Origin of the sequence: Calothrix sp. UHCC 0171 (assembly GCF_034931845.1) — a bacterium.
Taxonomy (GTDB): Bacteria; Cyanobacteriota; Cyanobacteriia; order Cyanobacteriales; family Nostocaceae; genus Brunnivagina.
Genome location: NZ_JAYGHN010000011.1, coordinates 1 through 42,394, shown reverse-complemented (window position 1 = coordinate 42,394; position 42,394 = coordinate 1). Strand labels below are relative to the sequence as shown.

The following is a 42,394-nucleotide window of genomic DNA, read 5'->3' as shown; positions in this document are numbered from 1 at the left end:
TTGAACCACAGATAAGTAAGTAGGCGTGAATATTTATCATTGGGATTAGGCAGGAGGCAGAGGGTAGGAGGGAAGAGGGTTTTAGCCTTGTTTATCTTTCTTAACATAGTTGTGTTTGTTCCCACCGACCTACTTAAACACAAAATAAATCAAGATCATCTCAAGATAATCATAATTAATCCATCTTTTGTAATTGTGCAACTCTGGGATCAATAATTTTTGTACTTCCCAAGTTAAGAAATTTAATCGCTACAGAGGTTTTGCTGGCGGCATCAAAGACATGAGTAATTTCACCTTCTCCAAATGTTTTATGTAGCACGTGATCGCCTACTTGCCAATTTTGATTAGTATCGCCAAAACCGTTCTCAAAACTAGTTTTACGACTTGTACGCGCTGAAATACCACCAGCAGCACTTTTGACATAGCCTTTGCGGCTGGGGTGATAATTAGCAACTAGCTCTGTAGGCAACTCATCCAAGAATTGCGATCGCAAGGCGGGTTCTCTGCTACCATAAAGTCTTCGCTCTCTGGCATGGCTGATAAATAATCGTTCCTGGGCGCGTGTTATGCCCACGTAACATAATCTCCGTTCCTCCTCCAATGATGCGGGGTCTTGCATTGAGCGATAATTGGGAAATAATCCTTGTTCTAAGCCCACCAAAAAGACAACGGGAAATTCTAAACCTTTCGATGCGTGTAATGTCATTAAGGAAACTGCTGCATCTCCTTCCTTCAAATTATCTAAGTCGGAACTGAGGGAAGTTTTTTCGAGGAATTTTTGTAGGGTAACGCTTTCTTCGTTTTCTTCGTTCTCCTCTTGAAATTCGGAAACAGCATTATACAGTGCTTGGATGTTTTGGATTCTGTCTTCAGCTTCGTCGGTTCCCTGATTGTGTAAGTCTTGGACATAACCCGAATCTTCAATGATTCCAGCCACGAGTTCGGTTACGGGCATTGTTTCGATTTCTGCTTGCCACTTTTTAATAATGCTGGCAAAGTGATTTACTGACTTGGCAGCACGCCCAGCTAAGGTATTAACTGATGTCTCATCACTCAGTATTTCCCACAGGTTGGTGCCGAGTTCTTGAGCGGCACGAACTAAGGTGTCAATTGTTGATTTGCCAATCCCACGCCGGGGAGTATTAATAATTCTTTGGATATTAACGGCATCGGCTGGGTTTTGTACGGCTTTTAAGTAAGCTAAAATATCCTTGATTTCTTTGCGATCGTAAAATCTAAATCCGCCGACAACAGTGTAAGGAATTTGATATTTAACTAGTAAATCTTCAAATGGTCGAGATTGGGCGTTAGTACGGTAAAGAATTGCAAAGCAACCCCAATTTAAATCAGGATTTTCTGCTTCTAATTGGCGAATTTGATTAATGACAAAGTCGGCTTCTACAACCTCATCGTCTGCCTTGAATAAACAAATGTCTTCGCCAGCAGAACGGGTTGGCTTGAGGATTTTGTCGATACGTTGTGTATTATTTTCAATTAGTTGATTGGCGGCTTCGAGGATATTTTCACAAGAACGATAATTCTCTTCCAATTTCACCATTGTTTGGGTATTATCGTCCTCTCTCCCATCACCAAAGTCATCTTGAAATCCCAGGAGAATTGTGAAATCTGCCTGCCTAAAGGAATAAATTGATTGGTCTGCATCCCCGACTACAAAAGTCGAACGATTATCCCAACTCCATTTATTTTTCTTAGTTTCACCATTGGTAGATAGTAAGCGAATTAATTCGTATTGGGTGCGATTAGTATCTTGATACTCATCAACTAAAATATGCTGAAATTTGCGATGCCAATAATCTAATACTGGCTCATTTTGCTGGAATAATCTTGTGGGAATTAAAATTAAATCATCAAAATCTAGGGCATTATTTTCTGCTAATTTATCTTGATAAATACTATAGACTTGAGCAATTATCTTACCTCGGTAATTCGGCTGTTCGCTCGCAAACTCTTTCGGAGTAAAACCTTGGTTTTTGGCATTACCGATCGCATAACGGACAGACTTCGGCTCAAACTTTTTATCATCAAGATTCAATTGTTTTGTCACAATCTCTTTGACTAAAGAATGTGCATCCGAATCATCGAAAATCGAAAAATTCTTATCCCACTTTCGCCCATTTTCATCCTGATACTTGTCAATATCAAGTCTGAGAATCCGGGAAAACAAACTGTGGAAAGTACCACACCACATGTCCTTGATGACCATTCTATAGACACGCGATCGCAATTTTACTTGGTCATATTCGGGTAATAAATCATACTTTTCTCCATATTCCTGTATTGCCATCTGTTCAGCAAAAAGTTTCTGGATGCGTTCCTTCATTTCCCGTGCAGCTTTATTTGTGAAAGTAACTGCTAAAATATTTTCGGGATCAACCCGATGTTCGAGAATTAAATTCGCAATCCGAAAAGTCAGCGCTCTTGTTTTACCGGAACCAGCACCCGCAACAACGAGCAAGGGACCACAAAAATGCTCGACAGCACGGCGTTGACTGGGGTTGAGATGGCTGAGAAAATTAGAAGTAGGTGTCATGAACTCAAACTATATGTGTGGAGCAGATTAGCTGCACATGAAAATAACTGTAACTATAAATATTTGATCGGCTACCTTATCCTACCGAATTTGCAGCATTCAGTTTAAATTAATTAATTAACTTTTCTTTCCGTCACCAAAGTTAAACTCACCCATTCACCCTTATCGTTATAACTGCGAATCATTCTTTGTCGTAAATCGGGTTCCAATAACCAACCAATTTCTAAAAATAACGGCTGATTTAATTGTGCTTTGATGGGAAATGTTGCAGAGGCAGCATCGGGCAACATTAAGACTTGAATTGGATTTTGAGGATTCTGATCAAAATTGAGAATGGAACCGTTAATAGTTGCACTCGATGTTAATGTTGGATTGTCGCCAAAGCTAGTATTTTGCACTAATCTACCGCCAGAATCCATTGCTAGCTGCATTTTTGTGGGGAAATTACTGGGTTCTCGCCAGTCTGGATAGATTGTGATGGCTTCACCTTCCCATTCTCCCAGTAATGCATCAATTGTTAATCTTGGACGTTCGTTTAATTGAGTTCCTTCGCGGTATTCCCGAATTAAAGTTAACTTTCGGAGGTTGTTATTAGTATCAAATAACTGAACCAGACGTAAACGTCGATTGTGATAAATCAAACCAAATTCGGCACCAAATTCTGAAAATGGCGAAAACTGAATTGTACCTTGGCTAAATGCCCCATTTTCAAAAAAAAGCAAACTTCGCGATAATGTACTCAATTCTAAAACTAAATCTTGTCCACCTTGACGCTGAAGTGTCAGCCTTGCCGATTGATTATTGTTCAAGCCTTCAAGATGTAGACGACTGGGGATATTTTCCAGTTCTTCACCTGTGGGAGAGAATTGAGTAAATGAGCCTACCCAGATACCGAGATTTTGCAGAAAAGATTCCCATTGAGAAAGCATGACTGAATTTGGAGAATTGTCACTAGATCAATTAAATCTTAATTCTTTGTGGGTATCAGAAACCTCATTTCCCTATTTTTTCGTAGCTAATTAAAATTTTCCCTCCCCGTCTCCCCATCTCCGCGTCAGTTTTATCTTTAATCATAAATTATGCAAGCGAACCCGATATTATCCCTTGGCAAATCGTCTCACTGCAAATAAACTGCCCATTAATCCTACCGTGGCACCAAACCCTAAGAGAATTATAGGTAAGATTAATGTTTGTGTGGTGGTTAATTTTAAACCAGTAGCCAGGAATTGAATAAAATCAGCCTGCTTTAACAAGAGTTGGTTGATAAATTGCTGAGTCAGGCTAATCAAACTCCAAGCAATGCCACCACCCAACACACCAAAAGCAATACCTTGAAAAATAAATGGCAAATATATCCATGCAGAAGTTGCACCCACAAGTTGCATAACTTCGATTTCGCGACGACGTGCCAAAACAATTAGGCGAATCGTGATATTAGTGACAGCAACAGCAGTTAGAGTTAAAGTAATTGCGATCGCTAAACTCATCCAATTTAAGCCGCGATGTAATTGGGTAATACGTACCACTGCTTCATCAACATATTGGACTGTCTCTACACCTTTTATTTTTGCCAGTTGTGTGGCTAAATTTGGTACTGCTTCCGAACTACGGGCTTTAACTTTCAACTCATCCACCAAAGGATTGCTACCAAGTTGTTGAGTTGCACCTTCAATATCCGATATCCCTAACTCTTTAACTAATTTTTTCCATGCTTCGTCTTTGGTAATTTTTTCAACGTTGACGACTTCGGGCATTTTCGATACTAATGGGGCAACAGTATCTACACCTGCTTGTGCATCTAAATATACTGATACTTCTAATTGACTACCAAATTGGTTAAGCAGTTTTTCTAATTGCCAAGATGTTTGTAAACTCATCCCAAACAAAAATAGCAATACGGTGACAGTGCTAATTGCTGCCCAGTTCATCCAACCACCGCGTTTTAATCCCAGAAATGTCTCTTTCAGTAAATAATCTAGTTTGGTAAATATTTTCATAGAAATCTCCACACCACTACTGACTCGAACCCAATATTCACGCAATCACATCAAGTTACCGTTATAGCCTTGGCAAGTGGGGAAAGGGAAGAGAGGAGTGATTTTGATATCGGGTGTGCTGAAATTAATGATGATACAACTGACGCGGAGATGAAGAGACGCGGAGAAGAATGAATCATAACGATTAGCTAGGCTTGATATGACTATCTGTGCGTTGATTCCCCACGTACTATTTGTTATTCAGTTCCTACCTATCATGTTCGGCTAATCACTGACAATTAAAATTTCTCCGCGTTCCCGCGTCTCCAAGTCTCCGTGTCAGTCTTAATAATCAGTATTCAACCGGACATCATATTACTGTGCGATCGCACCAGATATACCTTAAATATGTTGCATCTGGCAATGAAGAACTCTAGATAAGCCCTTCTTATTACACGTATCCAACTTTGCTTGTCAAGTTGTGTTGACAGTTTGTAACAATATTGTTATATTTATTTACATAAGGAAACAAACCACCGAAAAACAAAAGTTGAGGAAAAGCTATGTATACCACCATTAATGAAGAAGGTATTTTGAATAATTACGCTACCGAACCCCAGATGTATCAATCTCAATACCCAAGTCAATATGAGCAGCGTCAATATGCGTTACAGGGCGCGTTTGCAACTTTACTAGTCACCACATTAGTCTTAGTTGCGTTTGCGGTTAGTTAATATGATGGATTTTCAATAAATTTTAAATGGATTTTTAAATAGATTTTAAATTAACTGTATCAACACTCATCGTCAAAGTTTTATCAACCTCGGCTGGTTTCTCCGAGGTTTTTTTCTTGTAATTTCACCAATATATATTCATTATGTATTTATCAAAAATTAAAAATCAAAAACCCAACTGTTTATAGCTGGGTTGACAAAATTATGAATTATTGATTATGAATTATAAGTTTTTAGATGTTGAGTGAATGAGTGAATATTTTGTATTTGGATAAACATAATTGTTAATAATTCCACATTCTGAACTCATAATTCTTTGAGTATTTAAAGTTCTCTTAATTACCCTAATAACTGCCAGACTTTCTAATTTATCAAAACGCCTTGTTCTTGAAGTATCAACTTTTTACCATTATAAACAAGTAATCTATTATCTGCCGTCACCTGATAAATATATTCTCGATTACGGAATTGATAGCCGAGAAAACGACTTGGGGTGACACCATCTGCACCAACTGTATGTATTGTTCTTCCTCTCAAACGAATCGATTGACCTGTTTTTAAATTTCTGCCTACATAAGTGACATTATTACAAACGACATATCCCTCAGGGCAATTTCTTGTAATAGTGACTTTAAAATTTTTGGTTTTTAATGTTTCAGCATTCGCCGCACCAGCCAAGAGAGTAATACTAGCAACAGGTAATAAAACAAGGCTGAGAAATCTTTTTTTGATATCCAACATAGTGTATGTCACCTATTTATTAGAGTTGATTTTTAGTTGATTGTGAGTTGATATTGATGGATACACATTGACTAATTGAATTCCCGAAAAATTGTCAAAAAAATGAGAACAGAGCCAGCAATAGCTCCGAAAAAAGGAAAAAAGATATCATTCTGGAAAGAAATCACCTGATCTGCCATGCCAATACCCAATATCTATTACCCCTTTTGTTAAGATAAAAAAACTAGCACTGTGTAAAACCTAGCCGAAAAGAGCGAGTAAGATTTCCCATGCTGTCTGAAATTGCTGTTGAGAAAAAAAAGTTAAAAAATCCACCTTTGCAGTTGCATTATTTAGGCGATCGCGTTTTGCGCCAACCAGCCAAGCGCGTTAGTAAAATCGATGATGAAATCCGCGATTTAGCGCGAAAAATGCTGCAAACAATGTACAGCAGTGATGGGATTGGTTTAGCTGCACCCCAAGTTGGCATTCATAAGCAGTTGATTGTCATCGATTTGGAACCCGATAACCCCGAAAATCCACCGCTAGTTCTGATTAATCCCATCATCAAACAAACTAGTCAGCAAACCAGCGTTGCTCAAGAAGGTTGTTTGAGTATTCCTGGTGTGTGCCTGGATGTGAAGCGTCCGGAGGCTGTAGAAGTTGCCTACAGAGATGAACATGGTCGTCCGCAAACCCTCAAAGCGAATGATTTACTCGCCCGTTGTATTCTCCACGAAATGGATCACCTCAATGGTGTGGTATTTGTAGACCGTGTAGAAAATTCCCTGGCTCTGGGGCAAGAACTATCTAAACATGGTTTCTCCCAGAAAGCTGTTAAACCAATTGTATAAGGTGGATTAGTCAAAGTGTATTTAACTCCAAAAAGTGGTTTGTTTCTGGCTATCTCCTGCATTACCGCGATCGCAGGTGTTGGTTCTGTTTTTGAAATTACGTCTGGCGAACCCGATTTGGGGATGCAAACTACTTCAATCATCCTGGGTTTGAGTATTCCTCTAACTCTATTATCTTTTTTTGCAGCTGTGCGAGATGCAAAGGCTAATATTAAATAAGCATCAGGTGCGATCGGGGAAGCCAATGTAAGCAAATTGCTTTCTCCGCTTCGCCAAAGTGGTCTGAAAGGCAAAAGATTAGCGTTTACTTTTTTGCCTTTCACCTTTTATTTAAACCGCCTCACTCTTCAAAGATTAAGACGAACTGATACGGTATCAAGTCTTGCTAGTCAATTATCATTAATTTTTCTTCCCCATCTCCCCATCCCTCATCAGTTTTATCATTGGTATTTAGATAGAACGAGGATTCATCTCCAATGAAGCGTATTCTGATTCTTGGTGGTACGGGTGATGCATCGGCATTAACTGCACGAGTATCGGGTCTTTCTGGTATAGAAGTTATCACATCACTTGCTGGTCGGACGAAAAATCCCCTATCTCCAGATGGAATAGTCCGAATTGGTGGCTTTGGCGGTGTCGAAGGTTTAGTGCAATACTTACGTGATGAAAAAATACATGTACTTATTGATGCGACTCATCCCTATGCTGCACAAATATCTGGGAATGCGGCGGCGGCGGCACAAATTTGTCATATTCCCCATTTAATGTTTGTGCGTCCGGAATGGGAACAGTTACCTGGAGATGATTGGATTGGGGTCGATCGCGTGGAAACAGCAGCAATGATATTATCTAAGTTTGCCAAGCGGGTATTCCTCACAGTTGGGAGACAGCAACTTGCAGTTTTTGCAGATTTAGATCATATTTGGTTTTTGATGCGGTTAATAGACCCACCTGCACCTGATGCTTTGCTTCCACAAGGAGAAATATTATCTGCCAGAGGTCCTTTTAATTTGGCTGATGAGCGCAAAATCCTGCGGGAATACGGAATAGATACGCTGGTTAGTAAAAATAGTGGCGGGAATGCTACATACGGCAAAATAATTGCTGCGCGAGAATTGGGGATTAAAGTTGTCATGGTACAACGTCCCCCAACTCCGGATGTGGAAAAGGTGAGTGATATTGAGGGTGCATTGGAGTGGTTGCGGAAAAATTGCAGTTAGAGGCTATATACCAAGTCAACTTTAATTTTTGTTCTTCTTCCCTACTGCTTCCCTACTGCTGAATGAATGTCAGAAATTAATGCAGTATTGCGAATGTCAACTTGTTGATTGAATACCTTAGGATTGAGCGATCGCTTTAAGGTAAATTCACCATTTTTTGCTTCTATCGGCTTGTTGAGTATCTGATTTTTTTCAGGTTCCCATAATTTACCATACTGAGTATCCATGGGAAACCAAGGTGTATATCCTAAATATTCAACCCGATCTACTCGACCATCAAAATTATCATCATAAACCCAAGCAGTTACACCTTTATCTGGATTACCATCTCCATCTATATCGATATCATTAAATACCGCAATGTCAATCTTGTCATCGTAATTAGAATCTATCCAATGGTAATTCATCCAAAATAAACTAGAAAAAACTTCCCTAGCATTTTGAAATTCTTTTTTAAGATATAAAGGACCTCCGTTAAAAACAAAATAATCCATTTTGCCGTCTCGATTGAGATCAAACATGAAACCAAAATCCTGGGAATGTTGATCTCCCGGTAGGTGGTATACAAATTCATCCGGTTTCCCATCATTATTCTTATCAATCAAATTCAAAATAATTTCTCGTGTTCCTAACTTACTTTTTACCTCTGTCAAAACCTTGCTATCACGAGATGCCCACAAAGCATAGGCACGGTATTGAATCGTCTCATAGATATAAAGTTGATTTTGCGGAATAAAACCACCAAGCTGCTCAATTGAGCGTTCTGCATACTTTTTCATCCAATTTTGAGATGATATGGCATAATCTATGCTGGGAGTTAGTGAAATACTTGGTAGGTTTTGAGCTGATAGAATTAATGGATTTAATAGAGTAGCTGTAAACGCTATTATCGCCCAAAGAAATGGATGAGCTTTCATTACAAATCACCTCCTATGTTGCATGGCTAATTCAGCTTTTCTCAGCTTGATTGTTTCGCCACACATCCCCATTCACCCCCTTTGACTATTTGAGTCGTTTTAGGGTATTTAACAAACTAATAGCTTTGTGACTGAAAAGAATTAGAACCAGATTTTACGAGATTGATATTGCGTTGGCTATTATCTACAAACTGATGCAGTTGAATTCTGGAATATCTCCTAATGTATGCCTCATATAGGAATCCTACTTGAACCTTATTAAGTATACTGAGAAAGAAACCTTTGTATAGCAAGCTTCTAGCCAAATTATTTTTTCAAAAATCAAATAGGAGTCCTATATCCTCAATTTAGGGTGAACTTGTGAGGAATTTGTGAGTATATACGTAAATTCACGTAAATTTACAAAGGAACTTGATAAATGGTCTCTTAGATTAATGTGATTCCTTCACTGCAACTAACTGCGTCACCTGCGCCATTGCTTTCCAACCCAAAAAGCCACCAATTGGTTCTGTTCGCTGTACTGCGATGCGAATTAATTCTCCACCGACTTGTTGATGGAATTGCAATAATTTATACTCACTTTCAATGGTGACGGTATTCGCAACCAAACGTCCTCCTAGGGGTAATGCTTGCCAACACATCTCTAATATTCCTGGCGCTGTCACACCTCCACCGATAAAAATTGCCTGGGGTTGAGGTAAATCTTGGAGTGCATCTGGTGCTTTGCCAGCAACAATTTGTAATCCTGGTGTGCCCAAAGCAGTGGCATTATCAGCTATATATTGTAGGCGATGCGGATTTTGCTCGATCGCGATCGCTCGACATTGGCGATGGCTTCGCATCCATTCGATACCAATGGAACCACAGCCTGCCCCCACATCCCATAATAGTTGTCCGGGAATTGGTGCTAAATTAGCAAGGGTGATGGCTCGGACTTCGCGTTTTGTCAGTTGTCCATCGTGGTGATAGGCGTTATCTGGTAATCCTGCCAACCGAGATAAGGGAACTACCTCAGTATCCGCAATACATTCAATCGCGATCGCATTTAAGTCGGCAATTTCTCCATGCATCCATGAGCCTGCTGTTCCCTCGACTATCCTTTCCTGGGAACCACCCATCCGTTCTAAAATAATAATTCTGCTACCACTATATCCTCTTTTTGTCAAGATGTCGGCGACAATTTCTGGGGTATGCCGATTCTCACTCAAGACTAAAATTCGCGCACCGGGATAAATTACCGTTTGTATGAGTGCGGGGGGACGACTACATAAACTGACTGTCTCAACGTCAGTTAGCGACCATCCTAGTCTGGCACAAGCGAGGCTAAAAGCTGATGGTGCGGGTATAATTGTCATCTCATCAATGGGTATTTTGCGAGTGAGGGTGACACCAATACCAAAACACATGGGGTCTCCACTGGCTAAGACACAGACAGATTCACCGCGATGATGGACAATTTCTTCTAGAGATGTAGATATGGGTGAAGACCAGATAATTTTTGGACGGGGATCATCTGCTGGTAGCATAGCGCAATGACGTTTACCACCAACGATAATTTTGGCATTTTTGACCAAAGAAAGTGCGATCGCACTTAATCCTGATAATCCATCTTCACCAATACCTACCACCGCTAACCATTTTTTACTGTTTGTCATTAGTGTGGAGAGGCAAAGTCCTTGAGAAAGCCTAGCAAAGCTTCATTCACTGCTTGGGGATACTCAACGCTAACCCAATGACCAGCGCCTTCGATCATAACTTGTCCTTTCAAGTTAGGAACTAACTGAGTCATTGTCTCCAGATTTATCCCCGGAAACTGAAGGACAATATCTTTGTCGCCAGCAATGAAAAAAGCAGGTGGCAATATCTTTTTATCTTGCAGTTGCGGAGTAATTTCCATATTTCGGTCAAAATTTCGATACCAGTTTAATCCACCACGAAAGCCACTACGTTGGTACTGTTCGACATAATAATCTAGGTCTGCTTCTGTTAATCCTAATACCTGCTGTTCGGAATCGATTAATCCATCCAGAAAACCGGAGGTTGATGACTTGGGTTGGAAGAAAATTCCTTCAGGAGCAGAGCCACTAACACTAGCATAAATTGTCCGTAGCGATCGCCGAATATCTGTTTCAAATTCAGCTTCAGCCACTCCAGGTTGCTGGAAATAAACCGTATACCAAAAGTTATCCCCATAATTCTCTTGCTTTGTTAATGCTCCCACCGGATAACGTATGTAGGGGATACTCATACCGACAACAGCATTGACTCGTTCTTCATGTAGCAAAGCTGTATTCCAAGCGACAAGAGAACCCCAGTCATGTCCAACAACAGTGAAAGTTGCATGTCCAAGGGCATCAGCAATGCCAACAACATCTCCAGTTAAATGGATAATGTCATAGGCTTCGATTTCCTCTGGAGCATCGCTACCACCATAACCTCGTTGATCGGGAACAGCCACCTGAAAACCGGCTTCCACAAGTGGGTCTATTTGATGTCGCCATAGATACCAGCATTGAGGCCAGCCGTGGAGTAAAATTACCAGAGGTCCTTCACCTTCAACAACTGTCCTCAGTGTCACCCCGTTTGTGTTGATATTACGAAAGTTGCGTTCTTTCATTTTGGATTATTTTTTCGAGATCCAATTACATACAGTAGCATCGCTAGCGCGATCGCACATTCTTCAGCCTACTTCTTACTTATGTTCGTTTAATCACTTACAATCACGATTTCTCCGCGTCTTTGCGTCTCTAAGTCTCCGTGTCAGTTTTCATAACAAGTATTCAAGCGGACATGATATTACTACTTCTTACTAATTCTCCGGCATTTCCGTTTCTCAACAAAAGAAAACATTAGATTTGCAGACTGGTAATTCAGGTCGTGATAAAATACCCAAGCTTGGGGTCGGGAAAGTTTGGCGAAATTCCAACACTGTGCCGCAACTGTAATGTAATCATCAGATTTGAGATTGAGATCATCCTTAATCCCCAATCCCTGGTTACTTAAAGTCAGAATGCCAACTCCAGGAGTGTCAAACAGACACAATCATTATCTGCTCCCTGCGTCGCACAGGGAAGGGGTTGCATCAATGTCATTGCCACTACCATCTAATTTTGTCAGTTGTCCAGGTCTTTTTTATCCCACTTCGGCGCGAGATGGTATATTGTCGCGGATTCGTATACCTGGGGGGATAATTACTAGTCAGCAGTTGCGAGCGATCGCTAATTTAGCTGATAAATTTGGTAATGGTAGTATCAATATTACTAATCGAGCGAATATTCAATTACGGGAAATAACTAGGGATATTCCGGCTGATGTTTTGGCTTTATTGCAGGAGATTGGTCTTGCTGCCAGGCTTCCAGAACTCGATCACCTCCGTAATATTATGGGGAGTCCGACTGCGGGAATTGACCATAGTGAACTAATTGATACTCGTCCTTTGATGCGCGAGTTAGAATATCAGATGATGGCTCATGCAGATTTAGTCGAACTTTCCCCAAAATTTAGCGTTTGCTTTGATGGTGGTGGCTCTGTGTCTGTTGCTACCCAAGCTAATGATATTGCGTTAATTGCTGTCTTCATTGCTGGAGAAGTCTATTTTCGGTTGAAGTTACGTGTGAATGCAGATATGGATGCTTCGTATCCGTTTTTGGATACAGGAGTGATATTAAAGCCGGAGGAATCAGTTTCTGTAGTAGTCGGATTGGCAAAGGTTTATTTACAGAATTTGCTCAAAAATAAATCTCAAAATCAATCATCAATTTCATTAAATCTATATCGAAAATCCCATCAACCCCGTTTGCGGGATATTTTAGATGAATTGGGAGTGGCACAATTTATCCAAGAAGTTGAATTCTATTTAAATAGAAGATTGAGACGTATTTCTTTGGAAAATAATCAAGATTTTCAAAATCACCAAACTCACCAAAATCACTACTTACATCTTGATATTCATCACCAAAAACAAAAAGGCTTTGCTTACATTGGGATTGTGACACCGTTGGGTAAATTAGAAACAAAACAAATTTATGAATTAGCGAATATTGCCCAAACACATGGTGATGGAACCCTAAGATTAACACCTTGGCAAAACTTAATAATTTCCGATATTCCCATACAGTATATTCAGGAAGTTAGCAGCAAAATTCGACATCTAAAATTAGATTATTCGGTAAATAATATTTATAGTGCTTTAGTCGCCTGTACAGGGAATGCGGGATGTGCATCTTCGGCAACTGACACCAAAAGTCACGCTGTCTTGTTAGCTGAATATCTCAATAGGAGAATTACTTTACCTACTCCTGTTAATATCCATTTTACAGGTTGTCCCAAGTCTTGTGCCCAGGCAGCAAAAGGCGATATTACTCTCCTGGGGATGATTCGGGAACAAGAAGGAGGATATCAAGTTTATTTAGGAAAAGGAGATAACAGATTTGGAAGGATGATTTATGATTTTTTGCCCTTTGTGGAAATTCCTGCCTTATTAGAAAAAATCTTACTAGTATACATGGCAAAATCTACATACCTGAATGAATCTTTTGCAGATTTTGTGAATAGATATAGTCTGAAACAATTACAAAGCATGTTTGAATAACTGATAAATAACAAAATAACTGTTAACTATTTTAGAGGAATATATAGTCAGGGTAATCTACTATCAAAAATCTCAAATACAAAATCAATAAATAATCACTAATAATTACTCACGAATAAATAATATCTAAATAAATATCTCCATAAAAATGACACTTGACTATATTCGCGACGGTAATCAAATATATGAAAAGTCTTTTGCTACGATTCGCTCAGAGGCAAACCTCTCCCAACTTCCAGATGATGTGGCAAAGGTTGCAGTTCGTCTGATCCATGCTTGTGGCATGATTGATATTGTCGATAGTATCGGATTTTCACCAACAGCAGTTACATCTGGACGTACGGCATTAGCAAACGGAGCAAATATTTTGTGTGATTGTCAGATGGTAGCAAATGGAGTGACTCGCAAGCGACTACCAGCCAACAATCAAGTAATCTGTACCCTCAACCATCCAGATGTACCCAACCTTGCCGCAAAAATCGGTAATACTCGCTCGGCTGCGGCTTTAGAATTATGGCAACCCTATTTAGAAGGGGCTGTAGTCGCAATTGGAAATGCGCCCACTGCCCTATTTAGGTTATTAGAAATGTTAGATGCAGGCGCTGCAAAACCCGCCCTAATTCTTGGCTTTCCCGTTGGCTTCGTCGGCGCAGCAGAGTCAAAAGCCGCCTTAGCCGCAGACAGTCGGGAAATACCCTTTATCACATTATACGGACGCAGAGGAGGAAGCGCGATCGCATCTGCCGCAGTTAACGCTTTAGCCATGGAGTCTGAAATATGAATCAAAATATGAGTCAAAATATAAATCACAATATGAATCACAATATCAACACAAATCTAAACATAAACAAACATAAAGGTCGCCTTTACGGTGTCGGTGTTGGTCCAGGTGATCCAGAATTATTAACATTAAAGGCTTTTCGCTTGTTACAAAGCTGTCCTGTAGTCGCTTATCAATCGGCTGAAGGCAAGGAAAGTGTGGCTAGAAGTATTGTTGCCGAATATATTCCCAGCGATCGCATTGAGCTATTGTATCATTTGCCACGCGCCCTTGATGCGGAAGCGGCACAACCAATATATGACCAAGTTGTGATACCGATTGCTGAACATCTGGCTGAGGGACGAGACGTTGTCGTTTTGTGTGAAGGAGACCCGTTATTTTACGGTTCATTTATGTATGTTTTTACACGACTATCTGAACAGTATGAAACTGAGGTAGTGCCGGGAATTTCCTGTCCAATGGGTTGCGCCTCGGCTTTAGGAGTACCTCTAACTTACCGTAATGATGTTTTTAGTGTCCTCCCGGCAACATTACCCGCAGATACCTTGGAAGCACAATTAAAAAATGCTGATGCGGTGGCAATTATCAAACTCCGGCGACATTTTGCCAAAGTTCGGGATGTGTTGCATAAAGTCGGATTAGCATCGCGGGCAAATTACATTGAGCGAGGCACAATGGCAAGTCAAAAAGTAGTTTCTTTAGATGAAGTGGAACCTGATGATGTGCCTTATTTCTCAATGATTTTAGTCCCTTCTCAAAGTCAACTATGAAAAAGAATGCACTATCATCAATTCGCTTATTTCCTCTTCTTCATCTATGGCAAAACTATCTCCTGTTGTCGTTGTTCTCGGTAATAACAGCATTTCCGTCGCTAAAAAGATTATTAGTGTTATCCCCGGAGCAAAATTATATGGTTTGGCAGGACGCACTTATGATACAGATGTAGATGTCAATTTTACTGATTTTGGCACGACATTACGGGAGTTATTTGCCGATGGCACACCGATTATTGGGATTTGTGCTACAGGTATTTTAATTCGTACTCTCGCACCTTTGCTGACGAATAAACGACAGGAACCTCCAGTTTTGGCGGTGGCAGAAGATGGTAGCGCCATAGTACCGCTATTAGGTGGACTAAATGGAGTGAACAATTTAGCGCGTCAAATTGCTAGTGTCTTCAATATCCAACCAGCAATTACAACAACGGGTGAAATTCGGTTTGGCATTGCTCTAGAAGACCCACCCCCAGGCTATCATTTGTCTAACCCCTCAAATGCCAAAGTCTTTATGTCAGACTTGCTGGCGGGAAATTCGGTGAGATTAGAAGGAAATCCCCTATGGTTAAATTGGTTAAAAAGTAGTTCATTACCAATTAACTCAAATGCGGAAAGAGTCATTCAAGTTACCGAAAAAAATGTATTTTCCACTCCTACTCACCTAATTTATCACCCACAGGCGATCGCAATCGGTATTAGCATACATCAGCAAAGAGATTTTTCGGAATCCCCCATTCCCCTAATTCCACAAATACTCGCCGATGCCGAATTATCGCCAGCATCGATTGCTGGAGTTTTTGCGAGTCAACTCGATGCTGCACAGCCAGAAATACAAGGGATTGCTGATGCACTCAATGTTCCAGTGCGTTTTTTGGCTCCAGATGAACTGAGCAAAGCCATGTCACGACACCACACATCTGATGTCGCCGTTGCGGCAGCTTTGGCTGCATCCCAAGGAAAATTAATCAGCCAGCGAAAAGTGTTAAATATTACTTGTGCTATCGCGATCGCTGATTTACCTATTGACACCAATACCACAGGCAGACCACGTGGACGCTTGGCAATCATTGGTACTGGACCAGGGAGAAGCGATTGGATGTCGCCGGAAGTGAAAAATATATTAAGTAATGCCACTGATTTTGTGGGTTATTCTACATACCTGAAGCTGATTGCTGCTTCTACCCCAGGTAAACACCTGCACGAGTCTGATAACCGCGAAGAAATCGTACGGGCTTCTCTAGCGTTAGATTTAGCTGCGGAGGGGCGGTTTGTGGCTGTTGTATCCTCCGGCGACCCCGGTATCTATGCAATGGCAGCAGCAGTCTTTGAAGCTTGGGAAAAGGAACAAAAACCCGCATGGCAAGGAATTGATATTCACGTCGCCCCAGGGATTTCGGCAATGCAAGCCGCAGCCGCCCAAATAGGTGCGCCACTCGGTCATGATTTTTGTGCTGTTTCCCTCTCGGATATTTTGAAACCTTGGTCAATTATCGAACATAGAATTCTTGCTGCCGCCCAAGGTGATTTTGTCATCGCCCTATATAATCCCATCTCTAAGCAACGGACTTGGCAACTTACCGAGACAAAAAAGATACTACTAAATTATCGTTCTCCAAATACAACTGTAGTGCTTGCCCGTAATATTGGTAGAGATGGAGAATCAATCAAAGTATGTACATTAGCAGAACTATCACCAGAATGTGCAGATATGCGAACGGTTATTATTATTGGCTCCAGCAAAACGCGAGTAATTGCCAAACCAGATGGGGGAATTTGGGTTTATACTCCCCGTAGGTATGAGTGATATCATTTCCGGCTGAATACTTGTTATTAAGACTGACACGGAGACACGGAGACGCGGAGACGCGGAGAAATTTTAATTGTCAGTGATTAGCCGAACATGATATGAATCTGTGGGAAAATCTAAAATCTCAGATACTTTCATCTATTATTGTATTAATTGTATGAATTGTATGAACTTCCAAACACCTTGGATTATATGCGATCGCATCATCTTGCGAATGGCAAATAATGAAGATATACCCCAAATCCTCAATTATTTTATTCAAAACAAAACCTACCTCACACCCTATTACCCAGCTTGGTACGATGAGTTCTTTACAGAAGAATACTGGCAGTTACAAATAGATGTGAACTATCAAGAGTTTAACAGCGATCGCTCCTTAAGATTATTTATTTTTCTCCAAAATAACCCTAATCAAATCATTGGGACTCTCAACTTTAATAATTTTGTTCGCGGAGTCGCCCAATACTGTAACGTTGGCTATAGCTTGGCAGAAAATGAACAAGGAAAAGGGTACATGACAGTAGCCCTGCAAGGGGCAATACAATACATGTTTCAAGAAGTGAAAATGCACCGGATTTCTGCAAATTATATGCCTCATAACCGGCGTAGTGGCAACTTACTCAAACGCTTAGGATTTGTAGTCGAAGGATATGCCAGAGATTATTTAATGATTAATGGTAAATGGGAAGACCATGTTTTGACAAGTTTAGTTAATTCACAGTGGTTATTTAAAGGTTAATTCCCACGTTTCTCATTACCCAAACTCCAGCACCTGATTAATTGCCAAATTTAACCAATTTTCATACCATTCATAAAAAGTCAAAGCTTCCTTACTTTCCTCAACAGACTCATACATATATGTATCCATATCTGGATCATCATGAAAAAATGCCGCACAATGACTTGTCAAAGGATATATTCCCGCTTCATTCGTGCGATCGTCAATCCAAATATTACCCCGTTCTTCACCTGTGACTACTAATCTAGCTTGGATTCCACAGCCATATTCGGCAACAGCAATTGAGCCTTGAATAAACTTTTGGTCAAAGTAAACACTGACTTTACTACCATTCATTTCCTGGAGTAAATCTAAATCATTCCACTCATGTTTTAAAGAAAAATCTTGAGCTAAAAAATCAGGTTGAAATAGTTGCCCATTCTGAAAATTGTCAATATTTAAACCCAAAAAACCATAACCAGGTCCAGCACCACCATTGCCAATCTTCAACAAAAAATTCCGAAAATCTTCCGGTAAATTCACTTGAAAATTTAATTCAAAGTCTTGTAATTCCTTCTCGCTTAAACAAGGATTCAGAATATATTGATGTGATTCTGAGCCAAAAACCTCAAAATTTGTATCTAAATGTACTAGCTGAGATAATTTATTTTTTAATTTCTCGAAATTAATATTCATGTCTATTCCATAGCCTACTTGAGATTATCAACAAAAGTTAAAACAATTACAACTAAATCTCAGACTCAAAAAAATGCTATCCTTCAACCTAATTCCAGATGTAGGATGAAAACAGAACTCAATTAAGCTGTACTGGTAATGATCCTGCCTGAAACTTCCAATAACGCATCATCTCACAATCCGCTCCTTTCCCTAAACTACGAACCAGTTTTAGAATCACTCGGCGATGATTACTATGACGAAGTCAGCGCCGCAGAATATCCCCAACACATTTTAAGATGGCGTAACAATGCACTATTACCCCGTTTAGGATTAAATCCTGCTCACGTGACTGATGAACATTTTTGTCAAGCATTTGGCAAGTTTGAGGGCAGGAAACCATTGTTAGCATTACGTTATCATGGCTATCAATTTGGTGAGTATAACCCTCATTTGGGTGATGGTAGAGGTTTTCTATACGGACAAGTTCGTGGTACTGATGGCGAACTATACGATTTTGGCACGAAAGGTTCGGGACGCACACCCTATTCGCGGGGCGGTGATGGAATGCTGACTCTCAAAGGTGGTATACGCGAGGTATTAGCGGCAGAAATGCTGCATAGAATGGGTGTACGCACTTCGCGCTGTCTGAGTGTGGTGGAAACGGGTTTAGGTTTGTGGAGAGGAGACGAACCTTCTCCTACTCGTTCTTCGGTGATGATTAGGATGAGTAAATCCCATATCCGTTTCGGTACATTTGAGAGGTTAAATTATTTTCAACGTCCAGATTTAATCAAGCAACTATTAAATCATGTTATTGATACCTACTATTCACATCTGAATCGGGAATCAGAAAAATATGCGTTATTTTATGCTGAATTAGTACAAAGAATTGCAGAACTTGTCGCCCAGTGGATGGCATCTGGCTTTTGTCATGCGGTCTTAAATACTGATAATATGTCGATTACGGGTGAAAGTTTTGATTATGGACCTTATGCTTTTATTCCCAACTTTGATCCACAATTTACTGCGGCTTACTTTGACCATTCTGGGCGCTACAGTTACGGCAATCAAGCGGGTATTTGCAAGTTAAACCTAGAGTTATTACAACGTCCATTGGCGGCTACAATTCGGACTAATGATATGGAAACTGGTTTATCTAGTTTTGAAGAGTATTATGATGCTGAATATCGTCGTTTTATGTTGAGAAAATTAGGTTTTGAACAGTTAGATAATCAAGAAGCTGAAGAACTATTACGAGCTACATTACGGTTTTTAAATAATTATCCCGTAAGTTACCATCATTTCTTTGCTGACCTAGCAATTACTTTTTCTAGTAAATGGCGGGATGATGCTAGTTGTATTTTAAATGATTCCGAAATTGGGCGATCGCTCGGCGCATCGGAATTATTTTTAAATTGGGCAGGGATATATCATCGGATTTTAACTAATTTAACACTTGCCGAAATCGAAAAAGTCGGTCAAACTCTGAATCAATATAACCCCAAAACAGTTGTGATTAGACCAGTAATTGAATCAGTTTGGGAACCAATTGCTCAAGCTGATGATTGGACAGCTTTTAATGATTTGATCCAGGAAATCCAATTAATTTAGGCACAATAATATCCCTGGTTTTGAGTAAAATTCAGGGATATAATTGAAGATTAACGAAAATTAAATTTTATTAAAAGTAGTTACATTCGCTGGTTGTAAATGGTAGATATGCATTCGCCACAATGTGTTTTTGACCGCTAAATTCTCTGCCGTAATAACCATCATCAAAACCACGTCCAAATTCCCCGCCCGCAGTCCGGGGCTTGTAGGCATTCCCCTTTTTAGCACTTTCGCTGCCCTGACGATAACCGTCGGAGTAAGCCCGTGGATGATATCCGGGGTCTTGGTCTAACAACCATTGTGTGACAGGATAACAGTATCTTCTCGGATAGACTCGATAACGACGGTTGTTATAGTAACCGCGATAGTAACCATTCCCGCCATAGCCTTCGTAATAGCGATTAAACAAACTATGATTATGTCTGCGATTGTAGACACGATCGCGTTCTTTGCCACTAGCTGGTTGATGGTTGAGCAAAAATGCGATGACTGTAATGATGATAAATAAAGTGACTGGGATAATTTTTTTCATTTTCATCAACCCCCAGACTTTTCTGAAATGATGATAGTTGGAGTATTACCTTAAATATATAATTTTTAGCAGTGAGAAAACATCATGCGATCGCATGATTTTGGGATTATTAATCTGTAATATTTGGGCAAACTGATGATGATTTTCCTGGTTGGTAAATTTTACCAAAGGAATGGTCAGCACGAATTTCTATGACTAAGTTGACATATGTTGACGAATTTGCTAGCGGTTTAATGAATAATTCCGGATGTAAAGCCCGCCAAAAGTAATTGACAAACTCTTCAATTTGCATATCTGTCATTCCCCGTTTCCCGCTAGCCTTCATGTCGTGTTCGGCTTGTTTGCGCCATTGGACTGAGTAACGGTAATCTTGGGGGTACAACAAAATTAAATGATCGAGACGCTCCCATAGTGGTAGATATTGCTTTAGTTGCTGGTTCATATCACGGGCGAAAGCTTTGTCTAGGGCTGTGATAATCGGGGGAGGTAGGTGATTAAATGCTGCATCCTCAATCGGACGAACACCAACAAACCAGCCTTCAAATAAGAGAATATCGACGTGGGGAATAATTTCCGGCTGAGTTCTATCTCCGGCTCCATTGTGAAGGGATTTATCGAAGCGAGGAATGCTGACAGGAGTTGGAGAATTTGCCTGAGAATTACGAATTTGCTCGAGGACATTTAAACCTAAGTTGATATCATGGGTTCCTGGAGGACCACGCCAAATTAAACGCGGGTCTTGTTGTTGCAGGAACATGCGATCGCGATAAGTTTTGTATAGGTCATCCAGTGATAAACAAGCCGCATGATATCCCATTTCCCCCAAAATCGAGGAAACACCTCTGGCTAATGTAGTTTTACCTGTTCCTTGCCCTCCTAATATTCCCTGAATCAAAGGACGACCGATATTTTGATGCTGTTCAGCCATTTGCAAGGCTAATTGTTGGTAGATTGTCATTTTTATGAGTGCTAAGGGCTGATACTAATGCTTGCTGAGTTTTCTTTGCCTGTAGCTAAGAACCCAACTTGAATGCTTCGATAAATAAACTGTAAACAAAACCTATTTTGAGGATATTCAGGGATTCTAGCCAAAGTGAACCAACGGCAAAACGACGACGGTAATATATTTGACTGGTGAATTCCGTTATCAAAACCAAAATTGCGGCGATAACGATATCGAGTCTAGCCTGTTGTCCTGCGGTTGTGGAAATTGCCGTCCCTAGGAAAATTCCCAGCAAAAAGCTTATAATCAGCACAGACCAACGTCGCCAAGGGTTACTCAGCCATTGTCCTAACCTTTGTGCGATCGCGTCAAACAAATCATTCAAACGAGTATTTTGCATTCTCTGGTGATTTGGGAGAAAATCAGATTATTATTTATGAGGAAATATCCCTATTTGAGGATATCGTCTCTAGGTTAACTAGCTATAAATAGTATTGTGGGGGTCTTGTAGTTATGCTGCAAGTTTTTCGTCTCCAGCTTGATCACAAAAAATGAGCGAGAGTAAAATTTTTACCTAATCTGTAAATTTTAATACATTTACCCTCAATTAATACCTAGTCTAAGGGGTGAATCCCCCCAGCCCTTTTATTTGCGAGTAAGATATAACCCTTGCTCGAATCTAAAAAAGATTACACCTACAAAGAAGTCACAAAGAAGTTTTGAGCTTTTTCCAGGTGAAATATTCGCTGCGGCTAGACTAAAGTTGTCAATCAAAATTTAGGATTCATAATTATAATTACTGACTCCTTGATTAATTAGAAATCGGCTAGAATTTAGGCAAGACCTTTGCTTCAAAAGTTAGACTGAGCTTTCCCAAGTTGATATTGGGGATACAGTAAATCCAGATTTCCTATTATTTTTCGATTACCAAACTAAATACTTATACCAATTCATCATCCGTAATTAAGAAAGTCAGGTAAGAATCTGAGTTTCCGATTTCAAATATGCTACTGAATTTTGAATAATTGGTATTGTTTCTCTCTAAATTTATTTCTTTCTCAATATTGACATCGATATGAAATTACCAAAGTATCGTCATGCGATTATCGCGATTGGTTGTTTGGGTGTACTCGGAATATTTGCTGGATGCTACCAAGTTAGCGTCTCTTTTGAACCAGCAGGAACAGAAGTCGCTTCCACATCATCAGTGCCAATTAACCAGTTAGCCAGCGAACAAACCAACGAATCATCTGGGCAAATTTCACCAATTACTTCAGAAAATACTGATGTGAAATTGCTTGCCTACCACCCCAGCACGGAAAAAAAAGGTACGGGAATCGGTAGTTTGCGGATGAGTAATCAAACCACTCAACCAGTACGTCTTGCCTTATTAGCACGGCGTGGTGAAGTCAAAGGTGGCGGCGGAAATGCGGCAGATGTCCCCGCACATTGGGATTTTGCACCCCAAGAAGGGAATGACAAGGGGTTGGTCTTATCGCTGCCTAATGGTAATTTGAAGTTGGCAAAGGGAGATGTATTGGTTGCATTCGCTCAAGATGGTTCCCGTAAATATTGGGGTCCATATGTAGTGGGCGAAACTCCTTTACCTGCTTGGAATTCAGAGGGGAAGGAGTGGCAATTGATTTTAAATAATTAAGGGATGGAGTATGGAAAGTAATTCTTAACTCCTTCTAACTCAGGGCTTCTTTGCAGAATTCAGAAGAACAAAAGCTGCTTAAATGTAGTCAAAACTATTGACTTATGATTTTTGTGTGTAAACCATTGATTATTGACTACCGACTTTTGATTCAATGATTAATCATGCTTTTGATAGATGGTGTAAGGATATTGAGAAGCGTCCAGTTCTGGCGATGATATCCTCTGTGCTGGTGGTTACTTTAGTTTCTGGGATTGGTTTTTTTTGGCATTTGGGGAGTATTGGTTTAATTGATGAAACCGAGCCTCTTTTTGCTGAAGCTTCTCGGCAAATGTTGGTGCGTGGAGACTGGATTACACCATTTTTTAATAATGAAACGCGATTTGATAAACCGGCTCTGATATATTGGTGTCAGGCGATCGCTTATCAAGTTTTTGGTGTCAATGAATGGGCTGTGCGGCTTCCGAGTGCTTTAGCTGCAACTGCTGTCGTCGGTTTTTGTTTTTATGTTTTGCAATGGTATGTCGCCAAGCAAAATATTTATCAAGATGGCAATCACAATCAAACAGGGGCATTTTCACATGCGAGTCGGCGCTGGATGGTGGCTAGTTTGGGTGCTGCATTAATTGCTCTCAGCCCGGAAATGATTGTTTGGGCACGTGCTGGTGTGTCCGATATGCTGTTAAGTTTTTGCATGGTTTCGGCTCTGTTGTGTTTCTTCCTCGGATATGTAAATGAGGAAGAGAGCTGTCGAAGTCGGGAAATATCTAATGATATTTCTAATGTGCTTTCCCCCTTATCTCCGGGCATTTTCCCTTCAAAATGGTACACGGCATTTTATATATTAATTGGTGGGGCAATTTTAACAAAAGGTCCTGTGGGGATTGTACTTCCTGGTTTAATTATTGGTATTTTTTTGCTCTATGTGGGCAAATTTAAGCAGGTATTGCAGGAAATACGATTATTTATTGGTTTATTAATTATTGCCCTTGTCTCGCTACCTTGGTATGTGTTGGTGACTTGGCGTAATGGTTGGAATTTTATTAATGATTTTTTTGGTTATCATAATGTCGAGCGTTTTACTGCTGTAGTTAATCGTCATTCGGCACCTTGGTATTTTTATTTTTTAGTTGTCTTACTAGGTTTTGCTCCCTATGCAGTGTATTTACCCAGTGCCATCCTCCGTAAAAATCGCGATCGCAAAACAAACCTAAACATCAATTTTTGGCAACGAAAATATTGGCTATCTCAACCTCGGATTCAGCAATTTAGCTTATTTATTCTCGCTTGGTTTTTTGGTGTTTTTGGCTTTTTTACTATTGCGGTGACAAAATTACCCAGCTATGTTTTGCCCTTAATGCCTGCTGTGGGGATTTTGATTGCATTGTTATTTAATGATTTAATTGCTCAAGACAAAAGCGATCGCATCTCCACTGTGCCTGGTTTTCGCCTTAGTGCTTGGGCAAATGTAATTTTTGTTGCAGCTATTGGTTTTACGTCTTTTTACGTTCCTCGGCTTTTTGGTGAGGATTCTGCGGCACCAAATTTCAAACAACTTTTACAGCAATCAAATTTAACTGAAATAGGCGGTATAATTTGGCTCGCTGCCGCCGTCATCTTAGCAATTTTACTGAAGAAGAAGATGTGGTTATCGCTATTTGGCGTTAATCTTGTGGCTTTTTGTCTATTTTTATTTTTCGTGCTGACTCCTGCCCAGTATCTTATGGACAGTGAACGACAAATGCCATTGCGACAATTATCAGCGATCGCAGTCCAAAATCAAAGACCCAACGAAGAATTAATGATGGTTGGTTTCAAAAAGCCATCAATTGCTTTTTACACTCAGCGCCCAATTAACTACATCAGAAGCAGCGAAGTTGCTGGTGAATATATTCAAAATCAAGCAGCCAAGACAACTCAACAATCTGTAATTGTGTTCGCACAGCCGAAAAAATTCGCCGAAATGGGTTTACAAGTCACTGATTACAAAATTTTAGGCGATCGCGGCGCATATCAAGTAATTCGAGTCCCTTTAAAATAATTTCTGAGTGGGGAGTTTGATGGATTTTTTGCCTGTTCACAGGGTAGGGACTATTAACAATATTTACAACCTCTTTAAAGCTAAATGAATTTCACCCAATAAGTCTTCCATTGAGATTGAACGTGGTAAGATTTTCGCGCCGACAATTGGCGAAACTAATGTTTTTTCACTAGTTTTTTCACCTGTTTCATTTTTATTTAATCTCTGGTCGATGATTAATACTGGAGGTAAATGAAATGGTAATTTTTCCAATGCTTTTAATGCTAGCATCACTTCTTTTTTAGGTGCTGATTTATACAGGCAAATTAGCAATAAGTCAACGCTATGGTGACGAATTTGTTGTAACATTTCTGCCCAAGAACGAGCCGTTGCAGCTTTTAATCCTCCCGTTTGTAAATACTGGATTAAGGCTTGAAACCATTCAGAAGGGCGATAAACATTGGTGCTTTCTAAGCTAGGCGAGGATGTATTTTCTGTTTGTTTTGTACTGTTTTTCTCATACCCATTTTCCCCTGCCCTAATTTGTTCATTATTACTAACTTGACTAACTCTAGAATTACGTAAATGATTATTTTTTGCCTCTGGTAAATCAGGCAACATCATTAAATCAACAATCAAGGTACTAGGGGGGCAACATATTCCCGCAGCAATTTGTAATACTGAAAGTAATGCTTCTGCTTTACCTTTTTGTCCCTGGGCTGTCAAGCAGGGAAAAACTGATAAACCTGGAACTTGAGAGGCTGCTTGCGAGACTTCCACGTCGCATGTGACAAGTGGCAAAACTGAGAGGCGGGGGTGCTTGCTCAGTCTTTCGAGATAGGATTGCGCCATTTGCATTTTGGTATCCAACAGGACAACATCAAATTGCCAAACTCGCGATAGTAATTCTGCTTGTTCGAGATCGTCAACTTCAATGACTCGATGGTCAAGGAGTGATGGCTGAATGTTATTTTCGATATCGGGATTAACTAAGCGTAAAATCCGAAGTGGAGTATTGACGATCGCTTCTTCATGACCTTTTTCGTGCTTTTTTTCTTTGGGTTTAATGCACAAGCTATCGAGTAATGGTGCCAGCATTTGGTGCTGGATGGGTAAACGCAAAAATCCCTCCGCACGGTTGGTAAAGGCTTGTTCTTTTTCCGCACCCGTGGCTGTGACAATTGCGGGAATGCGACGGGTTGCTTCTTCTGATTTCAACAGGGTAAGGACATCCCATCCCGATAGTAGGGGTAATACAGGATTAAGGAATATGGCTTTTGGCTGCAATCTCCGGGCTTTTTCAATCGCTTCACACCCCGAACGAGCGATCGCTACTCGATAACCTAAGCCAGTTAACTGTTCTGTGAGTTCTTCAATATATCTTCCCACAGCTTCCACGACTAAGATTAATCTTTGTGAGGGATTCGCGTGTAATCCTGTCAAAGGTGTTGATAGCACATCGTCGTTGACTGTAGCTTCCTCGTCTAACCGCCCTGCTTGGCTACCTGGAGAAATCCCATATTTGGCTTGGGGAAACATTCCCGAACCGAGTTCCCGACGACTAGTGTGAGGATGACTTAAGGTTTCGCTAAATGCACTTTTGGGTGGGCTAGGAGGTAAAAGTAAGGTAAACTGACTCCCCTTACCTTCTCGTGATAAAAAGCTCACATCTCCCCCATGCAGTCGTGCTAAGGCACGAGTTAGCACCAGCCCCAATCCAGTGCCCTCAAATTGACGGGTGAGGGGATTTTCAAGTTGTTGAAATTTCTGGAAAATTAAATGCTGTTGATGTTCAGGTATACCAATGCCTGTATCCCAAACAGTAAATGCAATCCAACCTTCCCAATGGTTAACGCGCAAACCAATTTTGCCACCACCTTCAGTAAATTTGAAGGCATTAGAAAGCAAATGTACCAGCATTTGTCGTAGTCTTAGTTCGTCAGCAATAATCTCGTTGAGTCCAGGTTCAATTACTAAGCTAAACTGATGATTTTCCTCTGTAGTGGCAACTTTGTTATTTTGAATATAAACAGCTTTCGCATCAAAAATGGCGCGATCGCAAACTGCTTGAATCTTGACTGGACTTACCGACAGTTCCATCTGCCCGGTTTCCATCCGCGTCAAGTCCAAAATATCGTTGACGACGCTCATTAAATGTCTGCCACTTTGATGGATAAGCCCGGCATATCGCGCTTGACGTTCGTTTAATTCTCCTAGTTGCTGATCAACTAGTAAGCGTGATAATCCCAATACTGCTGTGAGCGGTGTTTTTAATTCGTGGCTAATACAAGCTAAAAATTCGTCTTTTAAGCGATTTAATTGAATCAGGTCGGCATTTTTGGCGGCTAATTCTTTACTAAGTTGCTGCTGTTCGGTGACATCAGTTGCCAACATTAACCACATGTCATTAATGACTTTCCACTCCGGACTATCCAAGGGAATTTTCGCAAACTGCCAAACTCGCTCCTGACCACTTTGAACTTCAACCACACAGGTACAAGTACCTAATTGGCTATTCAAAAAACAGCGCCCTCCCATATTTGCCGTGCTTGTTTCTTCTGGTAGTTCGGAGCCAAAATTACCGGCAGCAAAGTTGTGAGTTGAGCTAGAACCGGAAATTAGGGGGGAAATATCGTCGATTTCGCCACTAATTGGACTAACTTTAACGCTGGCTTCGTAGGATTCATCCATTCCTGCGGAGATACTACGCCCAGATGAACGCTCTTCCCCAAAGGCTTTTGGGGACAAAATTGCCTCCACCTGTTGGCGAATTCCTTCGGGATTTTTTAACATACCCAATTGTTGCCACCAAGCTGGGTTTTGGGTGACAACTTCGCCACCACCTGTTTGTAGCATCAGGGGCCAAGGCAAACGTTCGAGTAATTGTACTAATGATTGATATTGAGATTGAGATTGAGATTGGGGAGACTTTTGTTCGGGTTGCGTTTTGGGAATAGATGTTTGGGGAATAGAAGCTTGAGAAATTGCTTTAGTTGGTACTGTTGTGACTCGATTAGTTTTCCGACGCTGTCTAGTTTCGCTTGTTTTTGATGCCTGTTTACTATTACCGATGGCGTTTTGATTCATGTTTTGAGGTTCCATATCTGTATTTAAACCATCGTTGGATCGTGGTTTTGTACTACTGGCGCTGTTACTAATTTCCGTTGACTTCGTTAAATGCTTTAATAAACGAGCATTATTAAGCAAACCCAAATATTTTTGATGACTATCAATCACCACCCAATCAGCAACAGGAGTCTGTTTATTTATCTTCACGGAAGATTGCCGAGGGTTTAATAATTTTTTAAATTTCTCTATACTTTCCGTTGCCAACACAGTCTTTATCGGTTGAAGAAGACTATTATCCAAACTCAAATTCCAACTGAAAAATTGCTGTTGCAAATAGTTTGTTAATTCCGAACCTTGGTTTTTTGTTACCAAAATCAGTAATTGGCTGATTAAACCTGCGGAGTACAGCAATCCCAGGGGATATTTTTGTTCATTCAATACTACTAAGCGATCGCAATTCTCAACCTCAAACATATCTAACAAAGCCGCCAAAGTAGTAGTTTGCGAGCAGCTTGGTACCGTTGAAATAAAATCATCAACCCGATAATGTAGCATTGACATCTCTAGTAATCTTGTCGCTCTTCTTGAGGTTGAAATCAAATCAAACCGCTACTTCTAAAGCTCATAGCGTTTTCCGACAGCAATACCCCCAGTGAAGATTGAAATTTAATTTTGATTTAATCACCGCCACTTCAATGCTTGAGAATTGGTTAGGCGTAAACGAACAAGTTTTTTTTTGCTAGCGACAAAATTGTCCGAACTACGATTATTCCCTGGCTATCCCAAAATCACAAACATAATTTACATCAATTTGACCGCGCTCAGGGACATTACCAAGGTTTCCTACACCATAATCGCTTGAGAGCTTTACCAAATAGCGATCGCAATACAAGTTTCTCAAACCGATCAAATTACTTGAGAGGTGTATGAGAGCTTGTTGAAGCTTATACCAGCATTATGTTGGTATCGAAACACTTTATAGAAAACGATAGCTATCACAATTATGGCTCCAAAGTATAGCTATTGAACCTTTAGGAATTATAATGATTTGGAATGATATGCTTCGTTATTCTTGTTTAAGTATCTTAATCAAATAACACAATTAGAAAATATACATTTGAATAGATACACAAATTTTAATCCTCTCCACGACTGAAACAAATTAGCCACAGCAAGATTAAAATAAGTGATTCTCACTATAATTATTTTGCCAAGCTAAAATCACAGCTAACGGCAAAAAATAATTATTGGTTTTCAAAATCTTTATGACTTCTTTAGTTTTATAAACTATATCTAAAGGTAGTTGCTACAACAATATCAAGAAACTGGATTAATAATTATAAACAATAAAAATTCCGCAGAGAGAATAAATAATAAATCAGCGCGTGGGTTTACCGACTCTTGATTGAAAACATCTGTTGCCTGTGAATTGTGAAACCCTGTACACAAAACAAACAAATACAAAATTACTCTTTGGCTCCTGTTTCAGCCTAATCTCCACAAAAAAACTGATAAAGCATGTATAAAATTTAAAATTAATCTTTGCTAAACACTTACTTATAATCAAAACCAAGTAAAAGGAATTGAGTGCTGAATCTCATACTTCTTCGCGTTCTATCAGATTTAACTACGCTTCCATCGTATCCCCTTTCTTTAGTCCTTGCCTTGATTTACAATTAGCTGTTGGCAAGTAGCTGACTACTGTGGAAGAGAATATGCAATGCCATTACATAATTTCTAAACAGATAGGGTTCAAGCCTAACTAAAGCCTTGAGCAGGCTTAATTATTGTCGTTCGTGTCGATCGCAAAAGAAGCGAGTAGCCGAAAATAGGAGACAGTGCATCTATTGCTAAAAAACAGACGACAAAAAGCTAACATGTACACTTAAATGTTACAAGCAAAAATACAAATTGTTTTTTTCCCAAATGACGACAGCCGACCAACGGGCATTGTTGCAGAAACTCAAATCGGACTACCGCCAGATTCTCATTAGCTACTTTATCCCAGACACCGCATCATCAGAAAAAATCGATAAATTTATCAATGCGCTATTTTGTGCTAGTATTCCTGTGCCCCAAATAATTGAAATGCACATGGAACTTATTGATGAGTTTTCCACACAGCTCAAATTGGAAGGGCGAAGTGATGAAACATTGCTTGATTACCGCTTGACACTAATTGATATTTTGGCTCACCTTTGCGAACTGTATCGGCGATCGCTACCAAGGTAAAGTCAAAGCTATGAGGTTTCCTCCAGATTGTCAAGTAGCAATATGGCAAAATGTGCAAGGAAAATCAGCTGATTTTTAAGAAAGTTCCAAAATTCGCTTCACGCTTTTCTATAAACAATTAACCTTCTATTAACCTTCACAGACAGCCCGTACTTTGTATATGAATCCAGTAAGAAAAACTTATGTCCTGAAGTTGTATGTAGCAGGGAATACACCTAATTCCGTCAGGGCATTAAAAACACTTAAAAACATCCTAGAGCAGGAATTTCAAGGTGTATACGCCCTCAAAGTCATAGATGTATTGAAAAATCCCCAATTGGCAGAAGAGGATAAAATATTAGCAACACCAACATTATCTAAAATTTTGCCCCCACCAGTTCGGAAAATTATTGGTGATTTGTCAGATAGAGAAAGGGTATTAATTGGACTAGATTTGCTTTATGAAGAGTTGACGGAAGAAGACTTTTTCTCAGAATAGTTAATAGGTAATAGGTGACAGCGAATCATTAAATGCATCAGAAATAATCAATTATAAATAAAGTATTGGAAATCATGAATACTTGAGACAAAAGATTAAAGTATGAGATGATGGTTAGTTGTAAATAAAATAAAAATTAAAAACGAATGGCTAACAACTAATATATAGATTACCAAATAACTAATAAGAATAGATACATAGCATTAACAAAAAAATTTAAGTAACTGGGTAAAACCCTTTTTTAAGTAGTAAACAATGAGTGAAAACGACCTACAAGGGCAAAATAGCACACCGATAATTGGGGGTGTTGAAAAAATTCGTACAATGATAGAGGGGTTTGATGACATTAGTCATGGTGGATTACCGAGCGGTAGAACCACCCTCGTTAGCGGCACCTCTGGAACAGGCAAAACATTATTATCACTACAGTTTCTCTATAACGGGATTAATTTCTTCGGTGAATCGGGAGTATTTGTCACCTTTGAAGAATCCCCTAGTGATATTATTAAAAATGCCCATATATTTGGGTGGAATTTACAGCGTCTCATAGAAGAAGGCAAATTATTTATCCTTGACGCTTCTCCCGATCCGGAAGGTCAAGATATTGTTGGTAATTTTGATTTATCAGCACTAATTGAGCGTTTACAATATGCTATTCGCAAGTACAAGGCGAAGCGTGTCTCCATTGACTCAATTACAGCAGTCTTTCAACAGTACGAAGCCGTTGGAGTTGTCCGTCGCGAAATTTTCCGCCTCGTAGCCAGGCTCAAACAACTCGATGTGACAACGATTATTACCACCGAACGTAGTCAAGAATATGGGCCAGTTGCCTCCTTTGGGGTAGAAGAATTTGTCTCAGATAATGTGGTTATTGTTCGCAACGTTTTGGAAGGAGAACGACGGCGACGCACAATCGAAATTCTCAAACTGCGCGGTACAACCCATATGAAAGGGGAGTACCCTTTTACCATCACTAACGATGGCGTAAATATCTTCCCGTTAGGAGCAATGCGTTTAACGCAGCGTTCTTCCAATATTCGTGTTTCTTCAGGAGTTGAAACCCTAGACACAATGTGCGGCGGTGGATTTTTCAAAGACTCAATCATTTTAGCAACTGGTGCTACTGGTACAGGTAAGACTCTGTTGGTGAGTAAATTTTTACAAGAAGGCTGTGCCAGAGGAGAGCGAGCAATATTATTTGCTTACGAAGAATCGCGAGCGCAATTATCACGAAATGCTTTCTCCTGGGGGATAAATTTCGAGGACTTAGAACGTCAAGGTTTATTAAAAATCATTTGTACCTATCCCGAATCAACAGGTTTAGAAGACCATTTGCAAATCATTAAATCAGAAATTTCGGAATTTAAACCTGGGAGAATTGCGATCGATTCCTTATCAGCCCTGGCGCGGGGAATTAGTAATAATGCTTTTCGTCAGTTTGTGATTGGTGTCACCGGTTATGCAAAACAAGAGGAAATTACTGGCTTTTTTACGAATACAACTGACCAATTTATGGGATCACATTCGATTACTGACTCTCATATTTCTACCATCACTGATACAATTTTGATGTTGCAATATGTGGAGATTCGTGGTGAAATGGCAAGAGCCATCAACGTATTTAAAATGCGTGGTTCTTGGCATGACAAAGGTATTAGGGAATACGATATCACAGCAGATGGTCCACAAATTAAAGATTCCTTCCGAAATTACGAGCGAATCGTTAGTGGTGGTCCAACTCGCGTTAGCATTGACGAAAAGACGGAGCTATCCCGTATAGTCAGGAGTTTCCAAGATAAAGAAAATCCCGACGCTTAAAGATAGCATCGTGTTATATTTCTATGGGTGGGATAACGGTTTTAAGCCGCTTATTTTTTGTGTGAGGAACGCGGTGAAAGCACAGCATTTATTTTATGGTTTCTTGCCCGGAGTCACTGTAGCAGTTCTAACGGTGCAGCCAAGTTGGGCTAACAATTTAGAATTAAGTCAACCTAATTGGGTTGATTTCAGTTTGGATATTTCTCCTAATCATGTTTCCCCTAATCATGTATTGACTAATGTTTTAAATCCGATTTATGTTGCTCAAACGACCAATTTGCCCCAGCAAATCGTCTATAAAAGTAGATATATTCCCGAATTAATAAATCAGCAAATAGGGATTGGATACTCGAACCAGGTTCGTGCTGTAGTTAATCCTATCACCCAAACATCATCCATTAACTTTGTGCCTTTCAGTCGCGATCGCCTATTATTTGATAGGAGTAATACTTCATTTAGGCAATACGCTGATGTGGACGCAAAATATAGCTTGGCGGAGATGAAGCTATATAATCCCGAAGCAATGACTAACAACACTTCAGTTGTAAAGTCCAGTGTAGTCGCTCCTGTTGACAGTTCCCCAGAAATTTTATCTGCCTCTTTGCAGCAGCAAATCAAACAACCTCAACTAAACCCTCGGACTCAATTAACGATAGTATCGCCGGTTCCGACTAGAGAGAAAAAGGGGGAAGACAGTGCCGCAGTTCTCACCAGGGTATTGCCAAAAACGTCCCCAGTGGCACAAAACCAAAAACCACTAGCCCAGTCACCAACTACCAATCCAGCCACTACCCCAGGGCAACTTCCGAGCTATCTGAATTCCAATCCCAATCCGCTACAATTTCCCACCAAAGCCGAAGAAGTAAGACTTCAAGGGACACAACCAATTACATTAAATCAGGCATTAGAAGCCGCACGACGCAACAATAAACAGCTACAGGTGGCATTATTGCAACTGGAACGTAGTCAAGCTGTATTGCGGGAAGCACAAGCCTCATTATTGCCGAATTTGAGCGTCAATGCCACAATTAATCGCGGACAATCAGCCCAAGGGCAACTCCAAGTCGAACGAGAAATCCAGAATACACCACCAGCATTTCGAGATCAAATTCAGGGAGATAGCCCCAGCACTGCATTTAATAGTACCGCACAGTTGAGTTACAGTCTGTATACATCCGGACAACGACAAGCGACAATTCGTCAAGCCGAAGAACAGTTACGGGCAAGCGAATTCACTGTTGAGCAGCAATCGGAAGATATTCGCCAGACTGTGACAAAGCAATATTACAATTTGCAACAAGCTGACGAACAAGTGCGGATTAGTCAGTCAGCAGTAACTAATGCCGAAGCCAGTTTACGTGATGCACTCGCACTCGAAAGGGCTGGTGTCGGAACTAGATTTGATGTGTTGCGATTCCAAGTTAACTTGGCAAACTCCCAACAAAACCTAACGAATTCGCGATCGCAGCAACAAATTGAACGGCGACGGTTAGCGTCAATTTTAAGCGTACCGCAAACAGTTAACTTGAGTGCTGCCGACCCTGTAAAACTTGCAGGTTTGTGGAATCAAAGCCTGGAAGAAAGCATTATCCAAGCCCTCAAAAATCGACCAGAACTACAACAACAACTGGCTCAACGCAATATTAGTGAACAACAACGGCGACAAGCATTATCACAACTAGGACCACAAATCAACCTCATTGCTAGTTATAATTTGCTCGATCAGTTTAACGATCAAATTCCGATTACAGATGGTTATTCAGTCGGGGTGCAGGCAAGTTTAAACTTGTATGATGGCGGTGCTTCCAGGGCAAGGGCAGCACAAGCAAGTAAAAATGTGCAGATTGCCGAAACTAATTTTGCCAACCAGCGCAACACAATTCGTTTTGAAGTGGAGCAAGCATATTCGGAGTTACGTTCTAATTTGGAGAATGTGCAAACAGCGACTACGGCACTCGAACAAGCAAAAGAGGCACTACGGTTAGCACGTTTGCGCTTCCAAGCCGGTGTTGGTACCCAAACCGATGTGATTGCCGCAGAAAATGACTTAACACAATCTGAAGGTAATCGAATTCGGGCTATTTTGGATTACAATCGCGCTTTGGCTGATATCCAACGGGCGGTGACAATCAGAGGTACGCAGTAATTTTGCAAATACGGTGCTGCTCCGCAGTAGACGCGCTAGCATCTTCTAGTAAAGTAGCAAGACAGTTAAGGTTGTCAGTCAATCGATTTGCTGAAAACCAAGACTTGGGAGAAGTTGGGGTGGAGATTTTCTTCCCCCAAACCCCTCCAAAAAAGTTGATCTGTTTTGTTTGTGGTAATTGATTTATATTCTTAACTAAACTGTATTGAAGCGTATTTGTGGGAAAATATTACTCTTTTGTTGAGGATAGCTACGACTAATGCTACCTTCAATTGTGTTGTGTGAGAAGCGACTGTAAGAGTATATATGAATCATAGACGTAGATATATGGATAATTGGGTGCTGAATGGTACTGGGAAAACAGCAACCCATTTATCAATTGCCGTTGTGACATTGATATCTAATTTATTTGCCCCATTCGCCAGTATTGCTACACCCCCCCGCAATCCTGATAAGACTGTGAATTGCGATATTTTAGTGGCTGGGGGAGGACTTTCCGGGGCTGCGACAGCTTATGAAGGCTTACTTGCAGGCAAAACCATTTGTCTGACGGAAATCACCGATTGGTTGGGAGGACAAATTTCTGCCCAGGGAACATCCGCCTTAGATGAACGCCCCACCCAACGAGTAAAACAATTTTACTCCCGTGGTTATCTCCAATTACGCGATCGCATTGAAAAACGTTACAAAGGGAATTTAAATCCTGGTGATTGTTGGGTTAGCGATTCGTGCTTTTTACCTAAAGACGGACATGAAATTCTGCGGGACATTCTTAAAGACGCAGAAAAGCGTGGTAAAGGCAAATTAGAATGGTTTCCGAATACAGTAATTAAAGACTTACAAAAAAGTGCTGATGGTAAAATTATTGAAAGTGCTGTCGCCATACAACATCAGCCAGCTAAAGGTGCTGCACCCATCAACAGCTTTCCCCTATCGCAAACCATTGAAGACGCATTTAGCTACGAAAATTCCCAGCGCTTCAACAAAACCATTATTCGCTTTCTTCCCAAAGCAACTCCAAAAAATACAACTTCACCCAGATGGTATGTTGTTGATGCCAGTGAAACAGGAGAAATAGTTGCCCTTGCAGATGTACCCTACCGCTTGGGAATCGATCCACTTTCCCATCTAGAACCCTCATCATCTAGCAAAACTAACGATCAATACTGCACCCAAGGTTTTACATATACCTTGGCAATGGAGGCAACCAAAGACGCGCAACCGCAGACAATGCCTCCATATTACATGCAATATTCCCCCTACTTTAGTTACGAATTGAAGCGACTGGCAGATTTTGACTTAGTTTTTACATACCGTCGTATCTGGAGTCCCCAAAAAGGAGAACCGAAAACCTTTGGTGGTGTCAAATTTACTACTCCTACCCCCGGCGATATCTCCATGCAAAACTGGACTTGGGGGAATGATTATCGACCTGGCACTGCCCAAGATAACTTAGTTTATACCCAGCAGCAATTGCGATCGCTGGGACAACTCAACCCCGGTGGCTGGAAAGGCGGATTGCGAACCGAGTCCTTACGCAAAGCTGAAGAAAAAGCCTTTTCCTATTATTACTGGTTAGTTGCGGGAACTACTGACTCGCAGCTCGGTAATGGCGTGAAAACACCACGCACAAATAACCGCTTTTTGAGTGGATTTAACGCACCAATGGGAACCGCCCATGGGTTATCAAAATATCCCTATATGCGTGAAGGCAGAAGAATTATCGGTCGTCCAAGTTGGGGACAACCGGAAGGATTCACTATTTGGGAAGTAGATATTTCCCGACGCGATTACAACGATGAATATTACCGTAATAACTTGCCTGCTGATATGTATCGTCGGTTACGAGCGACACTTGCAGGCTTGGAAGCCGCATCCGTAATTTCCGGCAAAATTGACCCCAATAAAGCTCTCCGTCGCACACGCTCAACTATTTTCCCCGACGCAATCGGTATCGGACATTACGCAATTGATTTTCACCCCTGCATGGAAAAAAGCCCCCCCGAAGCACCAGGAAATCGGGAACGTCCTGGAGAAAGAAGAGGTGCTGGACAAGCTTATCCCTTCCAAATTGCCCTGCGGGCAATGATTCCCCAAAAAATCGATAATTTAATCGTTGGTGGTAAAAGTATTGCCACAAGTCACATCGCCGCCGCCGCCTATCGAGTACACTCATTTGAATGGTCAGCAGGTGCAGCAGCCGGAACAGTTGCCGCATTTAGCTTGAAAAATGCGATCGCACCTTATCAACTAGTCGATGAGTTACCCAAAATCGAACCCCAATTAATCGCTTTGAAGCAACTTTTGGAAAAAAACGGCAATCCCACCGCTTTCCCAGATACATCAATATTTAACCAAAATTGGGAAGATTGGAAGTAACTTGGTGAGTGGTTGGTAGTTAGTAGTTAGCGATTGTCGGGAATAAACTCCAGTTTTATCCCAACTAGCAATTACCATTAACCATTAACTACTAACCATGAACTAAACTAGTAACTTGTAGTGTAGTTCTGTAAATGCCAATTGGTTTAAATAGTATTATGATTACAAGACTTTCAGCAGCAGTTTACGGAATGGGTGCAGCACCGACTGTAACTCCTGAACGGTCTAGTCAAACGACCCGCAAGACTTATCCCAACTATAAGGTTATCGTTCTCAATGATGACTTTAATACATTTCAACATGTAGCCGAATCTCTGATAACATATATACCGAATATGACACCCGATCGCGCTTGGGAACTCACCAATCAAGTACATTTTGATGGGCAAGCGATCGTTTGGGTTGGTCCGCAGGAAATGGCTGAACTTTATCATCAGCAGTTGCGTCGTGCTGGTTTAACAATGGCACCACTCGAAGCTGCGTAATCCCACAGTGTAATCTCACAATGGAAAAACCCTCCCCCGGCAGACTCGTTTGGAATCATTCTACCCACATTGCTGGACTTATCCCGATTTTAGAACGCCTGTGCAAACAAGATGGCATCCAAACAGTGACTCCAGGTGTCATTGGACGCGCCAAGGGACATAGTCCGAGTCTGCAACTTCGTGTCTCGGTGCCAATCCGGGGAGGTTTCAAAATCATTGCTCGTCATGGCAAGACTGTACAAGAAGTATTTATTATTACACCACTAGACCAAGCAACATTGGAAACTGCAATTGCGATCGCTGTGAAAAAGTAGTTGTTATTAGTAACTAGTACGTGAAGGCAGAAGGCAGAAGGCAGAAGGAATAAAGCTTATTTTAGAAGCTTTTTGTCATTTTAGAATGGTTGGTTCATTTCCGCCGCACTGTACTAGTTATTTGGTTAACTAGTTATTGATGATGATTAAATTGAAAAATGTATGTGCAAATTGTCTAACTTCCACTTGAATTTAAACAATATGCTGATACCCAAAAGGAGAAATTTATCAGCATATTTACAAGGGGTAAGTATTAGAAATTAAAAATGCAAATTAAAACTTACTCTTCAATTTCATGCACGGCAAACTTGTGTAGAGGCAAACAAACAATACAAGAAAATGTGAGTAAATATGACAAAGTTGTAGTCAATCTCAATGTTCCCGTGACATTTTCCCAATCAGGAACAATCAGCTTTTGAACCCCAAAGGCGACGCAATAAACTAACCAGTAAGAAAAACTCATTTTCAGCAAGATAGACTCGGTTGCTTCTGTCTCATCGTCACTTGGTTTCCGACTCCATAACAATGCTAACCCAGCCATACAAGCGATCGCAGATATTGCCACAAAAATTTCATGACAAAATACGTTTGTCAAACACATTTTTATTTACCCCAGCAATTTCTCATTGCATATCAGTCTATAGGAATAGACTTTCAGATTCCAAAATATAGTTACAAACTGAAATGGAATGCTGGGAAATATATGAACAAATACAAAGAAAGCTAAATTAATATATAGTTGACATCTAAGAAGCAGTTTTTAGCTTGATAAAAATCATCAGATAATTCCCTATCACCGGAACATTACATCATGACAACACCACAACCAGGACAAAACGCACCAGCATTTTCCGCCTCTAACCAGAATGGTGAAACTATTAATCTGGAAGACTTTCAAGGTAAGTGGCTAATATTGTATTTTTATCCGAAAGATGATACTCCAGGTTGTACAACTGAAGCCAAAGACTTTAGCGCTTTTGTTGAAGATTTTATGGAATTAGGAGCGGAAATATTAGGTGTGAGTACGGATTCAACAACAAAACACTGTAAATTTATTGATAAACACAATTTAAAAATTACATTATTGAGTGATCCTGAACATCAGGTAGCCGACGCTTATGGAGTATGGAAGCTGAAAAAATTTATGGGCAAAGAATACATGGGAATCGAGCGCTCTACATTTTTAATTTCACCCGATCGCAAAATAGCTTATACCTGGTCAAAAGTCAAAGTCAAAGAACATGTTGCTGATGTTCTCAAGCAATTACAATTATTGATTAAGAATTAAAATTAATAATTCAAACAAAGCAATAATCACAAAAATAATTAAGTTAAGTATTCGTACTGAAATAGACGCAGAGATTCTAGGATAAATTGATAATTAGGTATAGGCGTAAAAATTATCTGGAGACGTAGTATGACTACGCCTCAACAGTAATTTTTGTGAACGCATAATTAATTGATTGATTAACTAATTTCTACTCCTGTGTAGATTCGATACTGGCTAACTGCCACTATTAAAAATATGGATACGATCGCACTACCAAAAATCTACTTTCAACCAAAAACATCCCGTTATCAACCAAATTCAAATAATCCCAATCAAATCAGTTCAAAAATAAAAATTCTTACCGTCAAAGAATGCAAATTAGCGAACTTTGGTCATATAGCCCTCGATGAGTCACAAACTGCAATCTTAGCATCAATGAACCGTCAAATAATTCTCCTTTGTCGTTCATTACCTGCTTCATTGCAAGATGCCGCAGTTGCCGCAATTCAGCGCTACTATACGGGGTTTGAAGTTGCCAATTTACTCACCTTTTTTACAAAATTTTATGTCCCTAGTTGGTCATTAATTTATTGGATGCAGCAAGCCAACCCTATCTTGCAAACATTAGAACTAGAAAATGCTTTTTCTGGTCAAGCGATGGCGTACTTTTTACATATGCTTGATGACCATCTTGCTAATGGTAAAATACCCACCAATCATTTATTTTTGCATTTACACACATCTGCTTGGACAAAATTTCATCACGCAGCCAAAGCCTTATCAAAGAATATTCATAATGGCGCAGAATTAGTTACAGAACTAATTGATAACTATTTTAGTAGCATCCAAGAAACTACAGAAATTGACAGCATCAATTCCTATTGCAATGTCTTCCGCAAACAACTTAGTACAACCTTAGTGATTCCTCTCCTCGTCGCTAAACATACTGGGTTTGAAACTACACTAATTCGTCAAATATACGAATCCTTTGGTGTTGCTTGGCGACTTTTAGATGATTTGCGGGACTGTAGTCATGATGCTTTTGCTGGCGAATTATCAGCGATTTATTATCTTCTCCCTTTAGAAGAGCGCCAATTGTGGTTAAATTGTCAAGGTAAAGACGAACAATCAAATGATTGGCAAAAACTTCAATCATACTTAGAACAACAAGGTATTTTGCGAAAATTAATTTCTCACATTTGTACCGCTCTCAAAAAAGCTCAAAAAAATGCAGATTTAGCTAAATTACCAGCTTATGCAACACAATTACGACAACTTGCCGCTCCATTGTGGGAAATGTAATTTTGTTGAGGATTTTGATGAGGCAATGAAAATAATTTGTGATTGAGGTTGAATCAGAATAAATCCCACATAACACAAAATAGTGAAAAGAGCAACTTGTGAGAGGAGATTTACGCTGCCGATTTAATCCCATTTAAACTAATATCCAGGCTTTATGGGAGAAAATTAAAATTGAAAATGACATAGCTCAGGCGAGAAATTTTGTGGAGCGATCGCCTCTATAATCAAAGTTCTTATATAAATAAGCTAGATTGCGAGTAATTGGCACATTCTTAATTACAATATTAGCTGTCTCGGCTTTTTTTCCCACTTGCTATGAAAAACTCGATTGCTGTTCTACCTCCATTCATTGTTTTGGATCGATTACTCCAAGATTGGTTATTAGAAGATATTGGCAGAGGCGATCGCACAACTCAAAGTTTGTTTACAATGGATTCGACGGAAGGACAGGCAGAATGGATTGTCAAAGCATCTGGGGTTATAGTTGGTTTACCGATTGCTGCCAGAGTATTCCATCTTTTAAATGAGAAAATCAGTTTTGTGCCCTTTGCAATTGAAGGACAATATTGCGATCGCGGTTTGGTTGTAGCGAGAATGCATGGTTCCATGGATGCGTTGTTAATGGGGGAAAGAGTCGCTCTCAATTTGGTGATGCGTTTAAGTGGAATTGCGACTTTAACTCGACAGTATGTAGAAAGGATTGCAGATTTACCCGTAAAATTAGTCGATACCCGCAAAACAACGCCAGGACTAAGGATTCTGGAGAAATATGCAACTTTGTTAGGTGGTGCGGTTAATCACCGCATGGGTTTAGATGATGCAGTGATGCTCAAGGATAATCATATCGCGGCGGCGGGCGGAATTGGAGCTGCGATCGCGGCAGTAAGAAAACAAATTCCCTATCCTCTCAACATTGAGATTGAAACAGAATCTTTAGACCAAGTCAAAGAAGCATTATTACATAAAGCCGATATTATTATGTTGGATAATATGCCGTTGGAAATGATGCGAAAAGCGGTGCAAATGATACGACAACAAGATAGTCGTGTCAAAATCGAAGCTTCAGGAAATATTACTTTAGACACTATTCGCACGGTTGCAGAAACAGGTGTTGATTATATTTCGAGCAGCGCTCCCATTACACAATCAAAGTGGTTAGATTTAAGTATGAAAATGAAATAATTTCCGCAGTGTTGAGAACCAAGACTTGGGAGAAATTGGGGAGGAGATTTTCTTCCCCCAAGCCCCCTCCAAAAAAGTTGATCTGTTTCGTTTGCGGTAATTGATTTATATTCTTAACTGAACTGTATTGTCTTAATATTTCCTATATATTTCGAGTGAGGATTAGCCAATGTCACAGGAAGAAATTCAAGCCATTATCAATTCCTATTACACAAATATTGCTGCCATGAATGCTGAAGGGGTGTTAGCAAATTTTGCCGAGGATGCGATGAGTTATGATCCCGTTGGCGAACCTCCCACAAAAGTTCATGAAGGATTCCATGAATTTATAGGAAGATTACAGGCTGTATTTGAGAATTTGCAATCAACAATCGAATCAACTTTTATTACAGGTAACGAAGCGGCAGTTAAATGGAAAACTCAAGGAATTAGCAAAAGCGCTAAATCTATTACATTTGAAGGGATTACCATTTTTGAAATTAACAATCATGGAAAGATTCAAACAACTCGTGCTTATTGGAATCCAGCTGCAATGATTGCTCAGTTGCGTGGGTAAATCAAAATTAGCTAAAAACCTAAAACAATTTAGCCCAGTCAGAGGTGACTGGGCTATTTAAACTTAAACTCGATGGG

Annotated in this window: 35 protein-coding genes and 1 pseudogene; 23 read left to right on the top strand and 13 right to left on the bottom strand. The window is 40.2% G+C overall.

What is annotated here, in order from left to right; all coding sequences use genetic code 11:
* Nucleotides 1-175: 175 nt before the first annotated feature.
* From pcrA to VB733_RS10770, 3 genes are all read right to left on the bottom strand, one after another.
* Complete coding sequence (pcrA, locus tag VB733_RS10780) at nucleotides 176-2,551, bottom strand: DNA helicase PcrA (protein ID WP_323340089.1); 2,376 nt, start codon at nucleotides 2,549-2,551, stop codon at nucleotides 176-178.
* 113 nt (nucleotides 2,552-2,664) lie between these two features.
* A complete protein-coding gene (locus tag VB733_RS10775; protein ID WP_323340088.1) occupies nucleotides 2,665-3,480 on the bottom strand; it encodes a DUF3598 family protein in 816 nt (271 codons plus the stop codon).
* A gap of 168 nt (nucleotides 3,481-3,648) precedes the next feature.
* The gene (locus VB733_RS10770) at nucleotides 3,649-4,548 is read right to left on the bottom strand and encodes an ABC transporter permease (RefSeq protein ID WP_323340087.1); all 900 of its coding nucleotides are present in this window, start codon (nucleotides 4,546-4,548) and stop codon (nucleotides 3,649-3,651) included.
* Nucleotides 4,549-5,090: 542 nt separating this feature from the next.
* Here VB733_RS10770 and psb34 point away from each other — a divergent pair.
* A complete protein-coding gene (gene psb34, locus VB733_RS10765) occupies nucleotides 5,091-5,261 on the top strand; it encodes a photosystem II assembly protein Psb34 (RefSeq protein WP_323340086.1) in 171 nt (56 codons plus the stop codon).
* Nucleotides 5,262-5,624: 363 nt separating this feature from the next.
* Here the strand turns inward: psb34 and VB733_RS10760 are convergent, their stop codons facing one another.
* Nucleotides 5,625-6,002, bottom strand: a complete 378-nt coding sequence (locus tag VB733_RS10760; RefSeq protein ID WP_323340085.1) for a hypothetical protein — start codon at nucleotides 6,000-6,002, stop codon at nucleotides 5,625-5,627.
* Nucleotides 6,003-6,271: 269 nt separating this feature from the next.
* Between VB733_RS10760 and def the strand changes: the two genes are divergently transcribed.
* The 3 genes from def (at nucleotide 6,272) to VB733_RS10745 (ending at nucleotide 8,055) form a co-directional block, all read left to right on the top strand.
* The gene (def, locus tag VB733_RS10755; protein WP_323340084.1) at nucleotides 6,272-6,835 is read left to right on the top strand and encodes a peptide deformylase; all 564 of its coding nucleotides are present in this window, start codon (nucleotides 6,272-6,274) and stop codon (nucleotides 6,833-6,835) included.
* A 15-nt stretch (nucleotides 6,836-6,850) separates the two neighbouring features.
* On the top strand, nucleotides 6,851-7,054 hold the full coding sequence (locus VB733_RS10750) for a hypothetical protein (RefSeq protein ID WP_096612287.1): 204 nt from the start codon (nucleotides 6,851-6,853) through the stop codon (nucleotides 7,052-7,054).
* A gap of 257 nt (nucleotides 7,055-7,311) precedes the next feature.
* The gene (locus VB733_RS10745) at nucleotides 7,312-8,055 is read left to right on the top strand and encodes a cobalt-precorrin-6A reductase (protein WP_323340083.1); all 744 of its coding nucleotides are present in this window, start codon (nucleotides 7,312-7,314) and stop codon (nucleotides 8,053-8,055) included.
* 41 nt (nucleotides 8,056-8,096) lie between these two features.
* Here the strand turns inward: VB733_RS10745 and VB733_RS10740 are convergent, their stop codons facing one another.
* The 3 genes from VB733_RS10740 to VB733_RS10730 form a co-directional block, all read right to left on the bottom strand.
* Nucleotides 8,097-8,972 carry a hypothetical protein gene (locus VB733_RS10740; protein ID WP_323340082.1) on the bottom strand — a complete coding sequence of 292 codons (876 nt, stop codon included), beginning with the start codon at nucleotides 8,970-8,972 and terminating at the stop codon, nucleotides 8,097-8,099.
* A 431-nt stretch (nucleotides 8,973-9,403) separates the two neighbouring features.
* A complete protein-coding gene (gene cbiE, locus VB733_RS10735) occupies nucleotides 9,404-10,627 on the bottom strand; it encodes a precorrin-6y C5,15-methyltransferase (decarboxylating) subunit CbiE (protein ID WP_323340081.1) in 1,224 nt (407 codons plus the stop codon).
* Nucleotides 10,627-11,589, bottom strand: a complete 963-nt coding sequence (locus tag VB733_RS10730; RefSeq protein WP_323340080.1) for an alpha/beta hydrolase — start codon at nucleotides 11,587-11,589, stop codon at nucleotides 10,627-10,629. Before VB733_RS10730 ends, cbiE begins: the two co-directional genes overlap by 1 nt.
* A gap of 468 nt (nucleotides 11,590-12,057) precedes the next feature.
* Between VB733_RS10730 and cobG the strand changes: the two genes are divergently transcribed.
* The 5 genes from cobG (at nucleotide 12,058) to VB733_RS10705 (ending at nucleotide 17,666) form a co-directional block, all read left to right on the top strand.
* Nucleotides 12,058-13,563: a precorrin-3B synthase gene (cobG, locus tag VB733_RS10725; RefSeq protein WP_323340079.1), complete on the top strand. Its 1,506-nt coding sequence runs from the start codon at nucleotides 12,058-12,060 to the stop codon at nucleotides 13,561-13,563.
* Between the two features lie 148 nt (nucleotides 13,564-13,711).
* On the top strand, nucleotides 13,712-14,344 hold the full coding sequence (locus tag VB733_RS10720) for a precorrin-8X methylmutase (RefSeq protein ID WP_323340078.1): 633 nt from the start codon (nucleotides 13,712-13,714) through the stop codon (nucleotides 14,342-14,344).
* A 32-nt stretch (nucleotides 14,345-14,376) separates the two neighbouring features.
* Complete coding sequence (locus VB733_RS10715) at nucleotides 14,377-15,114, top strand: precorrin-2 C(20)-methyltransferase (protein ID WP_323340184.1); 738 nt, start codon at nucleotides 14,377-14,379, stop codon at nucleotides 15,112-15,114.
* A gap of 46 nt (nucleotides 15,115-15,160) precedes the next feature.
* Nucleotides 15,161-16,924: a precorrin-3B C(17)-methyltransferase gene (gene cobJ, locus VB733_RS10710; RefSeq protein WP_323340077.1), complete on the top strand. Its 1,764-nt coding sequence runs from the start codon at nucleotides 15,161-15,163 to the stop codon at nucleotides 16,922-16,924.
* 169 nt (nucleotides 16,925-17,093) lie between these two features.
* Nucleotides 17,094-17,666: a GNAT family N-acetyltransferase gene (locus tag VB733_RS10705; RefSeq protein WP_323340076.1), complete on the top strand. Its 573-nt coding sequence runs from the start codon at nucleotides 17,094-17,096 to the stop codon at nucleotides 17,664-17,666.
* A gap of 15 nt (nucleotides 17,667-17,681) precedes the next feature.
* Here the strand turns inward: VB733_RS10705 and VB733_RS10700 are convergent, their stop codons facing one another.
* Nucleotides 17,682-18,341, bottom strand: a complete 660-nt coding sequence (locus VB733_RS10700; RefSeq protein ID WP_323340075.1) for an SMI1/KNR4 family protein — start codon at nucleotides 18,339-18,341, stop codon at nucleotides 17,682-17,684.
* A gap of 138 nt (nucleotides 18,342-18,479) precedes the next feature.
* On the opposite strand from VB733_RS10700, the gene VB733_RS10695 reads away from it, so the two are divergent.
* The gene (locus VB733_RS10695; protein ID WP_323340074.1) at nucleotides 18,480-19,934 is read left to right on the top strand and encodes a protein adenylyltransferase SelO; all 1,455 of its coding nucleotides are present in this window, start codon (nucleotides 18,480-18,482) and stop codon (nucleotides 19,932-19,934) included.
* A 70-nt stretch (nucleotides 19,935-20,004) separates the two neighbouring features.
* Here VB733_RS10695 and VB733_RS10690 read toward each other — a convergent pair whose 3' ends face one another.
* From VB733_RS10690 to VB733_RS10680, 3 genes are all read right to left on the bottom strand, one after another.
* Nucleotides 20,005-20,466: a hypothetical protein gene (locus tag VB733_RS10690; protein ID WP_323340073.1), complete on the bottom strand. Its 462-nt coding sequence runs from the start codon at nucleotides 20,464-20,466 to the stop codon at nucleotides 20,005-20,007.
* 109 nt (nucleotides 20,467-20,575) lie between these two features.
* Nucleotides 20,576-21,424: a glycerate kinase gene (locus VB733_RS10685; RefSeq protein ID WP_323340072.1), complete on the bottom strand. Its 849-nt coding sequence runs from the start codon at nucleotides 21,422-21,424 to the stop codon at nucleotides 20,576-20,578.
* 55 nt (nucleotides 21,425-21,479) lie between these two features.
* Entirely contained in the window at nucleotides 21,480-21,809 is a 330-nt protein-coding gene (locus VB733_RS10680) for a DUF565 domain-containing protein (RefSeq protein WP_323340071.1), read from the bottom strand.
* Between the two features lie 675 nt (nucleotides 21,810-22,484).
* Between VB733_RS10680 and VB733_RS10675 the strand changes: the two genes are divergently transcribed.
* On the top strand, nucleotides 22,485-23,066 hold the full coding sequence (locus tag VB733_RS10675; protein WP_323340070.1) for a hypothetical protein: 582 nt from the start codon (nucleotides 22,485-22,487) through the stop codon (nucleotides 23,064-23,066).
* 154 nt (nucleotides 23,067-23,220) lie between these two features.
* A complete protein-coding gene (locus VB733_RS10670) occupies nucleotides 23,221-25,107 on the top strand; it encodes a glycosyltransferase family 39 protein (protein ID WP_323340069.1) in 1,887 nt (628 codons plus the stop codon).
* 63 nt (nucleotides 25,108-25,170) lie between these two features.
* Here VB733_RS10670 and VB733_RS10665 read toward each other — a convergent pair whose 3' ends face one another.
* Nucleotides 25,171-28,710 carry a hybrid sensor histidine kinase/response regulator gene (locus VB733_RS10665; RefSeq protein WP_323340068.1) on the bottom strand — a complete coding sequence of 1,180 codons (3,540 nt, stop codon included), beginning with the start codon at nucleotides 28,708-28,710 and terminating at the stop codon, nucleotides 25,171-25,173.
* A gap of 1,347 nt (nucleotides 28,711-30,057) precedes the next feature.
* Here VB733_RS10665 and VB733_RS10660 point away from each other — a divergent pair.
* The 7 genes and pseudogenes from VB733_RS10660 to VB733_RS10630 form a co-directional block, all read left to right on the top strand.
* A pseudogene (locus tag VB733_RS10660) lies at nucleotides 30,058-30,387 on the top strand (circadian clock protein KaiA); the annotation flags it as partial.
* 160 nt (nucleotides 30,388-30,547) lie between these two features.
* Nucleotides 30,548-30,865: a circadian clock protein KaiB gene (gene kaiB, locus VB733_RS10655; RefSeq protein ID WP_096612316.1), complete on the top strand. Its 318-nt coding sequence runs from the start codon at nucleotides 30,548-30,550 to the stop codon at nucleotides 30,863-30,865.
* Between the two features lie 255 nt (nucleotides 30,866-31,120).
* The gene (gene kaiC, locus VB733_RS10650) at nucleotides 31,121-32,683 is read left to right on the top strand and encodes a circadian clock protein KaiC (protein ID WP_323340067.1); all 1,563 of its coding nucleotides are present in this window, start codon (nucleotides 31,121-31,123) and stop codon (nucleotides 32,681-32,683) included.
* Nucleotides 32,684-32,756: 73 nt separating this feature from the next.
* Complete coding sequence (locus VB733_RS10645) at nucleotides 32,757-34,829, top strand: TolC family protein (protein ID WP_323340066.1); 2,073 nt, start codon at nucleotides 32,757-32,759, stop codon at nucleotides 34,827-34,829.
* Between the two features lie 327 nt (nucleotides 34,830-35,156).
* Nucleotides 35,157-37,208, top strand: a complete 2,052-nt coding sequence (locus VB733_RS10640) for an FAD-dependent oxidoreductase (protein ID WP_323340183.1) — start codon at nucleotides 35,157-35,159, stop codon at nucleotides 37,206-37,208.
* Nucleotides 37,209-37,366: 158 nt separating this feature from the next.
* Nucleotides 37,367-37,693: an ATP-dependent Clp protease adapter ClpS gene (gene clpS / locus VB733_RS10635; protein ID WP_323340065.1), complete on the top strand. Its 327-nt coding sequence runs from the start codon at nucleotides 37,367-37,369 to the stop codon at nucleotides 37,691-37,693.
* Between the two features lie 20 nt (nucleotides 37,694-37,713).
* Nucleotides 37,714-38,007 (top strand): DUF2103 domain-containing protein, encoded by a 294-nt coding sequence (locus tag VB733_RS10630; RefSeq protein ID WP_323340064.1) that lies wholly within the window; start codon nucleotides 37,714-37,716, stop codon nucleotides 38,005-38,007.
* A gap of 280 nt (nucleotides 38,008-38,287) precedes the next feature.
* Here VB733_RS10630 and VB733_RS10625 read toward each other — a convergent pair whose 3' ends face one another.
* Nucleotides 38,288-38,608: a hypothetical protein gene (locus tag VB733_RS10625; protein ID WP_323340063.1), complete on the bottom strand. Its 321-nt coding sequence runs from the start codon at nucleotides 38,606-38,608 to the stop codon at nucleotides 38,288-38,290.
* A 210-nt stretch (nucleotides 38,609-38,818) separates the two neighbouring features.
* On the opposite strand from VB733_RS10625, the gene bcp reads away from it, so the two are divergent.
* From bcp to VB733_RS10605, 4 genes are all read left to right on the top strand, one after another.
* Entirely contained in the window at nucleotides 38,819-39,295 is a 477-nt protein-coding gene (gene bcp, locus VB733_RS10620; RefSeq protein ID WP_323340062.1) for a thioredoxin-dependent thiol peroxidase, read from the top strand.
* Between the two features lie 237 nt (nucleotides 39,296-39,532).
* The gene (locus VB733_RS10615) at nucleotides 39,533-40,579 is read left to right on the top strand and encodes a hypothetical protein (RefSeq protein ID WP_323340061.1); all 1,047 of its coding nucleotides are present in this window, start codon (nucleotides 39,533-39,535) and stop codon (nucleotides 40,577-40,579) included.
* A 315-nt stretch (nucleotides 40,580-40,894) separates the two neighbouring features.
* Entirely contained in the window at nucleotides 40,895-41,761 is an 867-nt protein-coding gene (gene nadC / locus VB733_RS10610; RefSeq protein WP_323340060.1) for a carboxylating nicotinate-nucleotide diphosphorylase, read from the top strand.
* A gap of 169 nt (nucleotides 41,762-41,930) precedes the next feature.
* The gene (locus tag VB733_RS10605; protein WP_323340059.1) at nucleotides 41,931-42,317 is read left to right on the top strand and encodes a nuclear transport factor 2 family protein; all 387 of its coding nucleotides are present in this window, start codon (nucleotides 41,931-41,933) and stop codon (nucleotides 42,315-42,317) included.
* Nucleotides 42,318-42,394 lie beyond the last annotated feature (77 nt).

Bases quoted from the DNA above. Each gene is read 5' to 3' on its own strand.
- pcrA (WP_323340089.1), bottom strand. From the start codon at position 2,551: ATGACACCTACTTCTAATTTTCTCAGCCATCTCAACCCCAGTCAACGC.
- VB733_RS10775 (WP_323340088.1), bottom strand. From the start codon at position 3,480: ATGCTTTCTCAATGGGAATCTTTTCTGCAAAATCTCGGTATCTGGGTA.
- VB733_RS10770 (WP_323340087.1), bottom strand. From the start codon at position 4,548: ATGAAAATATTTACCAAACTAGATTATTTACTGAAAGAGACATTTCTG.
- psb34 (WP_323340086.1), top strand. From the start codon at position 5,091: ATGTATACCACCATTAATGAAGAAGGTATTTTGAATAATTACGCTACC.
- VB733_RS10760 (WP_323340085.1), bottom strand. From the start codon at position 6,002: ATGTTGGATATCAAAAAAAGATTTCTCAGCCTTGTTTTATTACCTGTT.
- def (WP_323340084.1), top strand. From the start codon at position 6,272: ATGCTGTCTGAAATTGCTGTTGAGAAAAAAAAGTTAAAAAATCCACCT.
- VB733_RS10745 (WP_323340083.1), top strand. From the start codon at position 7,312: ATGAAGCGTATTCTGATTCTTGGTGGTACGGGTGATGCATCGGCATTA.
- VB733_RS10740 (WP_323340082.1), bottom strand. From the start codon at position 8,972: ATGAAAGCTCATCCATTTCTTTGGGCGATAATAGCGTTTACAGCTACT.
- cbiE (WP_323340081.1), bottom strand. From the start codon at position 10,627: ATGACAAACAGTAAAAAATGGTTAGCGGTGGTAGGTATTGGTGAAGAT.
- VB733_RS10730 (WP_323340080.1), bottom strand. From the start codon at position 11,589: ATGAAAGAACGCAACTTTCGTAATATCAACACAAACGGGGTGACACTG.
- cobG (WP_323340079.1), top strand. From the start codon at position 12,058: ATGTCATTGCCACTACCATCTAATTTTGTCAGTTGTCCAGGTCTTTTT.
- VB733_RS10720 (WP_323340078.1), top strand. From the start codon at position 13,712: ATGACACTTGACTATATTCGCGACGGTAATCAAATATATGAAAAGTCT.
- VB733_RS10715 (WP_323340184.1), top strand. From the start codon at position 14,377: ATGAATCACAATATCAACACAAATCTAAACATAAACAAACATAAAGGT.
- cobJ (WP_323340077.1), top strand. From the start codon at position 15,161: ATGGCAAAACTATCTCCTGTTGTCGTTGTTCTCGGTAATAACAGCATT.
- VB733_RS10705 (WP_323340076.1), top strand. From the start codon at position 17,094: ATGAACTTCCAAACACCTTGGATTATATGCGATCGCATCATCTTGCGA.
- VB733_RS10700 (WP_323340075.1), bottom strand. From the start codon at position 18,341: ATGAATATTAATTTCGAGAAATTAAAAAATAAATTATCTCAGCTAGTA.
- VB733_RS10695 (WP_323340074.1), top strand. From the start codon at position 18,480: ATGATCCTGCCTGAAACTTCCAATAACGCATCATCTCACAATCCGCTC.
- VB733_RS10690 (WP_323340073.1), bottom strand. From the start codon at position 20,466: ATGAAAAAAATTATCCCAGTCACTTTATTTATCATCATTACAGTCATC.
- VB733_RS10685 (WP_323340072.1), bottom strand. From the start codon at position 21,424: ATGACAATCTACCAACAATTAGCCTTGCAAATGGCTGAACAGCATCAA.
- VB733_RS10680 (WP_323340071.1), bottom strand. From the start codon at position 21,809: ATGCAAAATACTCGTTTGAATGATTTGTTTGACGCGATCGCACAAAGG.
- VB733_RS10675 (WP_323340070.1), top strand. From the start codon at position 22,485: ATGAAATTACCAAAGTATCGTCATGCGATTATCGCGATTGGTTGTTTG.
- VB733_RS10670 (WP_323340069.1), top strand. From the start codon at position 23,221: ATGATTAATCATGCTTTTGATAGATGGTGTAAGGATATTGAGAAGCGT.
- VB733_RS10665 (WP_323340068.1), bottom strand. From the start codon at position 28,710: ATGCTACATTATCGGGTTGATGATTTTATTTCAACGGTACCAAGCTGC.
- kaiB (WP_096612316.1), top strand. From the start codon at position 30,548: ATGAATCCAGTAAGAAAAACTTATGTCCTGAAGTTGTATGTAGCAGGG.
- kaiC (WP_323340067.1), top strand. From the start codon at position 31,121: ATGAGTGAAAACGACCTACAAGGGCAAAATAGCACACCGATAATTGGG.
- VB733_RS10640 (WP_323340183.1), top strand. From the start codon at position 35,157: ATGGATAATTGGGTGCTGAATGGTACTGGGAAAACAGCAACCCATTTA.
- clpS (WP_323340065.1), top strand. From the start codon at position 37,367: ATGATTACAAGACTTTCAGCAGCAGTTTACGGAATGGGTGCAGCACCG.
- VB733_RS10630 (WP_323340064.1), top strand. From the start codon at position 37,714: ATGGAAAAACCCTCCCCCGGCAGACTCGTTTGGAATCATTCTACCCAC.
- VB733_RS10625 (WP_323340063.1), bottom strand. From the start codon at position 38,608: ATGTGTTTGACAAACGTATTTTGTCATGAAATTTTTGTGGCAATATCT.
- bcp (WP_323340062.1), top strand. From the start codon at position 38,819: ATGACAACACCACAACCAGGACAAAACGCACCAGCATTTTCCGCCTCT.
- VB733_RS10615 (WP_323340061.1), top strand. From the start codon at position 39,533: ATGGATACGATCGCACTACCAAAAATCTACTTTCAACCAAAAACATCC.
- nadC (WP_323340060.1), top strand. From the start codon at position 40,895: ATGAAAAACTCGATTGCTGTTCTACCTCCATTCATTGTTTTGGATCGA.
- VB733_RS10605 (WP_323340059.1), top strand. From the start codon at position 41,931: ATGTCACAGGAAGAAATTCAAGCCATTATCAATTCCTATTACACAAAT.